Annotated in this window: 58 protein-coding genes, 1 tRNA gene and 3 pseudogenes (1 of these 62 cut by a window edge); 26 read left to right on the top strand and 36 right to left on the bottom strand. The window is 69.2% G+C overall.

From position 1 onward, the window contains the following. From HYZ11_02055 to HYZ11_02045, 3 genes and pseudogenes are all read right to left on the bottom strand, one after another. Positions 1-241: the 5' portion of a SagB family peptide dehydrogenase gene (locus HYZ11_02055; protein MBI3126370.1), read on the bottom strand. The gene continues 1,307 nt to the left of window position 1, outside the view; 241 of the gene's 1,548 nt are visible here — the first part of the coding sequence; its start codon is at positions 239-241; its stop codon lies off the left edge, out of view. 89 nt (positions 242-330) lie between these two features. Then, positions 331-662: pseudogene (locus tag HYZ11_02050) on the bottom strand (DUF86 domain-containing protein). Then, complete coding sequence (locus HYZ11_02045; GenBank protein ID MBI3126369.1) at positions 659-949, bottom strand: nucleotidyltransferase family protein; 291 nt, start codon at positions 947-949, stop codon at positions 659-661. The pseudogene HYZ11_02050 and the gene HYZ11_02045 overlap by 4 nt, the downstream one beginning before the upstream one ends. A gap of 846 nt (positions 950-1,795) precedes the next feature. Here HYZ11_02045 and HYZ11_02040 point away from each other — a divergent pair. Both HYZ11_02040 and queA read left to right on the top strand, forming a co-directional pair. Continuing rightward, positions 1,796-2,569 carry an RNA methyltransferase gene (locus HYZ11_02040; protein MBI3126368.1) on the top strand — a complete coding sequence of 258 codons (774 nt, stop codon included), beginning with the start codon at positions 1,796-1,798 and terminating at the stop codon, positions 2,567-2,569. After that, positions 2,566-3,600 (top strand): tRNA preQ1(34) S-adenosylmethionine ribosyltransferase-isomerase QueA, encoded by a 1,035-nt coding sequence (gene queA, locus HYZ11_02035; GenBank protein MBI3126367.1) that lies wholly within the window; start codon positions 2,566-2,568, stop codon positions 3,598-3,600. The genes HYZ11_02040 and queA overlap by 4 nt, the downstream gene beginning before the upstream one ends. A gap of 222 nt (positions 3,601-3,822) precedes the next feature. Here the strand turns inward: queA and HYZ11_02030 are convergent, their stop codons facing one another. From HYZ11_02030 to HYZ11_02020, 3 genes and pseudogenes are all read right to left on the bottom strand, one after another. Beyond that, positions 3,823-4,065: a DUF5615 family PIN-like protein gene (locus HYZ11_02030; protein MBI3126366.1), complete on the bottom strand. Its 243-nt coding sequence runs from the start codon at positions 4,063-4,065 to the stop codon at positions 3,823-3,825. Beyond that, a pseudogene (locus tag HYZ11_02025) lies at positions 4,065-4,306 on the bottom strand (DUF433 domain-containing protein). Before HYZ11_02025 ends, HYZ11_02030 begins: the two are co-directional and overlap by 1 nt. 166 nt (positions 4,307-4,472) lie before the next feature. Next, positions 4,473-4,766, bottom strand: a complete 294-nt coding sequence (locus HYZ11_02020) for an integration host factor subunit alpha (protein MBI3126365.1) — start codon at positions 4,764-4,766, stop codon at positions 4,473-4,475. A gap of 218 nt (positions 4,767-4,984) precedes the next feature. Between HYZ11_02020 and HYZ11_02015 the strand changes: the two genes are divergently transcribed. After that, positions 4,985-6,085 (top strand): pyridoxal phosphate-dependent aminotransferase, encoded by a 1,101-nt coding sequence (locus tag HYZ11_02015; protein ID MBI3126364.1) that lies wholly within the window; start codon positions 4,985-4,987, stop codon positions 6,083-6,085. Positions 6,086-6,141: 56 nt separating this feature from the next. Here HYZ11_02015 and HYZ11_02010 read toward each other — a convergent pair whose 3' ends face one another. The 9 genes from HYZ11_02010 to clpB form a co-directional block, all read right to left on the bottom strand. Next, entirely contained in the window at positions 6,142-6,414 is a 273-nt protein-coding gene (locus tag HYZ11_02010) for a DNA-directed RNA polymerase subunit omega (GenBank protein ID MBI3126363.1), read from the bottom strand. Positions 6,415-6,446: 32 nt separating this feature from the next. Continuing rightward, entirely contained in the window at positions 6,447-6,890 is a 444-nt protein-coding gene (locus HYZ11_02005; GenBank protein ID MBI3126362.1) for a DUF1844 domain-containing protein, read from the bottom strand. Between the two features lie 53 nt (positions 6,891-6,943). Then, positions 6,944-8,140, bottom strand: a complete 1,197-nt coding sequence (gene dnaJ, locus HYZ11_02000; GenBank protein MBI3126361.1) for a molecular chaperone DnaJ — start codon at positions 8,138-8,140, stop codon at positions 6,944-6,946. Between the two features lie 60 nt (positions 8,141-8,200). Beyond that, positions 8,201-8,908, bottom strand: a complete 708-nt coding sequence (locus tag HYZ11_01995) for a nucleotide exchange factor GrpE (protein ID MBI3126360.1) — start codon at positions 8,906-8,908, stop codon at positions 8,201-8,203. A 19-nt stretch (positions 8,909-8,927) separates the two neighbouring features. Next, positions 8,928-9,716: a zinc metalloprotease HtpX gene (locus HYZ11_01990; GenBank protein ID MBI3126359.1), complete on the bottom strand. Its 789-nt coding sequence runs from the start codon at positions 9,714-9,716 to the stop codon at positions 8,928-8,930. A gap of 68 nt (positions 9,717-9,784) precedes the next feature. Next, complete coding sequence (locus HYZ11_01985) at positions 9,785-10,192, bottom strand: MerR family transcriptional regulator (protein ID MBI3126358.1); 408 nt, start codon at positions 10,190-10,192, stop codon at positions 9,785-9,787. A gap of 28 nt (positions 10,193-10,220) precedes the next feature. Beyond that, positions 10,221-11,183, bottom strand: coding sequence for a DnaJ domain-containing protein (locus HYZ11_01980; protein MBI3126357.1), 963 nt, complete (start codon positions 11,181-11,183; stop codon positions 10,221-10,223). 41 nt (positions 11,184-11,224) lie between these two features. Then, positions 11,225-13,162, bottom strand: coding sequence for a molecular chaperone DnaK (gene dnaK / locus HYZ11_01975; protein ID MBI3126356.1), 1,938 nt, complete (start codon positions 13,160-13,162; stop codon positions 11,225-11,227). 203 nt (positions 13,163-13,365) lie between these two features. Beyond that, positions 13,366-15,978 carry an ATP-dependent chaperone ClpB gene (clpB, locus tag HYZ11_01970; protein ID MBI3126355.1) on the bottom strand — a complete coding sequence of 871 codons (2,613 nt, stop codon included), beginning with the start codon at positions 15,976-15,978 and terminating at the stop codon, positions 13,366-13,368. A 407-nt stretch (positions 15,979-16,385) separates the two neighbouring features. Here clpB and HYZ11_01965 point away from each other — a divergent pair, with 407 nt between their 5' ends. From HYZ11_01965 to HYZ11_01955, 3 genes are all read left to right on the top strand, one after another. Beyond that, entirely contained in the window at positions 16,386-16,862 is a 477-nt protein-coding gene (locus HYZ11_01965) for an Rrf2 family transcriptional regulator (GenBank protein MBI3126354.1), read from the top strand. A 61-nt stretch (positions 16,863-16,923) separates the two neighbouring features. Continuing rightward, a complete protein-coding gene (gene erpA / locus HYZ11_01960; GenBank protein MBI3126353.1) occupies positions 16,924-17,295 on the top strand; it encodes an iron-sulfur cluster insertion protein ErpA in 372 nt (123 codons plus the stop codon). A gap of 75 nt (positions 17,296-17,370) precedes the next feature. Continuing rightward, positions 17,371-18,858: a radical SAM protein gene (locus HYZ11_01955; GenBank protein ID MBI3126352.1), complete on the top strand. Its 1,488-nt coding sequence runs from the start codon at positions 17,371-17,373 to the stop codon at positions 18,856-18,858. 228 nt (positions 18,859-19,086) lie between these two features. Here the strand turns inward: HYZ11_01955 and HYZ11_01950 are convergent, their stop codons facing one another. From HYZ11_01950 to HYZ11_01925, 6 genes are all read right to left on the bottom strand, one after another. Continuing rightward, the gene (locus HYZ11_01950) at positions 19,087-19,278 is read right to left on the bottom strand and encodes a hypothetical protein (GenBank protein MBI3126351.1); all 192 of its coding nucleotides are present in this window, start codon (positions 19,276-19,278) and stop codon (positions 19,087-19,089) included. Between the two features lie 365 nt (positions 19,279-19,643). Beyond that, on the bottom strand, positions 19,644-20,144 hold the full coding sequence (locus HYZ11_01945) for a hypothetical protein (GenBank protein ID MBI3126350.1): 501 nt from the start codon (positions 20,142-20,144) through the stop codon (positions 19,644-19,646). Beyond that, positions 20,141-20,617: a hypothetical protein gene (locus HYZ11_01940; GenBank protein MBI3126349.1), complete on the bottom strand. Its 477-nt coding sequence runs from the start codon at positions 20,615-20,617 to the stop codon at positions 20,141-20,143. Before HYZ11_01940 ends, HYZ11_01945 begins: the two co-directional genes overlap by 4 nt. Positions 20,618-20,642: 25 nt before the next feature. Then, positions 20,643-21,113, bottom strand: coding sequence for a hypothetical protein (locus tag HYZ11_01935; GenBank protein ID MBI3126348.1), 471 nt, complete (start codon positions 21,111-21,113; stop codon positions 20,643-20,645). A 191-nt stretch (positions 21,114-21,304) separates the two neighbouring features. After that, positions 21,305-22,552: an LLM class flavin-dependent oxidoreductase gene (locus HYZ11_01930; protein ID MBI3126347.1), complete on the bottom strand. Its 1,248-nt coding sequence runs from the start codon at positions 22,550-22,552 to the stop codon at positions 21,305-21,307. Between the two features lie 96 nt (positions 22,553-22,648). Beyond that, a complete protein-coding gene (locus tag HYZ11_01925; GenBank protein ID MBI3126346.1) occupies positions 22,649-24,034 on the bottom strand; it encodes a hypothetical protein in 1,386 nt (461 codons plus the stop codon). A 439-nt stretch (positions 24,035-24,473) separates the two neighbouring features. Between HYZ11_01925 and HYZ11_01920 the strand changes: the two genes are divergently transcribed. The 5 genes and pseudogenes from HYZ11_01920 (at position 24,474) to HYZ11_01900 (ending at position 28,313) form a co-directional block, all read left to right on the top strand. Next, positions 24,474-25,184: a Bax inhibitor-1/YccA family protein gene (locus HYZ11_01920; protein ID MBI3126345.1), complete on the top strand. Its 711-nt coding sequence runs from the start codon at positions 24,474-24,476 to the stop codon at positions 25,182-25,184. 267 nt (positions 25,185-25,451) lie between these two features. Next, positions 25,452-25,766 carry a hypothetical protein gene (locus tag HYZ11_01915; protein ID MBI3126344.1) on the top strand — a complete coding sequence of 105 codons (315 nt, stop codon included), beginning with the start codon at positions 25,452-25,454 and terminating at the stop codon, positions 25,764-25,766. Next, a complete protein-coding gene (locus HYZ11_01910; protein ID MBI3126343.1) occupies positions 25,763-26,386 on the top strand; it encodes a hypothetical protein in 624 nt (207 codons plus the stop codon). Before HYZ11_01915 ends, HYZ11_01910 begins: the two co-directional genes overlap by 4 nt. 196 nt (positions 26,387-26,582) lie before the next feature. After that, complete coding sequence (locus tag HYZ11_01905) at positions 26,583-27,884, top strand: esterase-like activity of phytase family protein (protein ID MBI3126342.1); 1,302 nt, start codon at positions 26,583-26,585, stop codon at positions 27,882-27,884. A gap of 81 nt (positions 27,885-27,965) precedes the next feature. Further along, positions 27,966-28,313: pseudogene (locus tag HYZ11_01900) on the top strand (transcriptional regulator). Positions 28,314-28,678: 365 nt separating this feature from the next. Here the strand turns inward: HYZ11_01900 and HYZ11_01895 are convergent. The 4 genes from HYZ11_01895 to HYZ11_01880 form a co-directional block, all read right to left on the bottom strand. Beyond that, entirely contained in the window at positions 28,679-29,014 is a 336-nt protein-coding gene (locus HYZ11_01895; GenBank protein MBI3126341.1) for an XRE family transcriptional regulator, read from the bottom strand. Then, on the bottom strand, positions 29,011-29,391 hold the full coding sequence (locus tag HYZ11_01890) for a type II toxin-antitoxin system RelE/ParE family toxin (GenBank protein MBI3126340.1): 381 nt from the start codon (positions 29,389-29,391) through the stop codon (positions 29,011-29,013). The genes HYZ11_01895 and HYZ11_01890 overlap by 4 nt, the downstream gene beginning before the upstream one ends. 406 nt (positions 29,392-29,797) lie before the next feature. Next, positions 29,798-31,051 (bottom strand): insulinase family protein, encoded by a 1,254-nt coding sequence (locus HYZ11_01885; protein ID MBI3126339.1) that lies wholly within the window; start codon positions 31,049-31,051, stop codon positions 29,798-29,800. A 200-nt stretch (positions 31,052-31,251) separates the two neighbouring features. Continuing rightward, positions 31,252-31,338, bottom strand: a tRNA-Leu gene (locus HYZ11_01880). A gap of 131 nt (positions 31,339-31,469) precedes the next feature. On the opposite strand from HYZ11_01880, the gene HYZ11_01875 reads away from it, so the two are divergent. Beyond that, positions 31,470-31,721, top strand: coding sequence for a glutaredoxin family protein (locus HYZ11_01875; GenBank protein ID MBI3126338.1), 252 nt, complete (start codon positions 31,470-31,472; stop codon positions 31,719-31,721). 9 nt (positions 31,722-31,730) lie between these two features. Next, positions 31,731-32,357, top strand: a complete 627-nt coding sequence (locus tag HYZ11_01870; protein ID MBI3126337.1) for a LysE family transporter — start codon at positions 31,731-31,733, stop codon at positions 32,355-32,357. 289 nt (positions 32,358-32,646) lie between these two features. Here the strand turns inward: HYZ11_01870 and HYZ11_01865 are convergent, their stop codons facing one another. Next, positions 32,647-33,585 (bottom strand): bifunctional riboflavin kinase/FAD synthetase, encoded by a 939-nt coding sequence (locus HYZ11_01865; protein MBI3126336.1) that lies wholly within the window; start codon positions 33,583-33,585, stop codon positions 32,647-32,649. Between the two features lie 283 nt (positions 33,586-33,868). Between HYZ11_01865 and HYZ11_01860 the strand changes: the two genes are divergently transcribed. The 10 genes from HYZ11_01860 to HYZ11_01815 all read left to right on the top strand — a co-directional run bounded on the left by HYZ11_01860 (position 33,869) and on the right by HYZ11_01815 (position 45,859). Continuing rightward, complete coding sequence (locus tag HYZ11_01860) at positions 33,869-35,461, top strand: TolC family protein (GenBank protein MBI3126335.1); 1,593 nt, start codon at positions 33,869-33,871, stop codon at positions 35,459-35,461. Next, positions 35,458-35,895 carry a Holliday junction resolvase RuvX gene (ruvX, locus tag HYZ11_01855; GenBank protein MBI3126334.1) on the top strand — a complete coding sequence of 146 codons (438 nt, stop codon included), beginning with the start codon at positions 35,458-35,460 and terminating at the stop codon, positions 35,893-35,895. Before HYZ11_01860 ends, ruvX begins: the two co-directional genes overlap by 4 nt. Further along, positions 35,892-36,965: an endolytic transglycosylase MltG gene (gene mltG, locus HYZ11_01850; GenBank protein ID MBI3126333.1), complete on the top strand. Its 1,074-nt coding sequence runs from the start codon at positions 35,892-35,894 to the stop codon at positions 36,963-36,965. Before ruvX ends, mltG begins: the two co-directional genes overlap by 4 nt. A 122-nt stretch (positions 36,966-37,087) precedes the next feature. After that, positions 37,088-38,569, top strand: a complete 1,482-nt coding sequence (locus tag HYZ11_01845; GenBank protein ID MBI3126332.1) for a response regulator — start codon at positions 37,088-37,090, stop codon at positions 38,567-38,569. Between the two features lie 4 nt (positions 38,570-38,573). Further along, positions 38,574-41,195: a valine--tRNA ligase gene (locus HYZ11_01840; GenBank protein MBI3126331.1), complete on the top strand. Its 2,622-nt coding sequence runs from the start codon at positions 38,574-38,576 to the stop codon at positions 41,193-41,195. Continuing rightward, complete coding sequence (locus tag HYZ11_01835) at positions 41,196-41,957, top strand: biotin--[acetyl-CoA-carboxylase] ligase (GenBank protein ID MBI3126330.1); 762 nt, start codon at positions 41,196-41,198, stop codon at positions 41,955-41,957. It begins immediately after the preceding gene. Next, positions 41,954-42,733, top strand: a complete 780-nt coding sequence (locus HYZ11_01830) for a type III pantothenate kinase (GenBank protein MBI3126329.1) — start codon at positions 41,954-41,956, stop codon at positions 42,731-42,733. Before HYZ11_01835 ends, HYZ11_01830 begins: the two co-directional genes overlap by 4 nt. A 30-nt stretch (positions 42,734-42,763) precedes the next feature. Beyond that, complete coding sequence (locus HYZ11_01825; protein MBI3126328.1) at positions 42,764-43,570, top strand: AAA family ATPase; 807 nt, start codon at positions 42,764-42,766, stop codon at positions 43,568-43,570. 4 nt (positions 43,571-43,574) lie between these two features. Next, the gene (locus HYZ11_01820) at positions 43,575-44,942 is read left to right on the top strand and encodes an HD domain-containing protein (protein MBI3126327.1); all 1,368 of its coding nucleotides are present in this window, start codon (positions 43,575-43,577) and stop codon (positions 44,940-44,942) included. 32 nt (positions 44,943-44,974) lie between these two features. Beyond that, on the top strand, positions 44,975-45,859 hold the full coding sequence (locus HYZ11_01815; protein MBI3126326.1) for a DUF3108 domain-containing protein: 885 nt from the start codon (positions 44,975-44,977) through the stop codon (positions 45,857-45,859). On the opposite strand, the gene HYZ11_01810 is transcribed toward HYZ11_01815, so the two are convergent. Both HYZ11_01810 and HYZ11_01805 read right to left on the bottom strand, forming a co-directional pair. Beyond that, positions 45,856-46,224, bottom strand: coding sequence for a YraN family protein (locus HYZ11_01810; protein ID MBI3126325.1), 369 nt, complete (start codon positions 46,222-46,224; stop codon positions 45,856-45,858). The two genes, HYZ11_01815 and HYZ11_01810, sit on opposite strands and share 4 nt — an antisense overlap. A 3-nt stretch (positions 46,225-46,227) precedes the next feature. Continuing rightward, positions 46,228-46,833 (bottom strand): ribonuclease HII, encoded by a 606-nt coding sequence (locus HYZ11_01805; GenBank protein MBI3126324.1) that lies wholly within the window; start codon positions 46,831-46,833, stop codon positions 46,228-46,230. Positions 46,834-46,976: 143 nt separating this feature from the next. On the opposite strand from HYZ11_01805, the gene HYZ11_01800 reads away from it, so the two are divergent. Continuing rightward, positions 46,977-47,966: an alpha/beta fold hydrolase gene (locus HYZ11_01800; protein MBI3126323.1), complete on the top strand. Its 990-nt coding sequence runs from the start codon at positions 46,977-46,979 to the stop codon at positions 47,964-47,966. A 3-nt stretch (positions 47,967-47,969) separates the two neighbouring features. Here HYZ11_01800 and HYZ11_01795 read toward each other — a convergent pair whose 3' ends face one another. The 8 genes from HYZ11_01795 to HYZ11_01760 form a co-directional block, all read right to left on the bottom strand. Then, positions 47,970-48,971 (bottom strand): hypothetical protein, encoded by a 1,002-nt coding sequence (locus HYZ11_01795; GenBank protein ID MBI3126322.1) that lies wholly within the window; start codon positions 48,969-48,971, stop codon positions 47,970-47,972. Between the two features lie 177 nt (positions 48,972-49,148). Further along, positions 49,149-49,496 (bottom strand): 50S ribosomal protein L19, encoded by a 348-nt coding sequence (gene rplS / locus HYZ11_01790; protein ID MBI3126321.1) that lies wholly within the window; start codon positions 49,494-49,496, stop codon positions 49,149-49,151. Positions 49,497-49,510: 14 nt separating this feature from the next. Beyond that, on the bottom strand, positions 49,511-50,107 hold the full coding sequence (locus HYZ11_01785; GenBank protein MBI3126320.1) for an RNA methyltransferase: 597 nt from the start codon (positions 50,105-50,107) through the stop codon (positions 49,511-49,513). Between the two features lie 7 nt (positions 50,108-50,114). After that, on the bottom strand, positions 50,115-50,840 hold the full coding sequence (gene trmD, locus HYZ11_01780) for a tRNA (guanosine(37)-N1)-methyltransferase TrmD (GenBank protein ID MBI3126319.1): 726 nt from the start codon (positions 50,838-50,840) through the stop codon (positions 50,115-50,117). Beyond that, a complete protein-coding gene (gene rimM, locus HYZ11_01775; GenBank protein MBI3126318.1) occupies positions 50,830-51,375 on the bottom strand; it encodes a 16S rRNA processing protein RimM in 546 nt (181 codons plus the stop codon). The genes trmD and rimM overlap by 11 nt, the downstream gene beginning before the upstream one ends. Before the next feature lie 16 nt (positions 51,376-51,391). Then, positions 51,392-51,637, bottom strand: coding sequence for a 30S ribosomal protein S16 (gene rpsP, locus HYZ11_01770; protein ID MBI3126317.1), 246 nt, complete (start codon positions 51,635-51,637; stop codon positions 51,392-51,394). Positions 51,638-51,648: 11 nt separating this feature from the next. Continuing rightward, on the bottom strand, positions 51,649-52,986 hold the full coding sequence (ffh, locus tag HYZ11_01765; GenBank protein ID MBI3126316.1) for a signal recognition particle protein: 1,338 nt from the start codon (positions 52,984-52,986) through the stop codon (positions 51,649-51,651). A 118-nt stretch (positions 52,987-53,104) separates the two neighbouring features. Then, positions 53,105-53,290 (bottom strand): hypothetical protein, encoded by a 186-nt coding sequence (locus tag HYZ11_01760; GenBank protein ID MBI3126315.1) that lies wholly within the window; start codon positions 53,288-53,290, stop codon positions 53,105-53,107. Positions 53,291-53,442: 152 nt separating this feature from the next. Here HYZ11_01760 and HYZ11_01755 point away from each other — a divergent pair, with 152 nt between their 5' ends. Next, positions 53,443-53,676 carry an AbrB/MazE/SpoVT family DNA-binding domain-containing protein gene (locus HYZ11_01755; GenBank protein ID MBI3126314.1) on the top strand — a complete coding sequence of 78 codons (234 nt, stop codon included), beginning with the start codon at positions 53,443-53,445 and terminating at the stop codon, positions 53,674-53,676. After that, entirely contained in the window at positions 53,670-54,026 is a 357-nt protein-coding gene (mazF, locus tag HYZ11_01750) for an endoribonuclease MazF (protein ID MBI3126313.1), read from the top strand. Before HYZ11_01755 ends, mazF begins: the two co-directional genes overlap by 7 nt. Positions 54,027-54,115: the final 89 nt, after the last annotated feature.

The following is a 54,115-nucleotide window of genomic DNA, read 5'->3' as shown; positions in this document are numbered from 1 at the left end:
CGATGGCCTCAAGCGTGAGCGGGCGCTCCTCCCCCCGCCAGCCGCCCGCCAGGCACGCGAGGGCCGGCGCCTCCGCCCGGGGGGGCTCCGCCGGGAGCGGGATGGGCTCCAGGTCCTCGTACACCTTGAAGGGGAGGGGCTGGTTCTCCCAGTCGAGGGAGTGGGGATCCGCGTAGACGCTCGCGGCGGAGTGCTTGGTGCGCTCATGGTAGGCCAGGGCGCGGCCGGGGACCGATGCCATGGGCCTCACCTCCGGCAGGCGGATTAAAGAGATATCATTCCGACCGGAGCGAAGCGGAGGGAGGAATCCGGTTAAGGAAAGCTCCGCTTTCAGGTATTGCTCAGCATCTTCCCGATTTCCCTCTTGAGCCCCGTCAGGTCTCGTTCCACAACGTTCCAGACCATCTCTGTGTCAACCTCGAAGTAGTTGTGCACGAGGATATGGCGCATGCCGATGATCTTGGGCCAGGGAACCCCCGGGGAGAGATTTCGTGTTTCCTCGGGCAGCGCCCGTGCCGCCTCCCCGATGATCTGCAGGTGGCGGACAATCCAGTTCTGGATAAGCTCATCCCCTCGAAAGCCTCCCGCCCGCGAGTGGCGTAGTGCTCAATGCGGACAATGGCTTCAAGAATATCCTCCAACCGCTCGCGCGGCGCCCTCACAGCGGGACGGCCTCGCGCAGGACGCGCGCCCGGATGCGGGCCTTGAGGCCGCGCTCGGTCACGACGTCCACATCCCTGCCGAGCAGGGCGCGAAGCTCCATGAGCAGGCCGCCCATGTCGAGGAGGCTGCGGCCCGGCTCCATCTCGACGAGGAAGTCCAGGTCGCTCGCCTCGTCCGCCTCCCCCCGCGCGGCCGAGCCGAACACCCGAACCTTCCGCGCCCCGTGCCGGGCGGCGGCCCGGAGGATTTCCTCCCGCCTGGTTTCCAGAAGCTCCGCGAGCGTCATGGCCCGATCTCCTTCTTTTCCCGGTTTCCTAATCTCCAGGATCGGACAGCCGGCCGAATGACGTCAACTTGGGCCTATTTCTGATAGTATCCTAATTTGATTTGCAGCCCGCTAATGCCACGGTTGATTTTATGCGGAATGAGGCAGGTCGTGAGCTATGCAAACTTCGAGTTCGCATTTTGGCATCCATTCGGGCCGCATGGAGGTGAATCCCCCGAACAAATCATTAAGCGCAAGCGGCGCGAAATTGAGAAAAATGAAAAAGGTCGCTGGACCTTATGGTCCTTTCAGTATCGGAGATCGCAGACGTTGGATGAGTGGTTTCGTAAGTTACCATCCTGCGGTGAGCGAAATGATGAGCGAAATAAGGTCTTTGTCTTCTGCTCAGATAGTCGCGCAGCCAAAGACCCGGCCGGAGATGGAAACCAGGCGACCCCCCCCTCCTGCAAGAGATACCGATTCGCAGGAGGTACAAAATGGCAGCGAATGCCCCCGCAAGTTAAAGTTCCTCATCCCTTCCGTCCAGGCGAGAAAAGGGTCGCGTCTGCGTTCGTCGTCCAGCGAGTCGAATGCCTGGACGAACCATTATTGCTTCCCGTGGGTGTGAAATGGCGCAGACTCAAAGATGGTCTGTGGCATCATAATAAAAGGGTTCCGACGCGGGGAGAATACCTTATCCGGCGGGGTGGCACGATTCCTATGCGGCGCATCCGTGCGGTACTTGAACTTAAATGGCCATACTTGGCCGTTGTAACCGCCGAAGAGGGAGCTCCGGACTAGGACCTTATCCATTCTCCACGCCCCCCCGTCTGGCCCCCTCCGCTCCGCCGTGTTACCGTCTTCCCGATGGATGCGCCCGCCTCCCTCCAGCAAGGCCCCGGCTTCGCCGTCGTGCTCGTCCGGCCCCAGGGCTCCGGCAACATCGGCGCGATCGCCCGCTCGATGGCGCACTTCGGGCTGGAGCGCCTGCGCCTGGTCGCCCCGCGCGGGGAGGCGGCGAGCCTCGAGGCGCGGCAGATGGCCATGACGGCCCAGCCCCTCCTCGCCCGGGCGGAGCACTTCGCGAGCCTGCGCGAGGCCACCGGGGACTGCGGCTGGCTCGTGGCCACCTCCCGGCGGCTGGGCCAGAACCGGCTCCCCACGCTGGAGCCGCGCGAGGGGGCGCCCGAGCTCCTCCGCCGGGCCGCCCGGACGCGCGTGGCCCTCGTCTTCGGGCCCGAGGACAAGGGCCTGCGCACGGACGAGATGGACCTCTGCCAGGAGCGCCTCCTCATCCCCGCCCTGCCCGGCGCGGACTCGCTGAACCTGGCCCAGGCGGCCCTCCTCGTCTTCTGGGAGCTTTACCGCGCGAAGACCGGAATGGAAGGTGAAGCGGCGCTCGCCGGTGAAGACACGGAAATTCCCTCCCGCGAGGAGGTGGAGGGGCTGGTGGATCACCTCCTCGCCACCCTGGAGGAGGTTGGCTTCCTGCACTACGAGCCGGAGCAGGTGGCGCGCACCTTCCGCCGCATGATCGACCGCGCCGGCCCCGACCGCCGGGAGGTGCGGATGCTGCGCGGGGCGCTCCGCCAGCTCGGCTGGAAGCTGGGCCGGCCCGCGGATCGGGACCGGGAAGAATGAGACCCGAGGATTTCGACTACGAGCTCCCGCCCGGGGCCATCGCCCGCTACCCCGCCCCCGAGCGCGAGGGGGCGCGCCTGCTCGTCCTGCCGAGAGAGAGCGGTCCCACGGCCCATCATTCCATCCGGGATCTCCCCCGCCTCCTCCGCCCGGGCGACCTCCTGGTCCTGAACGACACCCGCGTCATGCCCTGGCGCCTCATGGGCAAAAGGGCCAGCGGCGGGAAGGTGGAGGCCCTCCTCGTCGAGCGCGAGGGGCCGGGCGTCTTCCGCGCCATGGTCTCGGCGAACCGGCCCCTGCCCGCGGGGGAACGCATCCTCTTCCCGGGGGGGCGGGAGGCCGCCCTCGGCCCCCCGGGGCGGGAGCGGCGGCTCGCCTTCACCGGGGCGGAGGGGCTGGAGGCCTGGATCGGGGAGCGGGGGGAGATGCCGATCCCCCCCTACCTGGGGCGGGCGGCCGAGCCCCTGGACCGGGAGCGCTACCAGACGGTCTACGCCAGCGTCCCCGGGGCGGCGGCGGCCCCCACGGCGGGGCTCCACCTGAGCGAGGGGCTCCTCAAAGAGCTTGCGGGGGCGGGGGTGGAGCGGTCCTTCCTCACCCTGCACGTGGGGCCGGGGACCTTCCGCCCCGTGAAGGCGGCCCGGGTCGAGGACCACGAACTCGAGGCCGAGGCCTGCCACATCCCGCCGGGGCTGGGGAGGAAAATCTCCGAAACCAAGGCCCGCGGGGGGCGGGTGGTGGCGGTGGGGACGACCGTGGTGCGGACCCTCGAATGGGCGGCGCTCGAGGCGGAGCGGGAAGGCGGCGGAATCATCCGCGAGGGCGAGGGGCGGGCGGGCCTCTTCATCCGCCCGGGCCACCGCTTCCGGATCGTGGACGCCCTGCTGACGAACTTCCACCTCCCCCGCTCGACCCTCCTCATGCTGGTGTGCGCCTTCGCGGGGCGGGAGCGGGTCTTGGCCGCCTACGCCGGGGCGCGCGGCGCGGGCTACCGCTTCTACAGCTACGGGGACGCGATGCTGATCGGGTGAGGGGGGGCGGTCACCGGCAACCTAATTTTCTTTAGGGGCGGGTCTTGTACCCGCCCTCATTGGAGCAGCCGCGAGAGCTGCCCCTGCATTTCCTTGCATGGATTGGGCTAGCCAGCCTAGGGGCGCACGCGGATGCGGCCTCGGGTCACGACGATGACCGCACCAGATTCAAGCTCGGCTTCGTATCGCTGCAGGGGTTCTTGCGTCGCGGCGACTTGCTCGTCAACACGCATTTCCACGCATCCGCACGATTGCCGGATGCGCACCGCCGTGGACAAAGACCAACTCTCCGAAGTCTTTATCCTCGGTTAAGATGATTCGGTTTTCCCGCAGTGCCAGGTCGAGCAGGACCTCGTCGCCGGCGCAGGAATCAATGTCCGATGCCAACCGGACATCATGTCTCAGATCGGCAAGAAATTGATGCAACGAGCGGGAACAGACGCCGACATCAAGCAGGAACTTCATCAGGGTTTGGCGACCGGCACCCGCTCATGGACCTGTTCCCCCGTCACCGACCGGTAGGCAAAGAACAGGCAGGCCTGGACATCCTCCGGCTCCAGGAAGGGGTATTCTTTGAGGATGGTTTCCGCCGTCTCCCCGGCCGCAAGCATGCCCAGAATGTGCTCTACCGCCATCCGCATTCCCCGGATGATCGGCTTGCCGCCGAATACACCGTAATTCGCTGCAACAGGGCCTGATCATCCATAATGCTGTAACCCTCCCTTTCTCCCCGAGATGCCGTTCGGGGTCCTCTGTAGGGGCGACCGGCCGGTCGCCCCACGGAACCAACGCGCGCAGCACCTCATGTCGTTCCGAGGGGCGGGAACGAAACCCGATTCTTGATTTGGAGAGTTTTTTTTCTGCGAGAACCCCTAGTAGAACCGCACGGGGGCGCCGTTGACGGCTTCCTTGAAGTGCTTGCCCGCCTTGAAGCGCACCACCTTGCGGGCGGTGATGGGGGCCTCCTGGCCGGTCTTGGGGTTGCGGCCGACGCGGGGGTTCTTCTTCCGCACCTGGAAGGAGCCGAAGCGGCGGAGGATGACGGCCTCTCCCTCCTGGAGGGCCTCTTTTATCGTGTCGATGATGGTCTCGACGGCCTCCTCGGCCTTGACCTTGCTCAGGCCCGTATCGTCCGCCACGAGATTGATGATATCAATCTTGGTCAACGGAATCTCTCCTTCCCGTCCTCCGCGGGGGGATTCCCGGCCGGGAACGACGCCGGCCATCCGCCCAGGGAGAGATTCGAGGGATGCGCAACGAGGGCGGAGTCTAGCACCGGAGAACGGCGAACCGCAACCGCTGTAAATACATCCGGAAAGGAGCCCCGCGCCCCGTGGAAAAACCCCTGCCCTCGCGCATCCGGGGGGTGAAGCCCTTCCTGGTCATGGACATCCTGGAGCGCGCCCGCCAGCTCGAGGCCGCCGGACGGGAAGTGATCCACCTCGAGGTGGGCGAGCCCGACTTCGACAGCCCGCCCGCCGCCGTCCGGGCGGCCCGGCAGGCGCTCGCCGAGGGGCGCACCCACTACACCACCGCCCTCGGCCTCCCCGAGCTGCGCGGGGCCATCGCGGATTACTACAGCCGCCGCTACGGCCTCTCCCTCTCCCCCGCGCGAGTGGCCGTGACGCTCGGGACGAGCGCGGCCATGCTCATGCTCTTCTCGCTTCTCCTGGAGGCGGGGGACGAGGTGATCCTGCCCGACCCCCACTACGCCTGCTACCCGAGCTTCATCCTCTCCGCCGGAGGGGTGCCCGTGCGGGTGCCCGCGGGGGCGGAGGAGGGCTTCATCCTCCGGGCCGACGCGGTGCGCCGCCACATCACCCCGCGCACCCGGGCCATCCTCGTGAACTCCCCCTCGAACCCCACCGGCTCCCGGCTCCCGCCCGGGGAGCTGGCGGCCCTGGCGGCGCTGGGGGTGCCCCTGGTCTCGGACGAGATCTACCACGGCCTGAGCTACGGGGAGCCCGACCGCTCGGCCCTGGAGTTTTCCGATGACGCCTTGATTATCAACGGGTTCTCGAAATACTTCGCCATGACGGGCTGGCGGCTGGGCTACCTCATCCTGCCCGAGAGGCTGGTGCGGCCCCTGGAGATCCTCCAGCAGAACTACTTCGTCTCCCCCAACCCCTTCGTCCAGCTCGGGGGGGTGGCGGCGCTCCGGGAGTCTGTGCCGGACGCGGAGCGGATGCGGGCGGTCTACGCGGAGCGGCGGGTGGCCATGCTCAGGGGCCTGCGCGGGATCGGCCTCGCCATCCCCCACGAGCCGGACGGCGCCTTCTACGCCTTCGCCGGGGCCCACGCCTTCGGCCGGGACAGCCTGACCCTCGCCCGCGAGATCCTGGAGGCCACCGGGGTGGCGGTGGCCCCGGGCGCGGACTTCGGCCCGGGCGGCGAGGGCCACCTGCGGTTCTCCTACTGCAACTCGATCGAAAATATCGAGAAGGGGCTGGCGCGGGTGGGGGAGTTCCTCAAGACGAAAAAGTAGGGGCGCACGGCCGTGCGCCCCCACATATGCGCTACCGCGGCCTTGTTCCGCCGCGCCTATTCCGTGTCGTCGAAGTCGCCCATGAAGTCCTGCTCGATCTCCCCCGCCTGGACGGCGGTGACGGTGCTCCGCCACTCGAGCTTCCCCTCGACGATCTCCCGGTAGACGATCTCCTCGTGGGTGGCGAGGCCCTGAGTGTCCACGAGGGGCTCGGCCCCCTTCCGGAGCTGGGCCACCCGCTTCGCGAGCAGCACCGAGAGCAGGAAGCGGTTGTTCACGGTGTTGAGGGCCTGCTCGAACATGTCGTCGTAGTGCTGCTGAACAGCCATGTTACCTCCCGGTCCGGCGAACGCGGGGGGAATCAGCCGATTCCCACCTGCTGAACATAGAGCATCTGAAGGTCGGCCACCACTTGCTCGAGGAGGGTTTCCTCCTCGGCCGAGAGGTTGCCCTTCATCTTCTCCTGCACGAACTTGACCATGTCCACGAACATCCGCGCGTTGCGCGGGTCGGGGTTGCCGATTCGCTCCCCCGTCTGGGGATGCACCCCCATCGCCGCGAGGGCGTTGCCCTGGAGGATGGCCAGCAGCATCTCGAACTCCCGGCTCCGGGCGCCGGCGGGGGCCTCCTTGGGAGGGGCCTGCCGGGGATCGGGGGCGGGGGCGGGGCGCAGCTCCTCCGCCCGGGGAGGCTCCTTCCGCTCCGGCTCGGCCGGCCTCGGGGGCGCCTCTTCCTCCTCCTCGTATCCCCGCACGGCGAAGCGCCGGTCGGACACCTTGAAGCCTTTTCCTTCTTCTTCCACCATTCGTTCCCCCTCGTGACCGCGGCGGCCGGATGCCTTTCCCCGGGGGCGCCGCGCTACGCGATGCGGCAGCGCCAATCCCCGGCGGCGGAGCGGAAGCGGCCCGCGATCCAGCCGCGCAGGCGGCCCGCGATGCCTTCGGCCGCGTCGAGGATGCCCTTCTTGAGGCCGGCCGCCTTCTCCTTCCGGCCCGCCCCGTCCGCCTCCAGCTCGGCCAGCTCCCGGAAGAGGCGCTCCTCCTTCGGGCTCAGCCGGGTGGGGGTGCGCACGAAGACCTGGACGATGTGGTCTCCCCTCGACTTCCGCCCCGGGTGGGGGAAGCCCTCCCCCCGGAGCACCAGGGTCGCGCCCGCCTGGGTCCCCCGGGGGACCTTGAGCTTCGAGCGCCCGTAGAGGGTCTTGACCTCGGCCTCGGCCCCCAGGGCGGCCTGGGCGAAGCTGATGTCGAGGCGGCTGATGACGTGCTGGCCCTCGCGCTGGAACTCCGGGTGGGCCAGCAGGGACACCACCACGAAGAGGTCCCCCGCCGGGCCCCCGCGCGCGCCGCCCTCGCCCTCCTCGCGGAGGCGGAGCCGGCCGCCGTGGTCCACCCCGGCCGGGATCTTCACCTTGACGCGGCGCTTCTCGGGACGCAGGCCCTGGCCCCGGCACTCCGGGCAGCGCTCCTTGACCACCTGGCCGGCGCCGCCGCACTCCGAGCAGGTGGTGCTGTAGGTGATGAAGCCCTGCCGGAAGGCCACCTGGCCCGTCCCGCGGCAGGCGGGGCACGGGGCCACCGCCCCGGACTTGGCCCCCGTACCCCCGCAGTAGACGCACTCGGCCGGGCGCTCGAACTCGAGCTCGCGCTCCGTGCCCAGGGCGGCCTCCTCGAAGGTGAGCTCGAGGTTGTAGACGAGGTCGCGGCCCTTCATGGGCCCCGAGCGGCGGCGGGAGCGGCCCCCTCCCATCCCGAAGAGGTCCGAGAAGATGTCCCCGAAGGAGGAGAAGATATCCTCGAAGCTCGAGAAGCCCGGGGCTCCCCCCATTCCCCGCAGGCCCTCGGCCCCGAAGCGGTCGTAGGCCGTCCGCTTCTGGGGGTCGCTCAGGACCTGGTAGGCCTCGGAGGCCTCCTTGAAGGCCTCCTCCGCCTTGCGGTCGCCCGGATTGCGGTCCGGGTGGTACTGCATGGCGAGGCGGCGGTAGGCCTTCTTGATCTCGGCCTCGTCCGCCGCCCGGTCCACGCCCAGAATCTCGTAATAATCGCGCGCCGCCATTCCCGCTCCCTGTCCCGGCCAAAGCCAAAGGGTTGAACTTACACCGCCTCAGCCGGCGATTCAAGAACCGGACGGCCGCTCCTCCCGGCGGAGCTTCCCGACCACGGCCCGGCTGGGGCGGATCACCTCATCCCCCAGCCGGTAGCCCTGCCCCAATTCCTCGACCACCCGCCCGTCCTGGGCGGGGTCCGTCACCTCCCTCGTCAGCACGGCCTCGTGGAGCGAGGGGTCGAAGGGCTGGCCCAGGGACTCGAAGGGAGCCACCCCCTGGGCCGCCAGCTCCTGCAAGAAGCGACCCTGGACGAGCCGCAGCCCCTCGAGGAGCTTCCCCAGGGCCTCCTCCCCGGAGGCGCCCGAGGCGGCCGCGACCGCGCGCCCCAAGTCCTCCGCCAGGGGGAGGAAGGCCGCCACCGCGCGCTTGCGGGACTCGAGGGTGCGGCGCTCCAGCTCGCGCTCCTGGCGGGCCCGGAACTCGGCCGCCTCCCGGTTGATCCGCTCGATGTGCTCCTTGAGCTTCTCCTCGGCCCGGGCCAGCTTCTGCTCGAGCTGCTGGACGTAGGTGGGGACGGCCTTCACCGGCTCGTCCGGCGCGGCGCCGACGTCCTCGCCGTACTTCCGGCGGCGGTCCACCACCTTGGCGGCGCCCTTGGCCTTCTCCTCTTCTTCCTCTTTCTTCTCTTTGCCCGCCGCCTTCGCCTCGTTGGGCTCGGGCCCGGCCGGCCCCGGGGGAGGAGTCTCCTCCCCCCATTGAATGTTCACCCGTTCCATCAAAACGTGCCTCCAGGTTCTAGATGCGGGCCATCTCCAGCAAGCGGCGGATGCGCTCCTCGGCGGGCGGATGGGTGCTGAAGAGCGAGGCGAGCCCGCCGCCGGTCAGGGGGTTCACGATGAACATGTGCGCCGTCGCCTCGCTGGCCGCCGCCATGGGCATCTGGCGGGCGGCCTCGTGGAGCCGCTGGAGGGCCGAGGCCAGCGCGCGCGGCTCCCGGGTGATCTGGGCCGCCGTGGCGTCCGCGTGGTACTCGCGCGAGCGGCTCACCGCCATCTGGAGGAGCATGGCCGCGATGGGGGCCACGATGGCGGCCAGGATGAGCCCAAGGGCGCCCCCGCCGCCGTTCCCCTCGGAGTCCCGGCGGCCCCCGCCGAAGAAGGCGGCGAACTGCGCCATGTGGGCGATGTACATGACGGCGCCCGCGAGGGTGGCGGCCACCGTGCTGATGAGGATGTCGCGGTTGCGGATGTGGGCCAGCTCGTGGGCGGCCACGCCCTCGAGCTCCTCGCGGCTGAGGGTGTGCAGGATGCCCTCGGTGAAGGCCACGACGGCGTTCTGGGGGTTGCGCCCCGTGGCGAAGGCGTTGGGCGCGCTCTCCGGGATGACGTAGACCCGGGGCGCGGGCAGCCCGGCCCGCCGGGCGAGATCGGCCACCATGCCGTGCAGCTCGGGCGCTTGCCCGGGCAGCACTTCCTGCGCCCCGGTGCTGGCGAGGACGATCTTGTCCGAGAACCAGTAGCTCACGCCATTCATCACGAGCGCGAAGACGAGCGCGACGGCGAGGCCCCCCTGCCCGCCGATCATCTGCCCGAGCAGCAGGATCAGGCCCGTCAGCAGCCCCAGCAGCAGATAGGTCTTCAGAGAATTGGTGGTCACTTGTCTCTCCGGGCGATCCGGACCAGCTTGGCGGCCCTGGCCGGAATCAAAGCGGCCTGCTCGGCCGTGGCGTCCTCCATTCGCGCCTTCAGCTCCTCGAAGGCGTCGCTCTGCAGAAGCTCCTCGAGCTGGCTCAGCCGATCCACGGCCTCCACCAGCTTCCGCCGCAGGTCCAGGATGATCTCGACCCCGGCGAGGTTCACCCCCATGTCGCGGGTGAGGGTGAGGATCACCTCGAGGCGCTCGATGTCCTCCTCCGAGTAGAGCCGGGTGCGGCCCTCGCTGCGGCCCGGCTCGAGGAGCCCCTCGCGCTCGTAGAGGCGGAGCGTCTGGGGGTGGATCTCGAACATCTCGGCGATGGCGCTGATGGTGTACTTGCCGTCCCTCAGCCTCCGGCGGGCCATGTCGCTCTCCTCACGCGCTCGCCCGGCATCACATGCTCACGCCGGTCATGGACGACCGGGGGTGCACCGGATTGCGCCGCTCGAGCTCGCGGACGAGGCGCTGGCTCTCCTCGTCCAGGCGCTCGGGCAGGACGACCTTCACCGTCACGTAGAGGTCTCCCCTGCCCCCGCCCTTTAGGCGCGGGGCGCCCTTGCCCGCGAGGCGGAACTTCCGCCCGTTCTGCGTGCCGGGCGGGATGGTCACCTTGGTCGTGCCCTCGTAGGTGTGGATCTCGACCCGGCTGCCCAGCAGGGCCTCCCCGAGCGTCACCGGGACCTCGAGGTAGAGGTTGTCCCCCTTCCGCTCGAAGAACGGGTGGGGCCTCACCTTCGTCGTGATGTAGAGATCCCCCAGGGGCCCGCCCCCCGGCGAGGGCTCGCCCTTGCCGGCCAGGCGGATGCGCGAGCCGCTCTCCACCCCGGGCGGGATTTTCACCTGGATGCGCTCGGTCCCGCGGCCGGGGGCGCCGTTCCCCGGCCCCGCGCTGGGGATGGTGATCGTGGTGGTCAGGCCCCGGAGGGCGTCGTCGAAGCCGATCTCCATCGAGTAGTTGACGTCGGCGCCCTTGGCCGGGGCGGCCGCGGGGCCGCCCTCCCAGAAGACGGCGCGGCGCCCCCCGCCGCCGCCCCGCCCGCCGAAGATGCCGCCGAAGAGGTCGCCGAGGCCAAACTCGCGGAGGATGTCCTCCACGCTGGGCGCGGGCCCCTCGCCCCAGGGGGTGCCGCCCGCGAAGGCGGCGTGCCCCCGGGCGTCGTACTGCCGGCGCTTCTGGGGGTCGGAGAGCGCCGCGTAGGCCTCGCCGATCTCCTTGAAGCGGCCCTCCGCCTGCTTGTCGCCCGGGTTGAGGTCGGGGTGGTGCTTGCGGGCCAGCCGCTTGAACGCGCGCTTGATCTCGTCCTCGCTCGCGTCCCGCTTGACCCCCAGGACCTCGTAGTAGTCGCGCTTGGCCATGGCGCCTCAACCCCTATGGGCGGTGACCTCCGCCGTGCTCTTTACTTCTTCTCCTTGTCCACTTCCTCGAACTCGGCGTCCACGACGTCGCCCTCGGGCTTGGTGCCGCCGTTCCCCCGGGGCTGCTCCGCCGGCCGCGCCCCGCCGTCGCCCGGCTGGCCGGCCTGGCCGGCCTGCTGGTACATGGCCTGGGCCAGCTTGTGGGAGGCCTGCTCGAGGCGCCCCCGGGCCTGGTTGATCCGGTCCAGCGGGGCGTTCGAGTCCTCGAGCACCTTGCGCACCTCGGCGACGGCGTCCTGGATCTCCTTGCGGTCGCCCTCGGGGATTTTGGACTCGTGCTCCTTCAGCAGCTTCTCGGTGCTGTAGGCCATGTTGTCGGCCTGGTTGCGCGCCTCGACCAGCTCGCGCCGCTTCTTGTCCTCCTCGGCGTGCTCCTCGGCGTCGCGGACCATGCGCTTGATGTCGTCCTCGTTGAGCCCGCTCGAGCTCGTGATGGTGATGGCCTGCTCCTTGCCCGTGCCGAGGTCCTTCGCCGAGACGTTCACGATGCCGTTCGCGTCGATGTCGAAGGTCACCTCGATCTGGGGCACGCCCCGCGGCGCGGGCGGGATACCCACCAGATGGAACTTGCCCAGCGTGCGGTTGTCGCGCGACATGTCGCGCTCGCCCTGGAGGACGTGCACCTCGACCGAGGTCTGGCTGTCGGCCGCGGTGGAGAAGACCTCGCTCTTGCGCACCGGGATGGTCGTGTTCCGGTTGATGAGCTTGGTCATCACGCCGCCCAGCGTCTCGATGCCGAGGGAGAGCGGCGTCACGTCGAGCAGGAGGACGTCCTTCACCTCGCCCGCCAGGATGGCGCCCTGGACGGCCGCGCCGACGGCCACCACCTCGTCCGGGTTCACCCCCTTGTGGGGCTCCTTGCCGAAGAACTTCTTGACCGTCTCCTGGATGAGGGGCATGCGCGTCATGCCACCCACCAGCACCACCTCGTCCACGTCGCCCGGCTGGACCTTGGCGTCCTCGAGCGCGCGGCGGCAGGGGCCCAGCGACCTCTCCACCAGCTCCATCGCGATCTGCTCGAGCTTGGCGCGGGTGAGCTTGAGGTTGAGGTGCTTGGGGCCCGAGGCGTCGGCGGTGATGAAGGGCAGGTTGATCGAAGTCTCCATGGAGCTCGATAGCTCGATCTTGGCCTTCTCCGCCTCCTCGCGCAGGCGCTGGAGCGCCATGGCGTCCTTGGAGAGGTCGATGCCCTGGTCCTTCTTGAACTCGCCGATGATCCACTCGATGATCCGCTGGTCGATGTTGTCACCGCCCAGGTGTGTGTCGCCGTTCGTGGCCTTGACCTCGACCACGTTGTCGCCCACCTCGAGGATGGAGATGTCGAAGGTGCCGCCGCCGAAGTCGTAGACGGCGATGGTCTGGTCCTTCTTCTTGTCCATCCCGTAGGCCAGGGCCGCGGCCGTGGGCTCGTTGATGATGCGGAGCACGTCGAGCCCGGCGATGCGCCCGGCGTCCTTGGTGGCCTGGCGCTGGCTGTCGTTGAAGTAGGCCGGCACGGTGATGACGGCCTCCTCCACCTTCTGGCCCAGGTAGTCCTCGGCCGCCTTCTTGAGCTTCTGGAGGATCATCGCCGAGATCTCGGGCGGGGAGTACACCTTGCCCTTGATGCGGACGCGGGCGTCGCCGTTCTCGGCCCGCACCACCTCGTAGGGCACCATCTTCACCTCCTCGCCCACCTCCTCGAAGCGACGCCCCATGAAACGCTTGATGGAGTAGATGGTGTTCTTGGGGTTCGTGACCGCCTGGCGCTTGGCCACGACGCCCACGAGCTTCTCCCCGTCCTCGGCGAAGGCCACCACGCTGGGCGTGGTGCGGTTCCCCTCCTGGTTCGGGATGACGGTGGGCTGCCCGCTCTCGACGATGGACACCACCGAGTTCGTCGTTCCCAGATCGATTCCGATCACCTTTCCCTTGGGCATCTCGATTCGCTCCTATGAGAATCCAATTTTTCCGGCGCCGCGGGCTCGCCCCCCGGCGCGTCAGCTTTGGAGTCCAAACCCTTGTTCACGCCCCCGGATATGGGAACCATCCCCCTCCGGGGGAGAGGTGGGGGAAAAGCCGCTGGCGTTACCCTCCCCCTACCCCTTCCCGGAGGGAGGGGGAAATTCATTCCATCTCACAGCTAGCCCCCGACCGGCTCGGCCTCCGCCACCGAGGCGAAGGAGAGCTCGCCCGCCCCCTCTTCCCAGTCCGCCTCGACCGTCTCGCCCGGCTGGACCCGGCCTTCGAGGAGGCGCTTGCTCAAGGGGTTGAGCAGGTGGTTCTGGATGGCCCGCTTGAGGGGCCGGGCGCCGTAGGCGGGGTCGTAGCCCCTCTCGGCGAGGAAGCTCTTGGCCGCCTCCGTCAGGACGAGCCGCACCCGCTGGCCCTCGAGGCGCTTCTCCAGCCGCTCGAGCTGGATGTCCACGATCTTCCGGATCTGGTCCCGCGAGAGGGGCCGGAAGGCGATGATGTCGTCCACCCGGTTCAGGAACTCCGGCCGGAAGACCCGCCCCAGCGCGTCCCGCGCCGTCTGCTGAAGGATGGCGTCGCCCGCGTCGCCGAGGGCGGAGAGCTCCGCCGTCCCGGCGTTGCTCGTCATGATGACCACGGCGTTCCGGAAGTCCACCGTGCGGCCGTGGCCGTCGGTCAAGCGCCCGTCGTCGAGTATCTGGAGCAGGATGTTGAAGACGTCCGGGTGCGCCTTCTCGATCTCGTCGAAGAGCAGCACCGCGTAGGGCCGGCGGCGCACCGCCTCGGTGAGCTGGCCGCCCTCGTCGTAGCCCACGTAGCCCGGGGGCGCCCCGATGAGGCGGGCGACGGTGTGCTTCTCCATGTACTCGCTCATGTCGAGGCGCACCATGGCCGCCTCGCTGTCGAAGAGGAACTCGGCCAGGGCGCGCGCGAGCTCCGTCTTCCCCACGCCCGTGGGCCCGAGGAAGATGAAGGAGCCGATGGGCCGGTTCGGGTCGGTGATGCCGGCCCGGGCGCGGCGCACCGCCTCGGCCACCGCCTCGACGGCCCGCTCCTGCCCCACCACGCGCCGGTGGAGGCGCTCCTCCATGCGGATGAGCTTCTCGCGCTCGCCCTCGACGAGGCGGGTGACGGGGATGCCCGTCCACCGGCTGACCACCCCGGCGATGTCCTCCTCGGACACCTCCTCCTTGAGCATCCGGCGCTCACCCTGCGCGCGCATGCGGGCGTTGGCCTCCTCGAGCTGCCGCTCCAGGGCCACGATCTCGCCGTAGCGCAGCTCGGCCGCCCGCCCGAGGTCGCCCTCGCGCTCGGCCCGCTGGGCCTCGGCCTTCTTGGCCTCGATCCTCTCCTTGAGGGCGCGCACCTGGGCGATGCCCTCCTTCTCCTTGGCCCACTGGGCCCGGAGCCCCTCGATCTCCTTGCGGAGGCGGTCGACCTGCTCGCGGATGTCATCGAGCCGGGCGGCGCTGGCCGGGTCCTCCTCCTTGACGATGGCCCGCTCCTCGATCTGGAGGCGGATGAGGTCGCGCTCCCGCCTGTCGATCTCCTCGGGCAGGCTGTCGATCTCGAGCCGGAGGCCGCTCGCCGCCTCGTCGATGAGGTCGATGGCCTTGTCCGGCAGGTGGCGGTCGGTGATGTAGCGGTGCGAGAGCGCGGCCGCCGCGACGATGGCGCTGTCCAGGATGCGCACCCCGTGGTGGACCTCGTAGCGCTCCTTGAGGCCCCGGAGGATGGAGACGGTGTCCTCCACCGAGGGCTCCGAGACGAGGAGCGGCTGGAAGCGCCGCTCCAGCGCCGGGTCCTTCTCGACGTGCTTGCGGTACTCGTCCACCGTGGTGGCGCCCACGCAGTGCAGCTCCCCGCGCGCCAGGGCGGGCTTGAGGAGGTTCGAGGCGTCCATCGCCCCCTCGGCCGCGCCCGCGCCCACCACGGTGTGGAGCTCGTCGATGAAGAGGACGATCTCGCCCGCCGACTCGGACACTTCCTTGAGGACGGCCTTGAGGCGGTCCTCGAACTCGCCCCGGTACTTGGCGCCCGCGATGAGGGTGCCCATGTCGAGGGAGAGGAGGCGCTTGTTCTTGAGGCCCTCGGGCACGTCCCCGTTCACGATGCGCTGGGCGAGGCCCTCCACGATGGCGGTCTTGCCCACGCCCGGGTCGCCGATGAGGACGGGGTTGTTCTTCGTCCGCCGGGAGAGGATCTGCATCACCCGCCGGATCTCCTCGTCGCGGCCGATGACGGGGTCGAGCTTGCCCGTCTTGGCGCGCGCGGTGAGGTCGACCGCGAAGCGCTCCAGTGCCTGGTAGCGGCTCTCGGCGTCGGGGTCGGTCACCCGCTGGGTGCCGCGGATCGCCTTGAGGGCGCCCAGCGCAGCGTCGCGCGTGAGGCCCGCCTTGCGGAGGATGTCGGAGAGTTCGCCCGCCTTGGCCTCCAGCCCGGCCAGCACGAAGTGCTCCCCGCTCGCGTACTCGTCCGAGAGCGCCTGGGCCTCCGCCTGGGCGGCCTCGAGGTAGCGCCGGAGCTCGGGGGCGATGAAGACGTCCAGCCCCCCGCCCGAGACCTGGGGCAGGCGGTCCAGCGCCCCCTCCACCTGCCGGCGCAGGGGCTCGGCGGGAATGGAGGCCTTGGCCAGGAGGGCGGGCACCACCCCGTCCTCCTGCTCGAGCAGGGCCAGGAACAAGTGGAGCGGCATCAGGCCCTGGTGGCCCTTGCGCTGGGCCACTTCCTGCGCCTGCTGAAGGGCGTCCTGGGTCTTCCGGGTGAATTTGTCCCACCGCATTGGCGTTCTTGCTCCCATCGCTGGCCGCCCCGCGGCCCGAGTCCGAAATGGGATTGGACGATGTCCCGTCCGGGGGCCTGGAAGGGGGCCCTCAATCGTTGGTCAATTTATAATATGAGTGTTTTCGTGTCAACTTATTCTTCGCCGAGGAGACTCATTCTTTACGAAAAATCAAATACTGAAAGTTGATGGAATTCACTCCGATGGCAGCGGGGGGCAAGCGGGGAAATCGTGGGGTCAATGTGCGTTCTGGCGGCATAGATATCATCGGCTATTTCCTCTTGTTGACAATTTCCCACCAAAGCGGTAAATAAGACCGGTCGTGTCAAATTGCGGTCTTTCCTCCGGAATCCGGCGCGGCGGCCCGGTCCGATTCACAGGTGAAAAAGAAGCGCGAGGAGAAAGACATGCAGATCAGCCGGGCCGGGGACTACGCCCTGCGCGCCGTCATATTCCTCTCCCGGCAGACGCCCGGGCGGCTCTCCACCATCGGCGAGATCGCCCGCGCCCAGCAGGTCCCCCAGGCCTTCCTGGCGAAGCTGATGCCCATGCTCATCCGGAAGGGCATGGTGGCCTCGGTGCAGGGCCCCAAGGGGGGCTACCGGCTGGCGCGGCCCCCGCGGGAGATCAGCTTCCTCGACGTCATCCAGGCGATCGAGGGGCCCATCTCCCTGGTGGCCTGCCAGGAGGACGGCTCCTGCTGCGACTTCGAGCCCTTCTGCACCATGAACGAGGTGTTCGCCGAGGCGCAGAGGCGGCTGGCGGAGTTCTTCCGGACCACGACCTTCGCCGACCTCCCGGTCGAGCCTTGCGGCGCCCTGACCGACGAGGGGCTCAAGCGGGGACTCGCGGAATTGTTGCCCGAGCCCCAGGAAAAGCGATAGAATTTCCCGTGCAGGGAAGTTTTTCGGCCCAAATCCGGTCCTGAAAAAGGAGACACCGCGCATGTCCGGTCCCATCACCCTGTTCGACGCCACCAAGCCCAAGACGGCCGAGGGCATCACCATCACCCCCGCCGCCCAGGAGAAGGTGAACGAGATCCTCAAGGCGGAGGGAAAGGCCGGCCACGGCCTGCGCGTCGCCGTGACGGCGGGCGGGTGCTCCGGCCACAGCTACGGCCTCTACTTCGACGAGAAGGCCGAGGCCGGGGACATCGTGATCAAGGCCGAGGGGTTCGACATCTTCGTGGACCCGCAGAGCCTGCAGCTCTTGGCCGGGGCCCGCATCGACTACGTGGACAGCATCCAGGGCGCCGGGTTCAAGATCGAGAACCCGAACGCCACGAGCTCCTGCGGGTGCGGCAAGTCCTTCACCTAGCATCATGATTCCCAGGCCCCGGACGCCCGGTGCGTCCGGGGCCTTTTCTTTCTCCCGCAGCCGCCGGATGAGCGCATGACTCCCCGGACGCAAACCTCCCCGGCAGCGGACTCCCCCCGGACGCCGGAGTGCCCCCGGGCACCCGAGTGCCCCCGGGAACCGGAGTGGACGGAGGAAGGCGCCGTCCTCCTCGTCTCCTGCTACGAGCTCGGCCGCCAGCCCCTGGGGGCGGCCGCTCCCCTGGCCTTCCTCCGCCGGGCGGGCTTCCGCCCCGCCGCGATGGACGTGGCCGCCGAACCCTTCTCGGGCGAGAAAGTGCTCCGGGCCCGCCTCCTCTGCGTCAGCGTCCCCATGCACACGGCGCTCCGGCTGGGCTTGGCCGCCGCGCGCCGGGCGCGCGAGATGAACCCGGGCTGCCACATCTGCTTCTTCGGCCTCTACGCCCTCCTGAACGCCAGTTTTCTCCTGGAGAACGGCGGGGACTCCTGCCTGGGCGGGGAGGCCGAGGCCTCCCTCGTGGCGCTCGCCGGGGCCCTGGCCGGAGGCCACCCCCTGGAGGGAGTGCCCGGGCTGGCCCTGAAGGGCCGGGCCGGCCGGCCCCTCCTGGAGAAGCTCCCCTGGCCCGCCCCCTCGCGGGAGGGCCTGCCCCCCCTCGCCTCCTACGCCCGCCTCGCGCGGGACGGCGAGCTCCTCCTGGCCGGGGCGGTCGAGGCGAGCCGGGGCTGCAAGCACCTGTGCCTGCACTGCCCCATCCCCCCGGTGTACGGGGGCCGCTTCTTCGCCGTGCCCCGGGAGACGGTCCTCGAGGACGTGCGCCGCCTCGCCGCCCAGGGGGCGCGCCACCTCACCTTCGCCGACCCGGACTTCCTGAACGGCCCCTCGCACTCGCTGCGGGTGGCGCGGGCCGTGAACGCGGAGTTCCCCGGCCTCACCTTCGACTTCACCGCCAAGGTCTCCCATCTCGTGAAGCACCGGGACCTCCTCCCCGAGCTGGCGCGCCTGGGCGGCCTCTTCGCCGTCTCGGCGGTCGAGAGTCTGAACGACCGGCTGCTCGGGATACTGGACAAGGGCCACACGCGCGAGGACGTATTCGAGGCCCTCGCGGCCTGCCGGGCGGCCGGCCTCTCGCTCCGGCCCTCGCTGCTCGCCTTCACCCCCTGGACCTCCGCCGGGGACTACTTCGAGCTCCTCGACTTCATCGAGGAGGAAAGGCTCCAGGACGAGGTGGACCCCGTGCAGATGGCCATCCGCCTCCTCATCCCCCCGGGCTCGGCCCTGCTCGGGCGGCCCGACCTCGCGCCCCATCTTCTAGAGCTCGACCAGGAGAACTTCGTCCACCGCTGGGCCCACCCCGACCCGCGCATGGACCGCCTCCACGAGGAGGCCCTCTCGCTCGCCGAGGAGGCCGCCGCCCATGACGAGGACCCCGCCCTGACCTTCGCCCGCCTGCGCGCCCTCGCGGCCCGCATCCTCGAGATGCCCGGGCGCGCCGGGTCCTCCCTCGGCGCCCTCCCCCCGGACCGGGCGCGGCCCCCCCGCCTCACCGAATCCTGGTTCTGCTGAGCGGAGCCCACCGAGGGCCAGTTGGCCCTGTAGGGAGGAAAGAGAAGAGGAGTGAAGCGAGGCTTTTCTGGGTGCACATGGATATGGAATGTCTTTGTCCGACGCAAGTTCATAAGGTGTCATTCCGAACGGAGCGAAGCGAGTGAGGAATCTTCGCGTGCGGCCACACTCGAAGATTCCTCGCTGCGCTCGGAATGACACCGAAACCATTCGTGCGGCGAAAATCCCCTACCCGAACACCTCCTTGTACATCCCCTCCTCGAACCCGACGACCAAGGTCCCGCCTTTCCGGATGGCGGGGGCGCGGAGGTTGCCGCTCGGGCCGAGGAGGAGGGCGAGGAGGTCAGACTTCGCGGGCTTGTCTTTCCTGAGGTCGAGGCGGTGGACCTTTTTCCCTTTGGCGGCGTAGAGGACATCCACGCCGTCGAGGAGGGCGAGGGCGTCCCGTTCGCCAAAACGCCGCTTCCGGGCGTCGGCCTGCTCGGCCAGGGCGATCTGCTTCTTCGCAAGGAACCCCTGCGACTTGGCGCAGGTGGCTCAGCCGGGGCGGTGGTAGTACCAGTCGGCCTTGGGGGGCACTTTAACCTCCGAAGGATTCGCGGATGAATTGATCTTCCCTCCCCCTCCGGGGGAGGGGCAGGGGTGGGGGAAGGTTCTGCCCAAAGCTCCCTCCTCCTACCCCCTCCCAGGGGGAGGGGGAAAATCCTTGCCTATTCTGGGCCTTATGTCCGCTCGGTTCTTGGGCCGCCGCAAGGGCTGCCCCTGTCCCTCTGTCTCCCCGCCCCTCACGGCCCGCCGCCCCCCATGACGCTCCCTTTGCCGCCCGCGTCCCTGCCGAGGCGCAGCACGTCGATGCGCCGCTCCTTCACGTCGGCGAAGAGGCTGGGCTCGTTGTGCGCGAGGCCGCAGATGGGCGTGCCGCCGGCCTCCTGGGAGACCATGTGGTAGTTGTGCGAGAAGTCCCCGATCCGCCCCAGGTACGCGCCGAGGCTCTTGCCCTTCTCCACCCGGACCTTCACGTCCCCGTCGACCGCCCCTTCCCGGAAGCCGGGGGCGTGCAGGACGGCGACGTAGGGCTCGGCCGGCTCGGGCTCGTATCTCTCGAAGACGAGGAAGTCCCCGGCGCACCGCTCCACCGCGGCGGCGTCGAACCGCTTGGGCTCCAGCCGGGGGTAGCCCTCCATCTGGAAGAAGGCCTCGGCCGAGGCGGCCAGGCCCGCGAGGGCCAGCGCCAGGATCGCCCGGGCGCGCCGGAAGCGTCTCGCCGATATCCCCGCCGCCCTCATTGCCCGCTCGCGTTCCCGCCACCGCTGACCTTGGCGATGTTGCCGCGGACGTCGACGCGCCTCTCCTTCACATCCACGAAAATGTTCAGCGCCTCATGCTGCAGCCCGCACAGCGGCTGGCCGCCGGCTTCCTGGGAGATCATGGAATAGTTGACCAGCGAATCGCCGAGCCGGCGGACGTAGCCGCCCAGGCTCTCGCCCTTCTCGACGCGGACCCTCAGGTTCCATTCCACGGCGCCCGCCTGGAAGTTCCCGGCGGCCACGGCGGCCAGGAAGGGCTGATGAGGCTCAGGCTGGTACTCCTCGAAGACAAGGAAGTCCCCCTGGCACCTCTCCACGGCGCCGGGCTCGAAGCGCCTGGCCCCCAGCCGGCGGAAATCGTCCGAGTGGAAGAAACTCTCGGCAGGCGAGCTGAGGACGGGCAGGATCGCAAGGGCCAGAATTCTCAACCCCATTCCAAGCCGCTTCTTCATGTTTCGCCTCCTTCTCCCGGCGCCCTCATTCCCCGCCCGCTCCTCCGCCGCTGACCTTGGCGGTGTTGCCGTGGACGTCGACGCGCTTGGTCTCGACGTCCACGAAGACGCGCATGACGTGGTGCTGGAGGCCGCAGAGGAACTCCCCTCCGGTCTCCTGGGAGATCATGGCGTAGTTGCCCAGGGAGGTTCCGAGCTGGCGGATGTAGGCGGGGAGGCTCTTGCCCTCCTCGACCCGGACCTGGAGGTTCCACTCCATGGCCCCGGGCCGGTAGCCCCGGCCGCTGACCACCGCCATGAAGGGCTGGTGGGGCTCGGCCTGGTATTCCTCGAAGACGAGGAAGTCGCCCCGGCAGCGGTCCGCCACCTCGGCGTCGAGCCACCGGGGCTCCAGCCGGAAGTAGCCTCCCACCAGCCCCTCGGCCGGGAGGCCGAGGGCGGCGAGGGCGATCATCCAGCCCCCCCATCTCAACTTGAAGCCGCCCCTCCGCGCCATGACGACCCCTCCCGAGGCATGAAATCCCGCCCCGCGCGCCGGTCTCCTCCGACAGCCGGTAAAGTCTCTTGCTAAACAAACACCGGAGGGAGGCGCCGGGGTCCACGCCCGCTCTTGGCCGGGGAGGCGAAGGAAGATTCCCATGCCGGGGCCAGGCGCCCCTACAGACGGAATGGCCGAGCTGCCCCCCCTTACGCCACTCCCCCCACCGTCACCCCGCAGGGCTCGGGCGCGCTCAGGTGGGGGAGCACCTGGGTCATGAAGACCTCGAGCTCGCGAATCACCTCCTCCTTCGGGCACTGGGCGTAGTGCCAGATGAGGGTGATGAACTCGGAGGGCACCTTCTCGTAGGTCCGCACCCAGTCCTCGGTGAGCTGCTCCAGGGTGCCGCCGAGGAAGATGCCGCTGTCCTTGATGTTCTGGATCCAGTCGAGGCCGGCGGTGTCGTTCGGGAACTGGGGGAAGAAGGGGACGTAGAAGTTCTGGTAGATGTCGAGGTCCCAGCGGCGGAGCTTCTCGGCGTACTCCTTCTCCGTCTCGGCCACGTGAATCCAGCGGCAGACGCACTGGCGCTCGCCGAGCTGGAAGGGGTGGCCGGCCTTGTTGCCCTCCTTCACGTAGAGGTGGGAGAACTCCTCCATCTTCTCGAGCTTGGTGAAGTAGACGGGCCGGAAGCCGTTCTTGGCGGCGAACTTGATGGAGTCGGCGCTCGCGCTCACCGCCTGGAAGATGGGGGGATGGGGCGACTGGTAGGGCTTGGGCACCACGCTGATCTTCCGCACCGAGCCGTCCGGGCCGATCTCGCCCGGGGCGCCCGCGTCCCGGGCGCTCCGCCAGGCGGGGTAGACCTTCACCCCCGTCTCGTGGGGATAGGGGATCTGGTAGTAGTCCCCTTTCACTTCCACCGCGTCCTCGGTCCAGCACTTGAGGAGCATGGCCACGCGCTCCTCGAAGATGTCGCGGTTGCGCGTGTCGTCCTTGCCGCCGAGGTCGGAGGAGACGGTGGCGACCGAGTCGGTGAACTGGCCCAGGATGTTCGTCCAGCGCGACTGGTACCCCCGCGCCACCCCGCAGAAGAACCGGCCCTTGGTGATGTGGTCGAGGATGGCGGTCTCCTCGGCCACCCGGATGGGGTCCTGCGCCGCCATCACGTAGCCGAGCGCCCCGATGCGGGCCTGCTTCACGTGGCCGGCCCACCAGGCGTTCAGCACGCCGGGGTTGGGCCCCACCTCGTAGCCCTCCGAGTGGAGGTGGTGCTCGATGGTGCTGACGCCCCAGACGCCCATCGCGTCCGCCGCCTTCACGATGTCGAGCCAGTCGTGCAGCACCTTGTGGTAGAGCTCGCCGTCCCGCGCCAGGGGGCGCTTCCTCTCGCGGTCGGCGCGGTCCTTCGCGGGCAGCATGGGGTAGAGCTGGATGATCACCTTCGGCTTGGCCATCGGGCCCCCCTGTGTCGTCTCGCCGTTTCGAGATGGATGCAGGGATGCAGGATAACCGCCGCCCCCCGCCGCCGCCAGTCCCGGGGGGCGAATCCCTCAAGCGGATTCCGGGCCGTGGCTCCCCTCGGCGGGGCCGGGCTCCTCCCACACCCCCGCGTCCCACAGGGGCTCCGTGGGCGGGGGCTCCAGGCGCTCGCCCGGCCGGGGCGGGAGCAGCCCGGCCCTGCGCCCCCGGTCCGCGAAGGCGAGGAGGCGGGGCAGGACCTCCTCCCCCCGGAAGCGCCCGAGCATCCCCTCGGCGCAGTGCAGCTCGTCGAAGAGCCGGCAGGCGTCCGCCACCACCCCCCGGCCCGCCACGGCGAAGGGGACGGGCTCGGCTCCCCGGAGCATGGCCGCCTCCCCCTCGCAGGGGGCGGCCCCGTCCGCGGTGACGGCCACCACCGCCTCCCCGGAGCGGGCCATGTGGAGCAGCGAGACGCCCAGCCCCTGGTCCACCGCCTCGAGCGCCCGCGCCTTCGCCTGGACGCCCTCCGCCGCGGCCCGTTCCGGCCCCGGGGCGTGGACGAGGACGAAGTCCAGCCCCGCCCCCAGTCCCGCCCGCCCCGCCGCGATGGCGGCCTCCATCTGATCGGCCGGGTCGGGCCGGGCCGGGGGCTCGATCCAGCGCAGCCCCAGGAAGCGGCCCAGCCCCCGCAGCGCGGGCTCCGAGGCCAGGATGCCCCCCTGAAGCCCCGTCCACCCGGCGAAGGGCGGCACGCGCCGCCACCGCCCCGCCCCCCGCGAGAGGAGCGCCCAGCGCAGCCCCCGCGCGCGGGCCTCGCGCACGGCCGCTATATCCAGCCCGTTCAGGGCCCGGTAGGCCCACAGAAGATACTCGGCCAGGGCGTGGGCGGTGCGCCGGGCGGCCGGAGGATCCGGCGCGTCCGGCTCGGGCGAGGGCCGGCGCAGGTCCCGCCCCGCGGCGAAGGGGTCCGAGTCCCGCAGGTGGGGCGAGGCCGCCTCGCCCTCCGCCGTCCGGAGGAAGAGGAGCCCCTCCCCTCCTCCCGTGGGGACGAGGCGGACGCGGAAGGCTTCGTCCTCCCAGCGGGCGGCGGCCTCGGCCATCCGCCGGGCGTCCTCCTCGGGGAGGACGGGGGCGCGGTCGAAGGTCACGAGGCGCATCCGCCGCACCTGGACGAGGGCGAGGCGCGCCCTCAGCACGACCTCGTCCGGCAGGGGGTCCAGCCCCTCGCCCAGCGCCTCCAGGAAGGCGCGGCCCGGGTGGTGCTCGCGCGCGCCGTAGCCGAGGAAGGCCAGGTGCGCGAGGTCGGCCGAGGGCGCCGCCCCGGGCCCGAGGACCTCCGCCACCCCGCACTGGGCGTGGTGGGCGAACTCGTCCAGGTTCGGGGTGCGCGCGTAGAGGAGCGGCGTGCGGCCCCCCAGGGAGGGGCAGGCCCGGTCGGCCGCCCCGCCCAGGACGAGGAGAAGGATGGGCTGGCGCAAGGAGTGGCCCCTTCAGCATTCCACGTCACGCCGCCCCGGGTCCCCGAACAAGAGCGGCTCGCTTTGGCTTCTCCCCTCCGGGCCTTCGCCCGCGGGAGCGAACTTCGCGAAGGCGTAAAGGCTTCGGCCCGCGCAGGGGGGGGAAGATTCCCGGCGAGGTTTCTCCCTCCCCACCCTCCCCCCCCGCCCCAAGCGGCTCGCCGCTTGGGGGACCCCAGAATTCAGGGGGAGGGTGCTCGTTACCCATGCATCCGTTCGCGCATCACCAATCTACCCCCTTCTCTCCCCGGCGAGAAAGGCCGGTCCGCTCTTGTTTTTTGCCCCTCGCCAGGGGGCCGCCCCTTGCGGTACACTTTATTGGTCCGCTGGGGCGAGCGCCTATCGCCCGGCCGGACGCCGCCGGCCAGAGGGGACCGGCTCACATTCGGGAGGTACGCACATGCGCTCGCAGCAATTCGCCCAGGCCACCGGCCAGCGGGTGCTCGCCGCCGACGCCGCGGCCTTCATGCAACGCGTCTACGGCTGGATGACGGCCGGCCTCGTCGTCACGGGCCTGACCGCCTGGTACATCGCCGGGAGCCCCGCCGCCATCCGCTTGATCTTCGGCAATCCGCTCGGGTTCCTCGTCGTCTTCCTGGTCCAGATCGGCCTCGTCCTCGCCATCCGGCCCGTCATGCGGAGCCAGGGAGCGGGCGCGGGGAGCCTCCTCTTCCTGCTCTACAGCGCCTCGCTGGGCGTGACCGTCTCGACCCTCCTCCTGCGCTTCACCGGGGAGTCGGTGGCCCAGGCGTTCTTCGTCACGGCGGGCGCCTTCGGCGGCCTCACCCTGTTCGCCTTCGCCACCAAGCGCGACCTCTCGGCCGTCGGCAGCTTCTGCATGGTCGGGGTGATCGGGCTCGTCATCGCCTCGGTGGTCAACATCTTCCTCCAGAGCCCGGGGGTGCACTTCGCCATCAGCGCCATCGGCGTTCTCATCTTCGCGGGCCTGACCGCCTGGGACACCCAGAAGATGAAGGACTACGCCATGTCGCAGGACACGGACAGCGAGACCGGCCGCCGCGCCGCCGTCATGGCCGCGCTCGAGCTCTACCTCGACTTCGTGCTGATGTTCATCTACCTCACCCAGCTCCTCGGGAGCTCGCGCGACTAGCGCATCGCAAGAGCGAAAATCCAAAAAGCCGGGGCGAAAGCCCCGGCTTTTTGCTGGCATATGCCCTTATATTTCGAAACTCTTAAAGCCGGTTCTCTTGGACAAAAATGTCAGGGAATAAAAATGATAAGCGCATGTTAATTCTGGCGTACAGGCGATCCAGGGGCTCATAACCGCAGGCTCAGAGAGAAAGAGCCCCTCCCGGGGGATCTGGGAAGAGCCCTTTTGGGGCGTGGGCGTCCGCCGGGAGGAGTCCGCGGGGAAAATATGAACCTGGACATCAAGCCTCCCCGCCATTGCCCCTACCTCGGGGACCTCCAGGGAGCCGACGGCGTGCGAAGCTACCCGTCCTCGCGGAACGTCTGCCACGGGCGCCCGTCCCTGAAGCGGGGCTTCTTCCGCGCGATCATGCGGCCCTTCACGCCGGTCCCGGCCGGCTGGCAGGCGAAATTCTGCCTCTTCGCCCATGCGAAGTGCCCCCACTTCCAGGAAAATCAGGCGGCAAGCGCCCCGGGGCTCATGCAGAGGAACGGAGAGGGGCTATCCCCCAGGCCCGGCGAAGGAAAAGAGAGGAAAGCATGAACGGGCAGGACACGCGCGATCTCCGGCTTGAGCGGGAAACCCTCTTCGTCCGCAAGGTGGCGTTCGAGAACCGCACTTTCGCGGGACTGACACCCGAGCTTCGCACCGTGATTCAGAAGCTCCAGCGGAACCTCCGGTTCTTCCGCAACATGCGCGAGGACGAGGCCCTCCTTTTCCTTCGCTTCTCCAGGAGCAAGACCTTCGACGAGGGGGAAACCCTCACGTGCCCGGCCGAGGGCGGCGACTGCCTCTGCCTCCTGGTCACCGGCGAGATCATCTTCCAGGCGAACGGCGGGAAGGCGTTCCAGATCGAACCGGGCGTGGTCTTCGGGACGATCTCCCTGGCGAGGGGCGCCACCGCCCGCGCCGGAAAGAACGCGCTGATCTTCTACATCGACCGGGACATCTTGAGACGGAACATGCCCTCGCTCACGGCCAAGTACGACATGTGCCCGTTCGGGATCCGCTCGAAAGAGGGCGGGCATCTGTGCTTCGACCCCGCCGCCGGGAAGTTTTTCCAGCCCCAGCCCGAGCTTCTCCGCAGCTTCTGCAAATGGGAGAACGGCTTCCAGCCCTGCCCCCATTACCGCAGCTTCAAGCAGGCCAACAAGCCAGCCTGACCGGCCAGGCCGCGCGATTCTTTCCGTTCGCAATCGAATGGCCGGAGAATAATATCCCGGTCCTTGGGTTCGCCCTCGTCATTTCCGTCTCGAAACCTGCGCACAGACGCATCCAAATTGCCGCGGAGACCGGCTATATTCGAGGGTACGCTCGCTCCCCCGGCGGAGAAGCCACCCCCACTCTGGAGAACCGCGCATGAGCCGACTCCGATTAGGCCTCGCCGCGGCGGCCCTCGCCCTCGCCGCCGCCCTCCCCGCCCAGGCCGCCGGGACGATCACCATCTACAAGAGCCAGGATCCCGGGCTGGAGCTCAAGACCTACGCCTGGGAGGGCGGGAAGAGCCTCCGTTTCACCCACGGGGTGGGCAGCGCCGCCTTCCGCCACCCCCAGGACCCGCCCAACGAGTTCCACGGCCTGGGCGACCGCGGCCCCAACTTCGCCTGCGGCGAGGTGAAAGCGGTCACCGGCCTGGAAATGGAGAAGCTCTGCAAGGGCCGGGACGTCCGCATCTACCCGGTGCCGGACTACCGCCCCTCCATCTACCGCATCCTCCTGCGGGAGGACGGCACCTTCTCCCTGGCCGGCGTCATCCCCCTCAAGGACCGGGACGGCCGCCCCCTCACCGGGCTCCCGAACCCCTTGACCGCGGCGGCGGCCGAGAACGCCGTGGACGGCCGGGGGAACCCCCTGCCCCCCGATCCGGGCGCCGTGGACGCCGAGGGCCTCGTCAGGCTCCGGGACGGCACCTTCTGGATCGGGGAGGAGAACGCCCCGAGCATCCTGCACGCCGGCCCGGACGGCCGGGTCCTCAAGCGCATCGTCCCGGCCGGGAGCGAGCGGGACTTCGCCGGGGCCAACTACCCCGTCGAGGGGGGGCTCCCGGCCATCCTCGCGCGGCGGCAGGGCAACCGGGGCATCGAATCCATGGCCCTCTCCCCGGACGAGCGCTTCCTCTACTTCATGCTCCAGAGCCCCCTCGCCAACCCCGACGCCCGGGCCTTCGCCCGATCCAGGAACACCCGCATCCTCAAGTTCGACCTCCGGGCCGGGAAGGTCGTTGGCCAGTACGTCTACCGGCTCGACGACCCGCGGACCTTCCGCAAGGACCCCTCCGAGAGCCCGGCCGTCATCCGCGTCAGCGAGGCCCACGCCCTGGGCCCGGACCGCCTCCTCGTCCTCGAGCGCACCGACAAGACCACCAAGCTCCACGAGGCGGACCTGCGCGGCGCCACGGACATCCTGGGCTCCAAGTGGGACGACCCCGCGGCGCGGCCCACCCTCGAGCAGTCGGACGACCTCGCGGCGGCTGGCGTCATCCCCGTCCGCAAGACCCTGCGCTGGGACTCCGCCGATCACCCCGAGGCCCCCGGCAAGATCGAGGGCATGGCCTTCCTCGGGGACGGCTCCCTTCTGCTCATCAACGACAACGACTTCGGCATCGCCGGCGAGGAGACCCTCGTCCTCGTCCTCCGCGGGCACGGGATTAGAAGGGAGTAGATTCAAAACCTCTTTCCGTTACAATTAGAGGCTGGGGTGAAAATCCCGGCCTTTTGTCATGGTTCGCTAGAAGGGAATGAGATGGAACCGCGCCTGATCAAGACCGAAGAGGATCACAAGGCCTTCCTCGCCGAGGTGGAACGCCTGGTGGCTCTTGATCCGGCCCCGAGCACGCCCGAGGGGGATCGCCTCGAACTCCTCGCCACCCTCGTCGAGGACTACGAGAAGAAGCACTTCCCCATCGAGAAGCCCACGGCTATCGAGGCCATCTTGGTCCGGATGGAGGAGCAGGGGCTGAGGCAGAAGGACCTCGTCCCCTATATCGGGAGTAGAAGTAAGGTGTCGGAAGTGCTGAGCGGCAAGCGGGGACTCACGCTGCAAATGATCCGGGCGCTCCATCGTGGCTTGGGAATTCCGCTTGAAATCTTAACGCATGAGCCTGACGTGGCAAAGCAAGAATCCAGCAAAGGAGATGGTCCAATGAGCGCTACCAAGAAAGTGAAGGTCGAGATGCACAAGGGGGAGGAATATGAATTTTCAGATGTCACACGTATCGAGCACGATCAGTACAAGTACGAACTATATCGGAATCGGGAAATCGTCGCTGTCCTTAACAGGTGGGACGTGAAAAATTTCATCACGGAGGAACAAAAAGAATCGAACAACTGAACGAACTGCGCGCTTACCCCGCCGCCTTAGAGCCCCCCGTGTCCTCATCCGCCCCGAAGCCCCGCCAACCTCCCGCCCGCTGCCGGGCAGAGTTCGCAGGAGTGGGATGAGAATGGCATCGGACGTCAGGCCGCCTCGATGGTCACCTTGCCCTGGCGGCGGGCGCGGGGCCTTCTGCGGATCAGGATTTCGACATCCCTCCCCAGGACGGTCAGAAAGCGCAGCAAGCGGTCCATCGAATAGCTGCGGAAGTGGCCCCTCAACAGGCGCGACACGTCGGGCTGGGAGATTCCCAAGAGTTTCGCCGCCCGCGCCTGGGTCATGCGGCGCTGGCGGATGATCTGGTCGATTTGGGCGACCAGCTCCGCCTTCAGCAGATGGGCCTCGGCGTCCGGCCGCCCGAGATCGGCGAAAACGTTCCCGGAGCCGCGCTCCACCTTGGCGTTTCGTCTCGCGCTCATTTGCCCGATCCTTCCTTTCCGTAGGCCGACCGGTAATGCCGCTCCGCCAGCCTCAGCCTGCGCCTCACCAGTTCGATATCGGTTTGCGGCGTGGCAATCCCCCGCTTCGACTTCTTCTGGAAAGCGTGCAACACATACACCGCCTCCCGGAACCGAAGGGTATACACCGTGCGGTAGGTATCCGAGCCGGCATCCGTCACCACCTCCAGCACCCCCGGGCCAAACCCCTTCAATGGCTTCGTGTCCCGGTGTTTCAGGCCGATTTGGGCCTGATACAGGGCGAAGCCGATATGATCCTGGGCGGCGCCCGGAAATGCCTTCAAATCCTTCTTGCTCGACCCGACCCATTCCAGGGGCTTCGGCACTGTGCCAAGCATGCCTGATTATGGTCATTTCGCCATATTCCCGCAACCCAAGGCTTTCTCTCCGATTCCAAGATTTCCCTCCCATCCATGAACCAGCGCGAAAATGGCGGAAATTGGTGTAAGTGGCTTTCCCCTCCCAGGGCCTACATTCCCTCCGGGCGGGGTGCGCCCGGCGCCGGTTTCCCCGCCGGGGGCCGCCGAACCGGGCAAAAAGGATATTCAAGGGAGGGTCGTCACGGATATTGAGGGAAATTGAGGGAAAAAGCCCATCAAAAAACGGGGCGGTCCGACCGCGGGCCCAAGGCGGGCGTCACGCGAAGTAACGCTTAGTAACGGGAAAAGACCCTAAGAATGTCCCTCGTCCGGCCACGAGGAAGGCCCGGCGCTTCGGGGTCCCGGGAAGCGGAGCGCCCCGCCCCTACACCTGGAGGGCGGGCTCGAGCTCGGCGCCGAGGGGCTTCTCGGCGATGACGGCGAGGGTGAGCTTCTCGGGGCGGAAGACGTCCCGGGCGACGCGGGCGATGTCGGCGGAGGTCACCGAGCCGATGTCGGCCAGCTCCTCCTCGACCGGGTAGAGCTTGCCGCGCAGGAGGAGGTTCGAGCCGCTCCTCCCGGCGAAGTACTCGGAGCTCTCGTGGATCTGGAGGTTGCCCCGCAGGTGGCGCTTGGCCTCGCCGAGCTCCTGATCCCCCACGGGCTCGTCCTTGAGCTTCGCGGCCTCGGCGAGGATGACCTGGGTGGCCTCGCGCGCCTTCTCCAGGGCGACGCCCGCCTTCAGCTCGACGAAGCCCGCGTCGGTGTAGCGGTGGGGGCTGGCGCCCACGCTGTAGGCCAGGCCGCGCTTCTCGCGCACCTCGGTGAAGAGGCGGCTGCTCATCTTGCCGCCGAGGATGTTGCAGGCCACGCGCAGCGCGGGGCCGTCGGGGTGGTCGAGGCCGAAGGTGCGGAAGCCGATGGCGAGGTTCACCTGGTCGGTCTGGCGCGCCTGCTCCACGATGCGCTTTTGGCTTTTGGAGGGGACGGGGGGCCACATGCAGGCCGCGGCGCTCCCCTTGCGACCGCCGAAGTGGCGCTCGGAGAGCTCCATCACCTGATCGTGGGTGACGCCCCCCGCCACCGAGACGACGGTGTTCCCGGGGCTGTACCAGCGCTCGATGAGGTCGCGCATGTGCTCGGGCTCGATGGCGCCGATGGTCTCGCGGCTGCCGATGACGCCCATCTGGAGGTTGAAGATGTGGGTCTCGAGCATGTCCGAGACCCACAGGCGCGGCATGTCCTCGTACATCTTGAGCTCCTCGAGGATCACCTTGCGCTCGCGGTGCCACTCCTCGAGGTCGAGGAGGCAGTTGTTCACGGCGTCGGCGTACACCTCGAGGACCTTGGGGAAGGACTCGGCCGGGGAGGTGAAGTGGTAGCAGGTGCGCTCGGCCGCGGTGTTCGCGTTGATGGAGGCGCCGTTGCCCTCCATCTCGCGGGCGATGTCGAGGGTGGTGCGGGTGGGGGTGCCCTTGAAGACCATGTGCTCGAGGGCGTGGGAGACGCCCACCACCTCGTCGCGCTCGTGGCGCCCGCCGCAGCCGAAGTAGATGTGGAAGGCCACGGCCCGGGTGTCGGGCCGCTCGGTCGTGACCACCCGGATGCCGTTCGAGAGCCTGCCCTGGACCACCTTCATGGGACCTCCTCAAAGCCCGCCCGACCCAAAGGCAGGCGCGGCGCATGGCATCAATGGGGGCCCCCCCCTCCCGAAGCTACACCTCCGGGGACGGGGCCGCATCCGGGCCCTTCCGGCGGGGCGCGGAGCCGGGGGGGGAGCCGCACGCTGAAAGGACAAGGGGCCGGAAGACGAGCGTCCCGGCCCCACGTCGGTTCAAATGGTGCCGGAGAGAGGACTTGAACCTCCACGACCCGAAGGCCACTAGACCCTGAATCTAGCGCGTCTACCAGTTCCGCCACTCCGGCCCGGAACGAAGGATTCTTGTATCCGGGGGGGCGGGGATTGTCAAGACAGGCGCGGATTTCCGGGCGGCGGGGGTGCGCGGCGGGGCCCTTCGCGCTAGGATCGCGGCCCGCTGCCGGATTGGGGAGGCCAAATGAACCCGCAAAGCCCCGTCCTCACCCTCTACACCCGGCGGCAGTGCCACCTCTGCGAGGAGGCCAAGGAGGCCCTCCGGGCCGAGTTCCCGAATCTTCCGATTGAAGAAATCGACGTGGACACGGATCCCGCCCTCGCCGCCCGCCACGGGGAGGAGGTGCCCGTCGCCTTCCTGGGCGAGGCCAAGGCCTTCAAGTACCGCCTCGACGCGGCGCGCCTGCGCCGCCTCCTCGCCCAGGCCGGCGGCTGAGCCGGGGCAGTGGACTGGCTCGCCTTCCTGGGGGTGGTGGCCGGGGTGTCCCTGACCGGGGTGATGTCCCCCGGCCCCCTGAGCGCCCTCATCCTCGCCCGGGGCCGCCAAAGCCCCTGGGCGGGCCTCTGGGCCAACGCGGGCCACGCGCTCGCGGAGGCGCCCCTCATCCTCCTGCTCTGGGGGGGCCTCCAGCCCCTCCTTGAAGCCTCCGGCGCGCGCCGGGGAGTCTCGCTCCTGGGAGGGCTCTTCCTCCTCTGGATGGGCGCGGGGATGATCCGCGCCCGGCCCGCCGGGCCCGCCGAGCAGGCGGCGAATTCCGGCCAGCGCGCCACCCTCATCGCCGGGGCCGCCATGACGGCCTTCAACCCCTACTGGCTGCTGTGGTGGCTGACGGTGGGGACGGCCCTCATCGCGCGCGCCCGGGCCCTCGGCGGGGCGGGGGCGCTGGCCGCGATGATCGCCCTCCACCTCGTGTGCGACTTCGCCTGGGGGGCCTTCCTCTCCGGGATGGCCCACCGGGGCGGAGGGGCCCTGGGCCCCGGAGGCTGGCGCTGGATCGAGTGGGGCTGCGGGGCGGCCGTCCTCGGCTTCGGGGGGTTTTTTCTCTGGGAAGGGATGCGGGGAGGGATGTAGGGGCGGCCTCTACGATGTCAATGGTGCGACGAGGTGCGTAGGGGCGTATGGCCATACGCCCCTACATCGCCCCGGAGAGGAATGGGTTTCTAACGGGAGGGGCGATTGGCCGGTCGCCCCATGAACCGTTGCTAGACTGGAGAGCCCCCTCCCCCTCCGGGGGAGGGCTGGGGTGGGGGAAAAGCCATCCTGTGGCTTCCCTCCCCCTACCCCCTCCCGGGGGGAGGGGGAAAACCTTGGGAGGCTTTCCGGGCGAGCGAGGAGAGTGGGACCCGCCTGAATAGAAGTGCTAGTGCATTCCCTCCAGCCTCCGCCTGCCCTCCTCGATGTCTTTCCTTATCTGGGCGACGAGGGCCTCGGGGCCCGGGAACTTGCGCTCCTCCCGGAGGCGGCAGACGAACTCGAGCCGGAGCTCCGCGCCGTAGAGGTCGTCCCCGCCCTCGAGGAGGTGGGTCTCGATGGAGCGGCGGGCGCCCTCGAAGGTGGGCCGGTTCCCGATGTTGGTCACCGCGGGCAGGCGGCGGGCGCCGCGGCTCCCGAGCCGGGCCCAGCAGGCGTAGACGCCGTCGGCGGGTACGAGGACGGGAGGGGGAGCCAGGTTGGCGGTCGGGATCCCGATCATCCGCCCCCGCCCCTCGCCCGGGATGACGGGGCCGGCGATCAGGTGGGGCTGCCCGAGGAGCCTGGCCGCCTCCTCGACCTCGCCCGCGGCCAGCAGGCGGCGGATCCCGGTGCTGCTCACCCGGCGCCCCTCGAACATGAAGGGCTCGAGCGTCTGGGTCTCGAAGCCCAGCTTCTTCCCCTCGGCGCGGAGCAAATCGACGTCCCCCGCCCGGCCCCTGCCGAAGCGGAAGTTGAAGCCCACCACCACCCGCTCGGCCCGGAGGCCCTCGTGCAGCAGGCGGCGGATGAACTCCTCGGCCGGCGTCCGGGCCATCTCGGGCGTGAAAGGATGGACCACCACGGCGTCCACCTCCTGGGCCTCCAGGCGGGCCAGCTTCTCGTCGAGGGAGGTCATCAGCGCGGGGCGGCGCTCCGGCGCCACCACGCTCAGGGGGTGGGGCTCGAAGGTGAGGACGGCGCTCCGCGCCCCCCGGCGCGCGGCCTCGGCCCGGATGATGCGGCAGATCTCCCGGTGGGCCAGGTGGACTCCATCGAAGTTGCCGATGGTGAGGACGGTCCGCGCCTCGCCCGCCGGGTAGGATGAGACGCTCCGGAAGACATCCAATGGGTGTCACCTCGCGATAGGCCCGCCGCACGCTTGGAACCGGATATATCTACTAGCAGAGGGGGGACGGCACCCGCAAGAAAGCGAAAGGCGCCCGATCGGCGGAAAACCCGCGTCCAGGGGAGATTCCATTGCGCCCCCCGATCCCTTTCAGTAGTATGAGCCCGATCCGGACCCGCCTCCCGCACGGCCGGGAACCCGGCCGGGTCTAAATGCTGAACCGCTGGTTTCATTTGCCGCTTTCGGGGCCCCGGCTTTTCCTTTCCAGGGTGGATGGAAGACCATGAATCCGCGCGAACTGCTGCAATTGTCGGTTGCCGGCTTCGCCATGCTGCTCCTCACAGCCGGGACGGGGAGGGCCGCCGAGGCCCCCGTGCAGAGAATGATCTTCGACCGCCCCCAGATCCCCGTCCCTCTCCCCGCGGTCAAGGGCCCCCGGGTGGGTTTGACCATCCAGGAAGCGGTCAGCCTGGCCCTGGCGCGGAACTTCGATATCACCATCGAGGCCCACAACCCGCGCATCCGGGAGACCGAGGTGACCCAGCAGGAGGCGGTGTTCGACCCCGCCCTCTTCGCCGAGGGCACCACCACCCGATCCGAGCTGGACAGCAACAGCCGTTTCTTCGCCGGGGGCCAAAACAGCCTCAGCACCCAGAACGTGTCGGCGGGCCTGGCAAAGAAGTTCATCACCGGGGCGGATGTCTCCCTCACCTTCGAGACGATCCGCACCACCTCCAACTCCGGGAACGTCCTCTTCGCCCCCAGCCATGAACCCACGACGACCCTGAGCATCACCCAGCCGCTGCTCAAGAACTTCGGGATTGACGTGAACGAGGCCAACATCCGGCTGGCCGGGGTGACCCGCGGCCAGTCGCTTCAGAGCTACCGCGGGCGGATCCTCGAGGTGGTGGATCAGGTGCAGCAGTCCTACTACGACCTGGTGTTCGCCATGGCGAACCTGGAGTTCCGCCGCAAGGCCGTGGACCTCGCGAGGGACCTCCTCCGCCGCAACCGCATCCAGGTGGAGGTGGGCACCCTCGCCCCCATCGAGATCACCGAGGCCGAGGCCACCGTGGCCTCCCGGGAGGTGGACCTCATCGCCGCCGAGCGCGACGTGCAGGAGAAGGAGGACGCCCTCAAGAAGCTCCTCAACATCACCTCCGACCTCCCCTCCTGGTCCATCCAGCTCGTCCCCTCCGAGAAGGTAGCCTACGCCCCCGTGCGGCTGGACGAGATGGCGCTCGCCCTGGACGCCCTGCGGAAGCGCTCCGACCTCGAGAACTCCCGCGCCGAGATCGAGAAACGCAAGATCGAGCTCGCCCGCGCCCGGCAGAACCTGCTCCCCCAGTTCGATGCCATCGCCAGCGCCGGCAACCAGGGATTGAAGGGCACCTTCGGCGACGCCATCGACCGCATGTCGGGCAACAAGGGCTACTCCCTCACGGGCGGCCTCTCCTTCCGCTACCCCCTCGGCAACCGGGACGCCGAGGCCAACCTGGAGAAGAGCCGCCTCCAGCTCTCCCAGGCCGGGGCCTCCTTCGACCAGCTGGAGCAGACCATCCTGGAGGAGGTGCGCCGGTCGGTCCGCCGCGTGCGCTCGGACGAGAAGCGCGTCGAGGCAACCCAGGTCGCCCGCCGGCTCGCCGAGGAGCGCCTGGCCGCGACCGAGAAGAAATTCAGCGTCGGGCTCTCGACCAGCCGCGACATCCTGGAGGACCAGGAGCGGCTGGCCAACGCCCTCACCGAGGAGACGCGCGCGGTGGTGGACTACAACAAGAGCCTCGCCACGCTGAACCGGACGACGCACGCCACCCTCGAGCGCTTCCGCATCACGCTCGACAACCCCTCCCGGCAAGAGTTCAAGCCCTCGAAATGAGCCAGGGCCGCATCCTCGGGGTGGACTACGGCGAGAGGCGGGTGGGGCTCGCCCTGAGCGACCCGCTCGGCCTCACCGCCCAACCACTCGCCCAGGTCGAGCGCCGGGACGACGCCGGGCTGGCCGGGGCGATCGGGCTCCTCCTGGAGCCTCACGAGGTGGAGCGCGTCGTGGTGGGCGTCCCGCTCGGCCTCTCGGGCGCGGACTCCGCCCAGACGAAGCGGACCCGCCGCTTCATCGCCCTGCTGCGCCGCAGCCTCCCTGTGCCCGTCCAGGGGTGGGACGAGCGCCTGAGCACCGCGCACGCCGACCAGGCCCTGGCCGAAATGCAGGTGAAGCCCAGCCGCAGGGCCGAACGGCGCGACATGATGGCCGCCCAGCTCATCCTCCAGGGCTACCTGGACCGCCGCCGCGCCGCCGCCTCCCGGCCATGAGCGACGCGCCCGCGCCCGGCCCTCCCGAGACGGCTCCTCCTCCCGCTTGGCGGCGCCGGGCGCCCGTCCTCGTCCTCGCGCTCCTGGCGGTCTCCGCCCCGGCCGCCTATCTCCGGCGCGACTTCGATCGCCCCCTCGACCCCGCAAGGCAGGGCCTCCTCCTCGTCCGGGTGCACCCCGGAAAGGGCGTGCGCCAGATATCCGGAGAGCTGGGCGCGCAGGGGCTCCTCCGCCACCCGCTGGCCTTCCAGCTCCAGGCCCGCCTCCGGGGCGGCGCCCGCGGCCTCCGGGCCGGCCACTACGAGTTCAGCCCCTCGATGACGCCGCGCGCCATCTACCGCGCCCTGATCGAGGGCCGGGTGGCCCAGCGGACCGTGACCATCCCCGAGGGGTACAGCCTCCGCGAGATCGCTGAGGCGGCCGAGCGCGCCGGCCTGGGCCCCCGGGAGGCCTTCCTCGAGATCGCCCGCGACCCCGCCGTGGTCGCGCGGGCGGAGGCCGGGGGAGGCTCCCTCGAGGGCTACCTCTTCCCGGACACCTACCGGTTCCCTCTCGGCACGCCGCCCCGCGACATCCTCCTCGCCATGGCGCAGAACCTGAACCGCAAGCTCGGCCCGGGGCACCGGGAGCGCGTGGAGCGGCTGGGGCTCAGCCTCCATCAGGTACTCACGCTGGCCTCCATCGTCGAGAAGGAAACCCCCCTGGCCTCCGAGCGGCCCCTGGTGGCAGCCGTCTTCTGGAACCGCCTCAAGAAGAAGATGCCGCTCCAGAGCGACCCGACCGTCCTCTATGCCCTGCCCCGGCTGGACCGGCCCCTCCTCCGGCGGGACCTCGGGTACGGCTCCCCCTACAACACCTACGTCCGCCGGGGCCTCCCCCCCGGCCCCATCGCCAGCCCCGGCCTCGCCTCCATCGAGGCGGCCCTCCACCCGGCCGACGTGGACTACCTCTACTTCGTGGCCACCCGGACGGGCGGGCACGCCTTCTCGCGGACGTATCAGGAGCACCTGGCGGCCATCGCCCGCCACCAGGCGAGACCAAAGGAAACGGTTGACCCCACTCTCCCCTAATGGCATGATTTCCTTCACTCTCTGCGTCCGCCCAGGGGCAGATGGCGCGTCTGGGGTGCGGATCCGCCCCTTTTCCTCCATCCGGTATCATGCGCTTGGGCTCCGGGTGGAGAGTGGAATGCATGGCTAACCTGCTCCTCGTGGACGACAGCCCGCTCATTCACCGGGTGGTGGAACTCACCTTCGAGGGGCAGGATTTCTCCATCCACGCCGCGGAAACGCCCGAGCAGGCCCTCGCCATGGCGCGGACCGTGAAGCCCGACATCGTGGTGGCGAGCGCGGAGATGAAGGGAGGGGGCGGGGCCGAGATCTGCCGCCGCCTCCGCCAGGAAGGGGATCTGGGAGAGACGCCGGTCCTCCTGCTCACGAGCGCCAAGTCCCGCATGAGCGAGGGCGAGGCGCGCCAGGCGGGTGCCACCGCCGTGCTGATCAAGCCCTTCGAGCCCGAGCGCCTGCTGGCCGAGGTGGGGCGCGTCCTGGCGCGCACCGGCCTGGACAAGGGAGACTCCCTGCCGGGCGCCGAGCCTCCCAAGCAGGAGAGCCCGGCGGGCCGCGACCTGTTCGAGGACCACGAGCTCGATTCGCTCTTCGCCGGCGGTTCCGAGCAACCGGCGGAGATGCCTCCCCAGGCCCAGGACGATAGCGGCCTGCTCCTTGAGGCGGAGAAGATGCTCGACCAGGGCCCGACGGCGGGCGCTCCCCCGCAGACGGCCCCCCGGGAGCAGCAGGACGTGCGCCTGTTCGACGACAGCGAGCTCGAGGACCTGTTCGCCGAGGAGGCCGAGGAGAAGCCGGGCGCCCCGGCCGCCCCTCAGGCCGCCCCCTCGGCTCCGCCGGGCGAGGAATGGGCCGACCTCGACCTCGATGACGCCGCCCCCAAGGCGGCGCAGGCGCACGGGGACCTAGCCGACCTGGCGCACCGGCAGGCGAGCGCGGCGGAGGCGCAACTCGCCGAGCTCGAGGCCGAGCTCCTCTCCGGCGGAGGGATCAGCGAAGACGACGTGCGCGCCGCCGAATCCCGCATCGAGAATATCCAGGAGGAGCTCTCGCGCGAGCTGGCGGGGGCGGGGGACATCGAGATGAACAAGCCGGCGCCGGAATCCGCGGCTCCGGATCAGGCCGGCGGCGACGACGATCTGCTCGGCTTGGCGGCGGAGGCCGGCTTCGGCGGCCCCGGCCGCCGGGAGCCGGAGGCGAGCCTCCCGGAAGGGGAGGAGCTCGACCTGGACGCCGAGCTGGCGGCCTCGGGGGTTTCCGGGGAGGGAAACCCCTCCGCCCCCGCGCCCTCCAGGGCCGAACTCGACATGGACGATCTCATGGAGGCCAACCTTTCGCTCCCCGACGAGGAGACGGGCGGCGAGACCCCGGTCTGGGACATTCCGCTGAAGGCCGGCGCCCCGCCGTCCGGGCCTCCCTCCGGAGACGCCGGAGTCCCCAAGGAAGAGGACCTGGAGCCTCTCGTGAGGCAGAGCCTGGAGCGCACGGTCGAGGCCATCGTCCCCGCCCTCATCCGCAACATCGAGGCGCTCGTCGTACGGCAGCTACCCGACCTGGTGGAAAAAATCGTCCTGCGAGAGATCGAGAAAATCAAGCGCGGAGAATAGCAGCGTGCTCGAGCCCCGCTACGAGCCGAAGGCGGCGGAAGACCGCTGGTACGCCTTCTGGCTCGAGAAAAACTATTTCCACGGCCGGCCCGAGGCGGGCAAGCCCCCCTACTCCATCGTCATCCCGCCTCCCAACGTCACCGGCTCGCTCCACATGGGCCACGCCCTGAACAACACGCTCCAGGACATCCTCGTCCGCTGGAAGCGCATGAGCGGCCACGCCGTCTGCTGGATGCCCGGCACCGACCACGCCGGCATCGCCACCCAGAACGTCGTGGAGCGCCAGCTCGCGGCCAAGGGGCTGAGCCGGGAGAAGCTCGGCCGGGAGAAGTTCGTCGAGCGCGTGTGGGAGTGGAAGGAGGAGAGCGGGGGCACCATCATCCGCCAGCTCATGCGCCTCGGGGCCTCCTGCGACTGGGCGCGGGAGCGCTTCACGATGGACGAGGGCCTCTCCCGCGCGGTGCGCGAGGCCTTCGTGCGCCTCTACGAGGAGGGCCTCATCTACCGGGGCGACTACCTGGTGAACTGGTGCCCGCGGTGCGGCACCGCCGTCTCGGACCTCGAGGTCGAGCACGAGGAGCGCGAGGGGAAGCTCTGGGAGGTCCACTACCCCCTCTGGGAGGGCGGCGAGGGCCTGACCATCGCCACCACCCGGCCCGAAACCATGCTGGGCGACACGGCGGTGGCCGTCCATCCCGAGGACAGCCGCTACGCGGCGCTCGTCGGCAAGCACCTCAGGCTCCCCCTCCTGGACCGGAAGATCCCCGTCATCGCCGACGCCTACGTGGACCCCTCCTTCGGCTCGGGCGCGGTGAAGGTCACCCCGGCGCACGACCCCAACGACTTCGAGGCGGGGCTTCGCAACGGCCTCCCCCAGGTGAACATCCTGACGCCGGACGGGAAGATCAACCGCAACGGCGGCCCCTACGAGGGGCTCGACCGCTTCGAGGCCCGGGAGCGCGTCGTGGCGGACCTGGAGAGGCAGGGGCTCCTGCGGGGCGTGAAGCCGCACAGGCACTCGGTCGGCGGGTGCTACCGCTGCGGCACGGTGGTGGAGCCTTATCTCTCGAAACAGTGGTTCGTGCGGATGAAGCCCCTGGCCGAGAAGGCCATCCAGGCGGTGGAGGAGGGGCGCATCCGCATCATCCCCTCCCAGTGGAACACCACCTACTTCGAGTGGATGCGCAACATCCGCGACTGGTGCATCAGCCGCCAGATCTGGTGGGGGCACCAGATTCCCGCCTGGTACGACGACGAGACCGGGGAGGTCTTCGTCTCCCGCGAGGACCCGAAGAACCCCAAATTGCGCCGCGAGACCGACGTGCTGGACACCTGGTTCAGCTCGGGGCTGTGGCCCTTCTCCACGTTCGGCTGGCCCGAGCGCAACGGGGACTTGGAGTTCTTCTATCCCACCTCGGTGCTCGTGACGGGCTTCGACATCATCTTCTTCTGGGTGGCCCGGATGATCATGCTGGGCCTCAAGTTCATGGACGAGGTGCCCTTCCGCGACGTCTACATCCACGCCCTCGTCCGGGACGAGCAGGGCCAGAAGATGAGCAAAACCCGGGGCAACGTCATCGACCCGCTGGACATCATCGAGAAGTACGGGGCGGACTCCCTGCGCCTGACGCTCACCGCCATGGCCGCCCAGGGGCGCGACATCCGCCTCTCGGAGGAGCGCATCGCGGGCTACCGCAACTTCTGCAACAAGCTCTGGAACGCGGCGCGCTTCACCCTGATGAACCTCCCGGGCGGCGCCCCCCCGATGCCCGAGCGCTCGAAGCTCTCCCGCAGCGACCGCTGGATCCTGAGCCGGCTGAACGGCGCGAACCGAAAGGTGGACGCCGCGCTCGCGGAGTACCGTTTCAACGACGCGGCCCTGGCCCTCTACCACTTCACCTGGCACGAGCTGTGCGACTGGTACCTCGAGGTGATCAAGCCGGCCCTCCTGGGCGGGACGGAGGGGGACTCGAGCCGCGCCGTCCTCGTCCGGGCCCTGGAGCGCACCCTGCGCCTGCTCCACCCCATCATCCCCTTCATCACCGAGGAGATCTGGCAGAAGCTTCCCGGCCGCGAGGGCGAAAGCATCGCCACGGCCCCCTGGCCCGCGCCCGAGGAAGGGTGGGATGACCCTGTTGCCGAGGAAGAGTTCAACAAGCTCATGGACTTGCAGGACAAGGTCCGCAACATCCGTGGCGAGTTGAACATTCAGCCGGGAACTGAAATCCCTCTATTGATTCATGACGAAATACCTGGAGTTGCGACCCTCGTCCTAGATGAAAAGGAATGGTTCAAGCGTCTTGGCAGGATAGGCGGCGAAATTATTATTGGGCCGGATGTAGAACGCCCAGAGGCGTCCGCCTCAGCTGTCTCTGGAAGCTCTCAGATATTCGTTCCCATCAAGGGGCTGGTCGATGTTGACGAGGAGATCCGCCGCCTCGAGAAGCAGCTCAAGGACGCGGCCTCCTCCATCCAGGCGCTCGAGAAGAAGCTCGCCAATCCCTCCTTCATCGAGCGCGCCCCGGCCGAGGTGGTCGAGAAGGACCGGGGCCGCCTCGCCGAGTCCCGGGACCGCGAGGCCAAGCTCCGGGCCCATCTCTCCCGCCTGCTGGAGCTGAAGGGCTGAATGGCCGGATGCGGCCCCCCCGCCCCCGCCTGGCGGATCGAATGGCTGGACGAGGCGGGCTCGACGAACGACCTCCTGATGGAGCGCGCCCGCCGGGGGGAGCCGGAGGGGGCCGTGGTCGCCGCCCGCTCCCAGTCCCGAGGCCGGGGGCGGCACGGCCGCGCCTGGCACTCCCCGCCCGGCGCCGGGCTCTACTTCTCCGTCTTGCTCCGCCCCCCCCGGCCCCCCGAGGAGGCCCGCCTCCTGACCCTCGCCGCGGGCGTGGCCGCCGCCGAGGCGCTCTCCTCCCTGGAGGGCCCCCCCGTGGGCCTCAAATGGCCGAACGATCTGCGGATCGGCCGCCGGAAGCTGGGGGGCATCCTCTGCGAATACGAGCCGGCGGGGGGGCCTCCTCCCGCCGTGGTGGCGGGGATGGGCATCAACCTTTCGGCCGACGAGGCGTCCTTTCCGCCGGAATTCCGGGAGCGTTCCACTTCCCTCCGCCTCGCCGGGAAGGCGGTGCCGGAGGCGGAGGATCTTCTCATTCTCCTTTTGAGACGCATCGGATTCTGGTACAACGTGTTCATCGCCACAGGCTTTGAGCCGATCCGGAAGCGATGGCTGGAAATATGTGATAATTTAGGAGAAGAAGCTGTGGTTTCGGCCGGAGGCGAAAGCCTGCGCGGGAAGATCGCCGGGCTGGACGCGAAGGGCCGGCTCCTTATCGAGGATGGGGCGGGCCGCCTTCTCCGCGCCGAGGCCGGGGAGGTCATGGAAACGTGAACCCGGGCGGCCGTCTCCTGGCCATCGACGTGGGAAACACCCAGACGGTCGTCGGGCTGTTCGAAGGGGAAGACCTGAAGGCGAGCTGGCGGCTGGGCTCGGTGGCCCGGCGGACGACGGACGAGCTGGCCATCTTGATGGAGGGCCTCTTCCGGCTGGGCGGCCACCGGATGGAGCAGGTGAAGCGGGTGGTCGTCTCCAGCGTCGTGCCCCCCCTGGGCCCCACGCTGGAGGAGATGTCGCGGCGCTACTTCGGGATGGCGCCCCTGGTCGTGGGCCCGGGGATTCGCACGGGCATCGCGATCAAGTACGACAATCCCCACGAGGTGGGGGCGGACCGCATCGCCAACGCCGTGGCGGGCCATCACCTCTACGGAGGGCCGCTCATCGTGGTGGACTTCGGGACGGCCATCACCTTCGACGCCGTCTCGGCGCGCGGGGAATACCTGGGAGGGGCCATCTCGCCCGGCTACGGCATCGCGATCGAGGCCCTGGTGGACCGGACGGCCCGCCTCCCGCGCGTCGAGCCGATCAAGCCGCCCTCGATCATCGGGCGGAACACCGTCCACAGCATCCAGGCGGGGATGTTCTACGGGTACGTCGGTCTTGTGCGGGAGATCGTGGAGCGGATGAAGGGCGAATTGGGCGCTTCTACGCGGGTGGTGGCCACCGGCGGGCAGAGCGCCATCCTTGGCGACCAGGACGCCCTTTTCGACGAGGTGAACCCGGACCTGACGCTGATCGGGCTGCGGCTGATCGCCGAGCGGAACCCATGAGGGCTCGGGCGCGAGAGGAGAGGCGGGCGCGTGTACCTTGACTACTGGGGCCTGAAGGTTCCGCCCTTCGAGAACCTTCCGAACCCCGACTTCTTGTACTTCTCGCCCAAGCACGAGGAGGCCATGACGCGCCTTCTCTACGCCGCCCACGGCCGCAAGGGGGCGGCGATGCTCTCCGGCGACGTGGGGATGGGCAAGACCACCCTCACCCGGGCCTTCGTGCGCCAGCTCTCCGAGGACAAGTTCGACATCGGCATCGTGGCCAACCCGAGCCTCAACCCGGTGGACTTCCTCAAGGAGATCCTCTACCAGCTCAACGTGGAGGAGAACACGGACTCCAAGGTGGAGCTCCTCCGCCTCCTCAACAACAAGACCCTGAGCAACGCCCAGGAGGGGAAATCCACCGTCGTCATCGTCGACGAGGCCCAGGCCATCAAGGACGACGAAACCATGGAGGAGCTTCGCCTCCTCCTCAACTTCCAGCTCAACGACCGCTTCCTGCTGACCCTCATCCTGGTGGGCCAGCCCGAGCTCCGCGATCGGGTCGAGAAAATCCCCCAGTTGAGCCAGCGGATATCGATCAAGTATCATCTAAGCCCGCTGGATTACGCGGAGACGGTCAAGTTCATCTTCTTCCGCCTCAAGGTCGCCGGCCTGGAGAAGAGCATCTTCTCCGAGCAGGCCATCAAGATGCTCTACCAGGTTTCGAGCGGCGTGCCCCGGAAAATCGTCAACCTCTGCGACCTCTGCCTCCTGGTGGGGTTCAGCTACAAGGTCCCGCTCATCAACAGCAAGCTGGTGGAGAAGGTCGTGCGGGACGGGGGAGGAGGAGTCTGACGCCATGCGCCTGAGCGATCTGATCAAGCAAGGGCCGGAGGGCCAGGACCCCAAGAAGAAGCAGCCCCCCAAGCCGGAGACGCCCCCCGACGAGGAGGCGCCGGCCGAGGAGGAGGCCTTCCGCCTGAGCGAGGTGGCGGACTTCCGCCAGCCCCCGCAGCAGCCCCGCCCGGCTCCCCCCCGCCGCCCCGCGGACGAGGAAGCGCCCCTGGCGCCTCCCGCCCTGCCCGGCCCGGGAGCCGCGCCGCAGGGCCGGACCGCCCCCGAGGAAGAAACCGCCGCCGCCCCGCCCGACCTGGGGATTCCCAGCCGCCCGCAGCGCCCGGCGGCCGCTCCGCCCTCCGTCCCGGACCCTCCGGCGGAGGCGCCGGCCCGGCCGCGCAGGCGCGGCTCCATGCTCATGGGCCCCGAGCCCGGGGCGGAAAGGGGGGACGACCTCACCTCCCAGGCGGGCGCCGCATCGCGCGCGCGGACCGAGAACCCCTTCCGCCCCCTGCGCCAGCGGGCCATCGAGTACGTGACCGGCGCCTTCCAGGCCATCGGCAAGGGAACGCCGCTGAGCCTGGAGGACGGCGAGGACATCATCTTCGACTGCCTGGAGCATCCGAACGCGCTCGAGCAGCTCTACTCCCTGGCGGTCGGCCAGAAGGACACGACGAACTCCCTGGCCATCCACCTGGTCAACCACGCGACCTACGCCCTCAAGCTCGGGCGGGGGCTCAAGTGGTCGCCCGAGCGGCTGGTGCGCCTGGGCGTGGCCTCGCTCCTGCACGACGTCGGCATGTGCTGGGTGCCCCAGCACATCCGGCACAAGGAGGGCAAGCTCGCCCCCGAGGAGATGAACGAGATCCGCAAGCATCCCGAGTACGGCCTGCGGATCGTGCTGGAGAACTTCGGGGAGCCCTTCCGGTGGCTGGGCGAGGCGCTCTACCACGAGCACGAGCGCGAGGACGGCCGGGGCTATCCCCAGGGTCTCCTCGGGAATGAGGTCTCGGAGTACGCGAAGATCATCGGGCTGGCCGACGTCTATGAGGCCCTCACCCACAACCGGCCCCACCGCAAGCGGCTCCTCCCGCACAAGGCGGTCCAGGAGATCATCCAGACGCAGAAGACATCCTTCCACCAGCGGCTGCTCAAGGTGATGCTGGAGGAGCTCTCCGTCTTTTCGCTGAACAGCCTGGTCCGCCTGAACTCGAACGCCATCGGGCGCGTGGCGCAGACGGTCCCCGGCCAGCCGCTGCGGCCGATCGTCCAGCTCCTCTACGACGGGGACGGAAACGAGATCTCGGACGAGCGGCTGATCTCCCTCAAGGATTTCCCGCTCCTCTACATTGTGGACTCTCTGGACGAAACCGAAGTTCCGCGCCCGTAGCGCCGTAATCTATGAGCCGGTGTGAAATCCCCGTGGCCGTCCTTCTTCCGCGGATCGCGGCGGTCTTTCTCTGCGCGCTTCTCCTCCTTCCCTCGCCCCGCCGGGCGGAGGGGGCCGCCCCCGGCGCGGCGGCGCCGCTGCCGCCGGAGGAGACCTACACCTACGACATCGACTTTTTCTTCCTCAAGAGCGTCGCGGAGGGGACCATCCGGCTCCGGCGCGTCAGCCGCCTCGGCTACCGCGCCGAGCTCGTCGCCGAAACCCGGGGCATCATCGGCTTCCTCACCTCGTACCGGAAGAATCAATACATCAGCGAGATGGACTACGACCCCGGGCGCGGCCGCTTCTTCGCCCGCCGGTACACGAAGGCGATCCACCGGGGGAAGAACATCTCCAAGACCACGATGGAGATCGACGCGGAGAGCCGCGCCGTGCGGTGGGCCACCTTCTACAACGACAAGCTCCGGGAAAAGGGCTCCGAGCCCATTCCCTCGGGCGTCTCCTATGAGGATCTGCTCTCGGCCTTCTTCAACTTCCGCCGCGGCGCCCTCGGCTCCCTGGAGAAGGGGAGCCGGTTCACCATCGTCACCCTCCCCGCCTACGACATCCCCAAAGGGGAGAGGGAGGAAGGCGAGAGCCTCGCCCGGGATTTCGAGGTCCGGGTGGCCGATCCGGCGACCGAGCTGAGCTACCGGAAGTCCTACGGCCGGACGGGCGAGCCGGGCCTTCTGGTCTTCGTCAAGGTGCCCAAGGAGCTGTTCGGGCAGGAGACCGGCGAGGTGCGGGTGTGGTTCAACCCCGCCCTGACCCCGGTCTCGGCGACGGTCGAGCGGGCCTACTACTTCGGGGACGTGCACGGCACCCTGCGGAAAAGCGAAATCGGCGCGCCCCCCCGGCTCGGCGGGGACGGGCGCTAACGGAAGGCATCCCGCAGCAGGAGGACGGCCCGGGCCGCCCCGCCGGGCGCGGCCTCGACGACCACCACGTCGAAGCGGCAGGGGAACCGGCGGGCGTCCGGGTGGGTGAGCAGGTAATGCTCGGCCGCGTGCGTGATGCGCCGCTGCTTGAGGGGCCCGATGGCGAGCAGGGCGCCCTCCTCCTCCCCCGGGCGGCGTGTCTTCACCTCGACGAACGCCAGCGCCCCCGCCTCCTCGGCCACGACGTCCACCTCATACCTCGGCCCGCGGTAGTTCCGCGCCAGGATCCGGTAGCCGTTCTTTTTGAGGTAGAGGCAGGCCGCGTCCTCGCCGCGCATGCCGCCGCGCCAGGAGCCCTCGCGCACGCGCTAGTCCGGGAGCAGGCCGGGCAGGACGCCCTGGAAGGTGCGCCGGTGGAACCGGCAGGGCCCATGCTGCTGGAGGGCCTCCAGGTGCTCCGGGGTGGCGTAGCCCTTGTGGCGGACGAAGCCGTAGTAGGGGAAGAAACCGTCCAGCCGTTCCATCAGCCGGTCGCGAACCACCTTGGCCACGATGCTGGCCGCGGCGACGCAGGCGCACTGGGCGTCCCCGGACACGACGATGGTCTGCGGGAGCGCGATGGGGACCATCTGGTTCCCGTCCACGAGCAGGTGGTCAGGCCGCACGCGCAGGCGCCGCACCGCCCGGGCCATCGCCCACAGCGAGGCGCGGAGGATGTTCCGCCGCTCGATCTCGCGGGGGCCGGCCGCCGCGGCCGCCACCGCCCGCGCGCGCCGGATGATCTTGGCGAAGAGCCTCTCGCGCTCCTCGGGGGTGAGGGTCTTGCTGTCCGCGAGCCCCCGGATGGGGGCCAGGGGGTCGAGCACCACGGCGGCGGCCACGACGGGGCCGGCCAGCGGCCCCCGGCCCGCCTCGTCCAGCCCGGCGATGAGGCCGAAGCCTTGCTTCATCAGGCGCTTCTCGGTCGCGTACATGCACCGGCTCAAGAAGGGCGGGACGTCCGAAAGGGGAACTATAGCGGGCGCCCCCGCCGGCTTCAAGGGGCATGACGCCCCTTGGGCAAAGGGCGCCTTTCTGCCAGAATGGCGCCCTCGTTCCCCCGGAGAAGGATGCCTCCATGCCCGCTCGCGCCATCGTGCAAGAGGACCATTTCATCGAATCGCTCGACCCGGGCATCCGGGTCCACCTGCGGGAGAAGCATCTCCGCGGGAAGCGCCGCGCCGACCCCGCCACGACCGTCCTCTGCCTCCACGGCCAGAGCGTGCCCGCCCCCGTCGCCTACGATCTCCCCGTGCCGGGCTACTCCTGGCTGGACTGGATGGCCGGGCGCGGCTTCCACGTCTTCGCCCTCTCCATCCGGGGCTACGGGCTCTCCACCCGCCCGCCCGAGACGAGCGCCCCGCCCGGGAACGTCCCGCCCGCCTCGCGGGGCTTCATCGCCCAGCGCGACATCGAGGCCGCCGTGCGCTTCATCCGCAGGCGCCTCGGCGTCGAGCAGATGAACCTCCTCGGCTGGTCCTGGGGCACCACCACCTCCGCCACCTACACCGCGAACAACGGGCACACCGTCCGCCGCCTGGCCCTCTACGCCCCCTTCTACGCCTACCTCGACCCCGAGGCCGCCGCCCGCGCCGAGGACCCCAAGCGGCCCGGCCGCTGGAACCCCCGGAACGGCGCCTGGCGCTACGTGACCGAGGCGGGCCAGCGGGAGCGCTGGGACGGCAGCATCCCCAAGGGGGAGCACAAGAAATGGCGGGAGGAGCGGGTGGTCCGCCGCTGGTGGAAGGAGCAGCTCCGCTACGATCCCCAGGGCCGGAAGCGGCGCCCACCCTCGGTCCGGGTGCCCAACGGTGCCATGGCGGACGCCTACGACCGGGCGAAGGGCAAGGCCCCCTACGACGCCGCGGACATCGCCTGCCCCGTCCTCCTCATCCGCGGGGACCACGACCGCAGCTCCCGGGACGCGCACGGGGCGACCCTCTTCAACGCCCTCAAGAACAGCCGGGGCAAGCGCTACGTCATCCTCGGCGGCGCCACCCACTTCGCGCAGTACGAGTGGTGCCGCGAGACGCTCTTCCGCGAGGTGCAGCTGTTCCTCGAGGGGTGAGGACTATCCCCTGAACGACGAATAGTCCTCCGCGTACAGCGGCGGCGGGGAGTTCCCCTGCCCCTGGATGACGTGCAGCTTCCCACCGTGGCGCGAGGCGCTGCGGTAGCCGCGCTGCACCCCGCTCGGGACCCAGCAGGCGTCCCAGGGGCCGAGCAGCGCCTGGCGGTACTCGTCCCGCTCGTCCAGCCAGTAGACGATCCATTTGCCTTCCAGGGGGATGAATATCTCCTCGTGGGGGTGGTCGTGGAGCGGCGCGCCGCTGCCGTGCCCGCACTCGGCCACCGAGAAGCCCACCTCGCCGTCCGGGAGCGCGGGGGGCGGGCCGTCCTCGTCGCGCTCGCCCGAGATCCCGCCGACGTAGCGCTGAATGCCCCGGCGGTGGCCCGGCCGCCGGGTCTCGAAGTACACGCCCCAGTTCAAGGGCACCTCCTTGTGGCGGATGACCTGGGTGGCCGGATCGTAGGCGGGCTCCGGGACGGCCGGGGCCGTGGGCGCGCCCTCGGGGAGCCCCTCCCGCTCGCTCTCGTGGTAGACGGGGTAGCGGTACTCGCCCTGGCCGTGGATGAAGTGGAGGAAGCCGTCCCGCTTCCCGGCGTTGCGGAAGCCGCGCATCACGCCGGGGGGCACGCGGATGGCATCGTAGAGGCCCAGGACGGCGCTCTCCCGCTCCTTCGTCCGGGGCGCCTCCCAGAAGACCTCGAACTCCCCGTCCCACACCATGAAGATCTCCTCGTCATGGTGATCGTGCAGGGGCGCTCCGTTTCCCGGAGGGGCCACCACCACCCCGCAGGAGAACTCCCATCCCGGCAGGGGGGCGCGCAGCTTCCGGCCCGGCAGCCCCCCGATGTAGCGGTAGATGCCCCGGTGGTTCCCCTCCCGCAGGGACTCGTGGTACTCGCCCCAGTCCGGTACCATCTCCTCGAAGCGGATGACGGTCACCGGCGCCACGCGCGTGTGCGCCACCAGGCGCGGGCCCGCGGCCCGGGCTGCTTGGGCGTTCATCCCCGCTCCCTCCCTCCAAGCATGCAAGACCTTCCGGCCGGCATGGCCGTTCCCCCGAAGACTCATTTCCGCGAGATGAGAGAAGGCTAGGAGGGCGGACACCCCCCTGTCAACGCGGCATGAAAACAAAAAGCCCCGGGCGGGGCCCGGGGCTTTCAACGGCGGTGTCGCCCGGGCTCAGACCCGGCGGCGCTCCTTCACCTGGGCCTTCCGGCCCTTGCGCTCGCGCAGGTAGAAGAGCTTGGCCCGGCGGACGCGGCCCTTCTTCACCACCTCGATCTTCTCGATGCGCGGGGAGTGGACGGGGAAGATGCGCTCCACGCCCACGCCGTAGGAGATCTTGCGGACGCGGAAGCGCTCCTTGAGGCCCGATCCGCTGCGCGCGATCACCACTCCCTCGTACACCTGGATGCGCTCCTTGTCGCCTTCCACGATCTTGACGTGGACGCGCACGGTGTCGCCCGGCTCCATGTCGGGGACGTCCTTCCGCATGCCTTCGCGCTCAATGCGATCGATCAAGTCCACAGCCAAGCTCCTTTTTACGTCGCAGGCGGGGTGCCCTCCGGCTCCTCCCGCGCTCCCAGCAAGCGATCCAGGACGACGGCCGTCGCCGAGCGGACCGACAGGTGATTGAAGCCTCCGTCCCGCGTCCCCCGGAGAGGGGCCAGGCGGATATCCGACCTTTCGAACACCTCCGGGGCCAGCCCCCAGCTCGTCCCGAAGAGGAGGAGGATGGGCGCCTCCTCCCGGCCGATCCGCTCCCGGAGCGCCCCGTAGCCCACGGCGGCGGGGTCCTCCCGGGCCGATGTGGCGGCCAGCAGGGGCCGCCTCCCTTCCCGGGCCTCCACCGCCTCGACGGCGGCGTCCAGATCGGGGACGACCTGCACCTGCTCGAGCGTCTCCCCGCGCTGGGGGTTCAGCTCGCGGCCCTGGCCCCTCAGGAAATGCTCCAAAACCCGGCGCACGAACAGCCGCTGGGGAGGGGAAGGGTGTACCACAAACGTGCCCGCGACACCATAGGTCCGGCCCGCCCGGGCCAGGTCGTGCATGTCCAGGCTCGTGACCGAGGAGGTGACCATCTCCCCCCCGGGCCCCAGCACCGGATGGTGCACGAGGGCCACGTAGACGCTGCCCATCGCGGCCCTAGGAAGAGGATTCGAGGAGTTGGAGGTCCTCCCCGGTCAGCTTCGCCCGGTCGAACAGGTCCCGCCGGAGCTCCCGGGTGCGGCGCAGGGCGGCCTCCCGCCGCCAGCGCCGGATGGCCTCGTGGTTCCCGGTCAAGAGCACCTCGGGCACCCGCAGCCCCCGGAACTCGGGCGGGCGGGTGTAGTGCGGGTGGTCGAGCAGGCCCTCGGAGAAGCTCTCGTGGAGGGCCGACTCCTCGTTGCCTAGGACGCCGGGGAGGAGCCGGGCCACGGCGTCCGCCACCGCCATGGCGGGGACCTCCCCGCCCGAGAGCACGTAGTCGCCGATGGAGAGCTCCTCGTCCACGGCCAGCTCCCGCACCCGCTCGTCGATCCCTTCATAGCGGCCGCAGATGAGCAGCAGCCGCCTCCGCCCGGCCAGCTCCCGGGCCTTGGCCTGATCGAACGTGCGGCCCTGGGGGCTCAGGAGCACCCGCCAGGGGAGGGTTCCTCCCTCGGCGGAGATGGCCTCGGCGGCGCGCACGATGGGCTCGGGCTTCATCACCATGCCCGCCCCGCCGCCGTAGGGGGTGTCGTCCGTCTGCCGGTAGGCGCCCTCGGCGAAGTCCCGGAGGCTCCACACGCGGGCCTCGATCACCCCCCGCTCCACGGCACGCCCGAGCACCCCTTGGCGGAAGAACCCCTCGAAGAGGCCGGGCAGCACGGTCAGCACGTCAAAGCGCATCCCCGCCCTCCTCCTCTTCCGCGCCCGTCTCCCCAGCCTCGTCCATCCGGGGCGGGCGCACCACCCAGCGGTTTCCTTCGCGCCGGAGAAGCACCTCCCGAAGGGCGGGGAGCAGGAGCTCCCGCTCGTCCGGGGTGCGCACGACCAGGATGTCGTTCCCCCCCGCGCCGAACATGTCCTCGAAGCGCCCCAAAAGGATCCCCGCCTCGTCCACCGCCTCGGCACCCTCGAAGTCTTCCCAGTAGAGCACCCCCTCGGGCTCGCCCGGCAGGACCCCCCTCTCCGCCAGGAAGACCGCCCCGCGGAGCGCGTCGGCCGCCTCGGGGCTGTCCACCCCCCGGAACTTCCAGACGACGCTGCCCTTCCCCCCCTGGTGGAAGGATTCGATCTCGAGCTTGCGGCCGGGGTCGGACTGGAGGAAGACCTCGCCGATGCGCCCGTAGGCCCTCATGTCCTCGAGCCAAGGGCGCACCCTCAGGGCGCCGCGCAGCCCCTGGGGCCGCATACCCTCGCCCACGGCCACCAGCCGGCTCATCGCGGGGACTCGGCCCTCAGACCGGAATGCCGACCTTCTCGAAGAGGTTCCGGACCGTCTGGGTGGGGGTCGCGCCCTTGCTCAGCCACTCCTTCGCCTTCTCCTGGTCGATCTCGATCAGGGCGGGCTCGCGCGAGGGATCGTAGCGGCCGATCCTCTCGATGAAGCGGCCATCCCGGGGCATCCGCTCATCCTGGATGACCACCCGGTAGCGGGGGGCTTTCTTCATCCCAGCGCGGGCGAGACGGATTTTCACGGCCAAGTTCTCTCTCCTCAAGAATTGAGCATCTGGCGCATCATGCGCAGCTTGCTCTGCTTACCGCCCTTGGAAAACTGCTTCATCACTCTCTGCATCTGGGTGAACTGGCGCAGAAGGCGGTTCACGTCCTGCACCTGGGTCCCGCTCCCCATCGCGATGCGCCGGCGGCGGCTCCCCTTGATGACGTCGGGCCGGCGGCGCTCGTGGGGGGTCATCGAGTCGATGATGGCCACCGTCCGCGTCAGCTCCTTCTCGTCCACCTCCATGCCCTTCATCCGGGCGCCCATGCCCGGCACCATGGAGAGCAAATCCGAGAGCGAGCCCATCTTGCGCATCCGCACGATCTGGTCGCGCATGGTCTCCAGGGTGAAGGCCCCCTTCTGGAGGCTCTCGGCCATCGCCTGCGCGTCCTCGGGGGCGATGGCGGCCTCGGCCTTCTCAATGAGGGAGAGCACGTCCCCCATCCCCAGGATGCGCGAGGCCATGCGGTCGGGGTGGAAGTCCTCCAGGGCGTCCAGCTTCTCGCCCATCCCCGCGAGCTTGATGGGCAGGCCCGTCACGGCGCGGAGCGAGAGCGCCGCCCCGCCGCGCGCGTCGCCGTCCAGCTTGGTGAAAACCACGCCCGTCAGCCCGATCCTGGACTGGAACGCCTCGCCCAGCCCCACCGCCTCCTGGCCCGTCATGGCGTCGGCCACGAGGAGCGTCTCGTGCGGATGGACGGCCTCCTTCATCCGCCGGAGCTCCTCCATCAGCTCGTCGTCGGCGTGCATCCGGCCCGCGCTGTCCACGATGCAGTAGTCGTAGTGCTCGCGCCGGGCGCGCTCGAGGGCCTGGGAGGCGATGGCGACGGGGTCCTTCATGCCCTCGGAGTCGAAGGCGTCCGCCCCCGTCTGCTCGGCCAGGCGCTTGAGCTGGACGATGGCGGCCGGCCGGGCCACGTCCGCGGGCACGAGGAGCACCCGCATCCCCTTCCCCCTGAGGCGCAAGGCCAGCTTGCCGGCGGTGGTGGTCTTGCCCGAGCCCTGGAGCCCCACCAGCATGAGGATGGTGGGCCCCGAGGGGGCGCGCTCGATCGTGGCCCCCCGCCGGCCCATCAACTCGGTCAGCTCGGCGTGGACCGCCTTGACCACCTGCTGGGAGGGATCCAGATGGATGGCCCGCTCGGCCCCCACCACCGCCCCGCGGACCTTCCCGATGAAGTCCTTGGCCACCCGGAAGTTGACGTCGGCCTCGAGGAGGGCGAGCCGGATCTCCCGGAGGACGGCTTCCACCTCCTTCTCGCCGAGGGCCCCTTTTCCCCGGATGTCCCGGAAAATGGCCCCCAAACGGTCCCGCAAACCCTCGAACATCATTTTCCCCAAAGAAAAAGCGGCCTTCCAGGCCGGCCTATGGCCCGGAAAGCCATGGAAAACGGCTATTTATAGGGGCCTGGGGAGGGTCTGTCAACCGAGGCGGGGAGGGGATAGTGTTCTATTTCCATTTTTCAAGCGCTTCTTTCTCCCGTTTAACTTCCCCTGCCTTGCCCTGGGCTTCCTCCTTAGTATCGTAGGCGCCCCACCACACCTTTTCCCCTGTGGTGGGATCATTGCTCCCGATTCTGTGCACCTCCGCAATCCACTTGCCGTTATCCTCATGAACCCATGTTTTGAAGGGCACTGCCTATCCTCCCGACGTCCGATGAACTCGCCCAAAATTGTATCATGCGAACTGAAGCGCCAGGGGGAGGGCCATTCTAATCGAGATGTGCCCTGTTCCGATTGACACACCCGCCGCTCGTATATACATTATATATCCTAGGAGGGCGGGCGATGAAAGCCACCGTGGCCAAATGGGGGAACAGCCTGGCTTTGCGGATTCCATCCCCGTTGGCCGAGGAATGTCAGTTGAAAGAAGGCACCCAGGTTGAAATCGTGCCGAATGGGAAGGGGCTTTTGATCCGGAAGCCCCGGTTCGTCCTTGCCGATCTCCTGGCGGCCATCACCCCCGAGAACATTCACCCCGAGATTGGCACGGGTGAGGCGGCCGGCCGGGAAGAATGGTGAGAAGGGCCAGGTACGTCCCCGACCGGGGCGATATCGTCTGGTTCCGGTTCAACCCCCAGGCGGGGCGCGAGCAGGCGGGCGAGAGGCCCGCCTTGGTTCTTTCCCCGAGAGCGTATAACGAGAAGACTTCCCTGGTGATTCTCTGTCCCATCACAAGCCAGCGGAAGGGCTATCCGTTCGAGGTCATCTTGCCGGATGATCTGCCTGTCAGTGGAGTGGTGCTGGCGGACCAAGTGAAGAGCCTGGATTGGACGATCCGCTTGGTGTCTTTGAAGTGCAAGGCCCCGTGGGCCGTGCTGGAGGAAGTGACCGGAAAGCTGGGCGCCCTCATCCTACTGAAACAATCTTGAGTTCTAGCCAGCGGTCCCAGCCAAGATTGCGTCAACAGTCATTTTATCTAAGCACGGCTCAATCCCATCTTGATTTTTCCGAACGATAT

The sequence above is a fragment of the Candidatus Tectomicrobia bacterium genome (assembly GCA_016192135.1).
Taxonomy (GTDB): domain Bacteria; phylum UBA8248; class UBA8248; order UBA8248; family UBA8248; genus 2-12-FULL-69-37.
Note: the sequence above shows the minus strand (reverse complement) of the source record. Positions and strands in the feature narration are given on the sequence as shown.

Bases quoted from the DNA above. Each gene is read 5' to 3' on its own strand.
- HYZ11_02045 (MBI3126369.1), bottom strand. From the start codon at position 949: ATGACGCTCGCGGAGCTTCTGGAAACCAGGCGGGAGGAAATCCTCCGG.
- HYZ11_02040 (MBI3126368.1), top strand. From the start codon at position 1,796: ATGGATGCGCCCGCCTCCCTCCAGCAAGGCCCCGGCTTCGCCGTCGTG.
- queA (MBI3126367.1), top strand. From the start codon at position 2,566: ATGAGACCCGAGGATTTCGACTACGAGCTCCCGCCCGGGGCCATCGCC.
- HYZ11_02030 (MBI3126366.1), bottom strand. From the start codon at position 4,065: ATGAAGTTCCTGCTTGATGTCGGCGTCTGTTCCCGCTCGTTGCATCAA.
- HYZ11_02015 (MBI3126364.1), top strand. From the start codon at position 4,985: ATGGACATCCTGGAGCGCGCCCGCCAGCTCGAGGCCGCCGGACGGGAA.
- HYZ11_02010 (MBI3126363.1), bottom strand. From the start codon at position 6,414: ATGGCTGTTCAGCAGCACTACGACGACATGTTCGAGCAGGCCCTCAAC.
- HYZ11_02005 (MBI3126362.1), bottom strand. From the start codon at position 6,890: ATGGTGGAAGAAGAAGGAAAAGGCTTCAAGGTGTCCGACCGGCGCTTC.
- dnaJ (MBI3126361.1), bottom strand. From the start codon at position 8,140: ATGGCGGCGCGCGATTATTACGAGATTCTGGGCGTGGACCGGGCGGCG.
- HYZ11_01995 (MBI3126360.1), bottom strand. From the start codon at position 8,908: ATGGAACGGGTGAACATTCAATGGGGGGAGGAGACTCCTCCCCCGGGG.
- HYZ11_01990 (MBI3126359.1), bottom strand. From the start codon at position 9,716: ATGATCGGCGGGCAGGGGGGCCTCGCCGTCGCGCTCGTCTTCGCGCTC.
- HYZ11_01985 (MBI3126358.1), bottom strand. From the start codon at position 10,192: ATGGCCCGCCGGAGGCTGAGGGACGGCAAGTACACCATCAGCGCCATC.
- HYZ11_01980 (MBI3126357.1), bottom strand. From the start codon at position 11,183: ATGGCCAAGCGCGACTACTACGAGGTCCTGGGGGTCAAGCGGGACGCG.
- dnaK (MBI3126356.1), bottom strand. From the start codon at position 13,162: ATGCCCAAGGGAAAGGTGATCGGAATCGATCTGGGAACGACGAACTCG.
- clpB (MBI3126355.1), bottom strand. From the start codon at position 15,978: ATGCGGTGGGACAAATTCACCCGGAAGACCCAGGACGCCCTTCAGCAG.
- HYZ11_01965 (MBI3126354.1), top strand. From the start codon at position 16,386: ATGCAGATCAGCCGGGCCGGGGACTACGCCCTGCGCGCCGTCATATTC.
- erpA (MBI3126353.1), top strand. From the start codon at position 16,924: ATGTCCGGTCCCATCACCCTGTTCGACGCCACCAAGCCCAAGACGGCC.
- HYZ11_01955 (MBI3126352.1), top strand. From the start codon at position 17,371: ATGACTCCCCGGACGCAAACCTCCCCGGCAGCGGACTCCCCCCGGACG.
- HYZ11_01945 (MBI3126350.1), bottom strand. From the start codon at position 20,144: ATGAGGGCGGCGGGGATATCGGCGAGACGCTTCCGGCGCGCCCGGGCG.
- HYZ11_01940 (MBI3126349.1), bottom strand. From the start codon at position 20,617: ATGAAGAAGCGGCTTGGAATGGGGTTGAGAATTCTGGCCCTTGCGATC.
- HYZ11_01935 (MBI3126348.1), bottom strand. From the start codon at position 21,113: ATGGCGCGGAGGGGCGGCTTCAAGTTGAGATGGGGGGGCTGGATGATC.
- HYZ11_01930 (MBI3126347.1), bottom strand. From the start codon at position 22,552: ATGGCCAAGCCGAAGGTGATCATCCAGCTCTACCCCATGCTGCCCGCG.
- HYZ11_01920 (MBI3126345.1), top strand. From the start codon at position 24,474: ATGCGCTCGCAGCAATTCGCCCAGGCCACCGGCCAGCGGGTGCTCGCC.
- HYZ11_01915 (MBI3126344.1), top strand. From the start codon at position 25,452: ATGAACCTGGACATCAAGCCTCCCCGCCATTGCCCCTACCTCGGGGAC.
- HYZ11_01910 (MBI3126343.1), top strand. From the start codon at position 25,763: ATGAACGGGCAGGACACGCGCGATCTCCGGCTTGAGCGGGAAACCCTC.
- HYZ11_01905 (MBI3126342.1), top strand. From the start codon at position 26,583: ATGAGCCGACTCCGATTAGGCCTCGCCGCGGCGGCCCTCGCCCTCGCC.
- HYZ11_01895 (MBI3126341.1), bottom strand. From the start codon at position 29,014: ATGAGCGCGAGACGAAACGCCAAGGTGGAGCGCGGCTCCGGGAACGTT.
- HYZ11_01890 (MBI3126340.1), bottom strand. From the start codon at position 29,391: ATGCTTGGCACAGTGCCGAAGCCCCTGGAATGGGTCGGGTCGAGCAAG.
- HYZ11_01885 (MBI3126339.1), bottom strand. From the start codon at position 31,051: ATGAAGGTGGTCCAGGGCAGGCTCTCGAACGGCATCCGGGTGGTCACG.
- HYZ11_01875 (MBI3126338.1), top strand. From the start codon at position 31,470: ATGAACCCGCAAAGCCCCGTCCTCACCCTCTACACCCGGCGGCAGTGC.
- HYZ11_01860 (MBI3126335.1), top strand. From the start codon at position 33,869: ATGAATCCGCGCGAACTGCTGCAATTGTCGGTTGCCGGCTTCGCCATG.
- ruvX (MBI3126334.1), top strand. From the start codon at position 35,458: ATGAGCCAGGGCCGCATCCTCGGGGTGGACTACGGCGAGAGGCGGGTG.
- mltG (MBI3126333.1), top strand. From the start codon at position 35,892: ATGAGCGACGCGCCCGCGCCCGGCCCTCCCGAGACGGCTCCTCCTCCC.
- HYZ11_01845 (MBI3126332.1), top strand. From the start codon at position 37,088: ATGGCTAACCTGCTCCTCGTGGACGACAGCCCGCTCATTCACCGGGTG.
- HYZ11_01835 (MBI3126330.1), top strand. From the start codon at position 41,196: ATGGCCGGATGCGGCCCCCCCGCCCCCGCCTGGCGGATCGAATGGCTG.
- HYZ11_01820 (MBI3126327.1), top strand. From the start codon at position 43,575: ATGCGCCTGAGCGATCTGATCAAGCAAGGGCCGGAGGGCCAGGACCCC.
- HYZ11_01805 (MBI3126324.1), bottom strand. From the start codon at position 46,833: ATGTACGCGACCGAGAAGCGCCTGATGAAGCAAGGCTTCGGCCTCATC.
- HYZ11_01800 (MBI3126323.1), top strand. From the start codon at position 46,977: ATGCCCGCTCGCGCCATCGTGCAAGAGGACCATTTCATCGAATCGCTC.
- HYZ11_01795 (MBI3126322.1), bottom strand. From the start codon at position 48,971: ATGAACGCCCAAGCAGCCCGGGCCGCGGGCCCGCGCCTGGTGGCGCAC.
- HYZ11_01785 (MBI3126320.1), bottom strand. From the start codon at position 50,107: ATGGGCAGCGTCTACGTGGCCCTCGTGCACCATCCGGTGCTGGGGCCC.
- trmD (MBI3126319.1), bottom strand. From the start codon at position 50,840: ATGCGCTTTGACGTGCTGACCGTGCTGCCCGGCCTCTTCGAGGGGTTC.
- rimM (MBI3126318.1), bottom strand. From the start codon at position 51,375: ATGAGCCGGCTGGTGGCCGTGGGCGAGGGTATGCGGCCCCAGGGGCTG.
- ffh (MBI3126316.1), bottom strand. From the start codon at position 52,986: ATGATGTTCGAGGGTTTGCGGGACCGTTTGGGGGCCATTTTCCGGGAC.
- HYZ11_01755 (MBI3126314.1), top strand. From the start codon at position 53,443: ATGAAAGCCACCGTGGCCAAATGGGGGAACAGCCTGGCTTTGCGGATT.
- mazF (MBI3126313.1), top strand. From the start codon at position 53,670: ATGGTGAGAAGGGCCAGGTACGTCCCCGACCGGGGCGATATCGTCTGG.